We start from the raw sequence: 55896 nt of genomic DNA on the forward strand, positions 1-55896 counted from the left end.
AGCATTAGCAAGCTCTTTACGTGAGGACATTTTAACTCCAGATCGGACTGTTAAAGGCCATGCCCTTGACGACAGCGCGTTTTGGGCTACGCCGGAAAAAAGTGCCAACAATGTAACCCAAGCCGCAGGGCATGTACATGGACCATTCTTTGGCAGCTTAAGAAATCTCTGGATCATGCTCGCATGTTGCGCAATCTGCTCGCCCGCCCCTGTAGATATTCCTTATACTTAGCCCGACACCGGCTTCGTTGACGGTGCATTTTTCGGAATTAATTCAGATTAACGAGTACGGAAGCAACATCATGAAAATGCGTGCAATCGGGCTGGCTGTGGGAACAACGCTCCTGCTAAGCGGCTGTCAGAATATGGATTCTAACGGCCTGATGACCTCAGGCGCAGAAGCTTTTCAGGCCTACTCACTGAGCGATGCGCAGGTGAAAGCGCTGAGCGACGAGGCCTGTAAGGATATGGATGGAAAAGCTACGCTTGCCCCGGCAAACAGCACCTACACGCAGCGTCTGAACAAGATTGCTTCCGCGCTGGGCGACAACATTAACGGTCAGCCGGTGAACTACAAGGTGTATATGGCGAAAGACGTCAACGCCTTCGCGATGGCTAACGGCTGTATCCGCGTATACAGCGGCCTGATGGACATGATGACCGACAACGAAGTGGAAGCGGTGATCGGCCATGAAATGGGTCACGTTGCTCTGGGTCACGTGAAGAAAGGGATGCAGGTTGCGCTGGGCACCAATGCCGTGCGTGCAGCGGCGGCCTCTGCGGGCGGCATTGTCGGCAGCCTGTCCCAGTCGCAGCTGGGCGACGTGGGTGAGAAACTGGTTAACTCCCAGTTCTCCCAGCGTCAGGAGTCGGAAGCGGATGACTACTCTTACGATCTGTTGCGCAAACGCGGCATCAATCCATCAGGTTTAGCCACCAGCTTCGAAAAACTGGCGAAACTGGAGGAAGGCCGTCAAAGCTCCATGTTTGACGATCACCCGGCCTCCGTTGAACGCGCGCAGCATATCCGTGACCGCATGGCGGCAGACGGTATTAAATAATACTCCGGCCCGGTGCGCGCCGCGCTACCGGGCAACAAGACTCAATCAGTACAGCGTTTTCTGTGGAGGCCCGGCAAACTTAAGGGCGCCAATCTGCCCCATCCGCACCTCTACCACCGACGGCCCCGGCATCGCCAGCGCTTCCATCATCACCGCGTCAAAATCCTCGGCCTGCTCAACGCTCCAGGCCTGTAGACCAATCGCCTGCGCCAGCAGGGTAAAATCCGGCGTATGCAGCGCGTTATAATACTGACGCCCGCCAAAATATTTATCCTGAATACCACGCATTACGCCGTAGCCCCCGTCGTTCATGATCAGCAGCGTCACGTTGGCTTTCTCCTGCGCCAGCGTCGCCAGTTCGCCTAAATTGAGGCTCAGGCCGCCGTCGCCCACCAGCCCCACCACCTTGCGCTGTGGGTTGGCAATCGCGGTGCCGATAGCCATCGGCAGGCCCATGCCAATCGCCCCGGCGAGGGAGTGAATATTCATCAGCGGACCGTTAGCCCTGAACAGGCGGCTACCCCACAGGCTGCCGGACACGGTGATATCGCGCACCAGCAGGCCGTCTTTCGGCAGGGCTTTCTCAATGGCGTCGTTAAGCTTCGCATAGGCGCCGCACTGCTCGCGCAGCCCCTGCTCAGCTTGCCCGACAGCCTGCTGTACCTGCGTATCCCACTGGGCGTTGCCCCACTCGCGGCCCTGCACTTTTTCAGCCAGCGCGCCAAGCAGCGCGGAACAATCGGCTATCAACGTGCTATCCATCAGATAGTTACGGCTTGCTGCCGCCGGGTCGATATCGAGCTGCACCCGCGGGGAAGGCAGCTCAAGCGTCCAGGATCGGGTTTCGTTGCTGCGCAGGCGAGAACCGGCCACCAACGTAAAATCACACTGCGCAATCAGCGCCTCAACCGACGGCGAATTATGGAACGCGCGAAGGCTGGCGCGGTGGTTGTCCGGCAGCACGCCGCGCGCGTGGGTGCTGGAAATCACGGTGATGCCCGCATCCGCCAGTTTTTTCACTGCCTCAGCGCTACCCAGCGCCCCGCCGCCCAGCCACAGCAGCGGCTGTTTCGCCTGTTTGAGCTGCGCCCACAGCGCGTCAACCATTCCGGTATCCACGGCCGGAGCCGATACCGGTTTGATCGGAGCGGTTACCAGCGACAGCGGAATTTTGGCGCTCTGAATATCAATCGGGATTTCCACCGAGACCGGTCCGCACGGCGGGGTCTGCGCGTCCTGGATGGCTTTATGCAGAATGGCTATCGCCTGATTCGCATTGCTGACGCGGTACGCCCGTTTTGAGCTGGCCTTCAGGAAGGTCAGCTGGTCACGGGTTTCATGGATAAACCCGGTGTCGGCGTCCAGCCAGGCTTTCTCAACCTGCCCGGTTAAATGCAGCAGCGGCGTGCAGGCATTCATGGCTTCCACCAGCGCGCCTACCGCGTTCCCGGCCCCCGCGCCGGTGCTGGTCAGCGCCACGCCGAGGCCGGAAAAGCGCCCGTGAGCATCGGCCATGGTGACGGAACCGGCTTCACCGCGCGCGGGCACAAAGCGGATATTGCCCCGCTGCCCAACCGCATCCGCGATCGGCAGGTTGTGAATGGAGATGACGCCGTAGATGGCCTCAACCTGATACTGCTCCAGCGTTCTGGCGATGGCGTCGCCGACGGTTATCATTTCGCTCATTGCTCACCCTTTCTCAGTCGCACCAGTGGTTGACGCTGTTACCCGTCGCCAGATAAATGCTCTTTTGTTGCATCCAGGCTTTCAGCCCCTGGATACCCTTCTCGCGGCCCAGACCGCTCTCTTTAAAGCCCCCGAACGGGGTCGAAATCGCAAAAACCTTGTAGGTGTTGATCCACACCGTGCCTGCCTCCAGCTGCTCGCTGAGACGCAGGGCGCGACCGGTATCGCGCGTCCAGATCCCCGCCGCCAGGCCGTACACCGAGTCGTTCGCCTCGTGGATAAGCGTGGCTTCATCGCCAAACGGCATCGCCACCAGCACCGGGCCGAAGATCTCTTCCTGACAGGCGCGGGCGCTGTTGCTCAGCCCTTCGATAATGGTTGGCAGAAAGAAGCTGCCGTTTACCAGAGCGGGATCGGCGGGGATCTCGCCGCCGCACAGCACGCGGCCCCCTTCACGCTTCGCCAGTTCGACGTACTGGATCACGCTCTGGCGATGTTTTTCGTTGATCAGCGGTCCTACATGGACGCCGTCGGTAAACGGATGTCCGACGCGCAGCCCGCGTGTTAATTCCAGCAGTCGCGCCATCAGCGGGGCGTAAATACTCTCGTGGATAAACAGCCGCGACCCGGCGATACACGCCTGCCCCGCCGAGCTGAAAATGCCGTAGCAGATCCCGCGCGCGGCCTGTTCGATATCGGCATCCTCCAGCACGATGGTCGGCGATTTGCCGCCCAGTTCCAGCGAGGCCGGGATCAGTTTTTCCGCCGCCACGTGCGCCAGATGACGGCCCGTGGTGGTGCCGCCGGTAAAGGAAATTTTCCGCACGCGAGGATGACGCGCCAGCGCATCGCCAATCACCGAGCCTTTGCCCGGCAGGACGCTCAGCAGCCCGGCGGGCAGCCCGGCCTGTTCAAAAATCCGCGCCAGCTCCAGCGCCATCAGCGGCGTGGCTTCGGCGGGCTTGAGGATCACCGCGTTCCCGGCGGCAATCGCCGGTGCGACCTTCTGCATTTCGCTGGCAATCGGCGAGTTCCACGGCGTGATGGCCGCCACCACGCCAAGGGGCTCGTAGCAGCTCAGCGTCAGCAGATCCGGCTGGCGCGGCGTCGGAAGTTCCCCTTCCAGCAGCTCGCAGGCGGCGGCAAAGTAGCGCGCCGTTCCCGCCGCGCTCATCACCAGCCCGCGTGCTTCCGCCAGCGGCTTGCCGTTATCACGGCTCTGCATCTGCGCCAGCGCATCGACGCGGGATTCAATAAGATCGGCAACTTTATGCAGGATCTTCGCGCGCATGTGCGGCAGACTGTTACGCCATGCGGGATCGCGCCAGGCGCGCTCTCCGGCGGCTACCGCCTCCTCCAGGTCATCCAGACTGGCGGCATTCAGCGTCGCGTTGATCGACCCGTCTGCCGGAAAGTGGCTCTGCATCGGGTTGCCGCCGCCGCGTCGCCACTGGCCGCCGATAAAAATCTTCAGATCGTCCATCGTCACTCCTCAGCTCAGGGCCAGCTCGCGGCAGGCGCGCACCGCGCTCAGTGCCGCCAGGGTGGAGGTTTTAGGATTAGAAGCCAGCGGCAGTCCGCTCAGTTCCAGATGGAACTCGCCGAATAATCCTTCGACATGCAGCGTGTGGGTGTTACGTTTCGTTGCCGGGTCAACCATCAGTTGCACGCGGGTGTCGTCCATCCCGACGCCGCCGAGCGCCACGGTCGCCGCCACGTTGGCGTTCGCCGGGAACAGGCGCGCCGCCTCGCGGGCGCTGCCCTCGAAGAAAACCTTTGCCTCTGACACCGCATTCAGATCGATAAGCTGCTCGGCATAGCTGCCGCGCCAGCTGGCCGGGCTTTTGCGCGACTGATAGGTAACGCGCTCAAGCCCGCCCTCTTTCGCCGCCGCCAGCCCGTCGATACCGGCCACCGCACCGGAAAGCAGGGTCAGTTTTCCGCCCGCGGCGAGCAGACGCTGCTCCAGCGCGCTGTCCGCCAGCGCGCCGGTGGAAATGATGGCCAGATGCCAGCCGCGACGCAGGATCTCTTCCCCGTACTGGGCCACCGCCTGCTGGCTGGCGCATTCCAGCACCAGATCCGGCGTTTGTGCGCACGCCATCGGCGACGTCAGCGCCTCGACCGCATTGCCAAACTGGTCGTGAATGGCGGGATGGTGAGACGCGCGCGCCACGATCCAGCCGATAGCCACGCCGGCGGGCAGGCGCTCAATCACCGCCTGCGCCATGGCGCCAAAACCAATCAACATTACCTTTTTCATGATGTGTCCTTACAGATGGCGGCAGAAGCCGCCGGAAACGTCCAGCGCCGCGCCGGTGGTAAACGAGGCCAGCGGCGAGGCGAGGAACAGCAGCGCCTGCGCGGGCTCCTGCGGCTTGCCGAGGCGCGCCATTGGAATGCCACGCTTGCGCGCGATATCCGCCGTCCACTCCGGCCAGCTTTGACTTTTGTCCGCCCGGCGTTCAAAGCGGCGCTGCCACTGACCGGATTCCACCATGCCGAGCAGTATGGAATTGACGCGAATGCCCTTGCCCACCAGCTCTTTCGAGAGCGTCAGCGTCATGTTCAGCAGCGCGGCACGAGCGGCGGAGGTGGCGATCATGTGCTCCTCCGGCTGTAGCGCCAGCAGGGAGTTGACGCAGGTAACAGAGGCAATGTCCGATTGCTCCAGCAGAGGCTGAAACGCCTGCACCGGGTTAATCACCCCGAACAGTTTGAGTTCGGCTTCGTGCAGCCACGCCTCGCGCGGCGTGTCATGGAAGTGCGCCACGAAGCCCTGCCCGGCGTTGTTGATCAGCATATCCGCCGCGCCAAAACGCGCCTGCACCGCATCCGCGAAGGCCTGAACTTCGTCGGCATTCAGCACGTCGCAGCGGTAAGCGAAAATCTCCCCGTGAGGAAATTCGTTTTGCAGCGTCGCATGGGCGCTGGCGAGCCGGTCCGCGTCACGGCCGCAGAAGGCGACTTTCGCCCCTTCTCCCAGCAGCAGGCGCAGCGTTTCAAAGCCAATGCCGGAAGAACCGCCGGTGACTACCGCTACGCGCCCGTCAATTTGTGCATTCATCGCGCACCTCTTCGTTAATGCGTAAAAGCTGTTGGTTGAAAAACGCGTCGTTATCGAGATAGCTGGCGTGCCCGGCCTGCGGAATGGCGATAAACGACATGCCGTAGCGCAGCGCCAGACCCTGAACCAGCTCCGGCTGGGTGATGGCATCCTGCTCGCCGCACCAGACTTCAAAACTGCCGGAATAACGCTTCAGCCAGCCGTGGATGTCGTCATGCGCCAGCATCCACGAGGCGGCAAGGTAGCCTTCCGGGCGCAGCACCCGCATGCCCGCCGCGACGGTGGCGATATCTTCCGCGCGCGCGCCGGGGCGCAGCAGCTTCGGGGCGCGGGTCTGGGCGAGGATTTCGCCCCCCAGCGCCATCTGCTGCTCGCGGTTGCGCCAGACCTGCTCCCGCTGCTCCGGCGCGGCATTGCCGTACCCCTGCGCCGCGTCGGCCAGCACCAGATGAATGACGCGATCCGGGAACTTTGCCGCAAAGGCGCTGGCCACCAGCGCCCCCAGGGAATGGCCGACCAGCACTGTCTGCCAGACACCGGCGCGATCCAGCATGGCCGCCAGCGCGTCGGCGTAATCCCCCGCGTTTGCCCGCGCTCCGGCCAGCATCGGGCTTTCGCCGTAACCGGGCATGTCCCACGCCAGCACGCGAAAACCGTTCAGCGCCATCTGCTTGTGCCAGGAAGCGGCGCCGGAGCTGATCCCGTGCAGCAGCATCAGCGGAATGCCGCTTCCCTGTTCACGAAAACCCGTCATCATGCCCCCTTAGTTCCGCTTCACTTTGGAAAGCGGATGGTCGGACGGATAGGTGGGGATTTCCGGCTTATTGGTCCCCAGCATGACGCACATCAGCGCCTCTTCTTCGCCGTGGTTAAACAGGCCGCGATAGATGCCCGGCGGAACGGAGATCAGGTCACGCTCGCGCAGCACGGTTTCGGTGTAGTTGTCGCCGTCCTGGATCATCAGCGTGATCTGCCCCTTGAGCATGAAGAACACCTCTTCCACGTCGTCGTGCAGGTGCAGCGGTCCTTCGCACTTCGACGGCAGCACCATGGTGGAGAAGGTAAAATGATCCGCCTGCACGGTATTGGTGTCGTTCGCCACGCCGGTTGCGCCGGTGCCGATGTAGCGCATCTGCGCCCGGCGATATTTCGGATCAAAATCGGCCTGGAACTTCAGCGCGTTCCAGTCGTATTTACGGCCTTCGAAGCGCGCGATGCGCGACTCGACCCACTCTTCCATCGTCAGATGGTCAGGTTTGATGCCTGTTTTGTTGGTTACGGTTGAATCAGTCATGACACTCTCCTCAGTAACGTCTCAGCAGCGGCAGTAACAGGACGCAGCCCACCGCCGCCATCACCGCCAGAAAAACCAGCCCGGAATCCATGCTGTGGGTGAAAGCGATCAGCGCGCCCATCACCGCCGGCGACAGCGCGCCCGCAAAGTTTCCCAGCCCGTTGAAGATACCGCCCGCCGTGGCGCTCACCCGGGGATGGGTGGCCTTCGCCAGCAGGGCGAAAATGTTGGGCGCGCCGGTGCCCCACATAAAGGTGCTGAAGCTCATCGCCGCAATGATGGCGAGCGGGGTATCCAGGTGCATCACCGCCGCCAGGCCTACCGCCGCCCCCGCCATCGAGATAAAGCAGGCCGCCGCGCGCTTATCGACCCGGTCAGAGAGCCACGCGCCAATCACTTCCCCTGCCAGCATGGCGATGAACGGCATCGACGACAGCCAGCCCGCATGCTCCAGGTGGATGCCTTTGCCCTTAATTAAGTAGCCAGGCAACCAGCCGTTGATGCCCCACAGGTAGGTCAGGAAAGCGATGTTAAAGATGCAGATGATCCAGAAGTGCGGGCTGACAAACAGCTCGCGCCGCGCCGCGCGCCGCTCGTCCCGGGACGCCTGCGAGGTGCCGGGTTTTGCCTCCAGGCGGATACCGCGCAGACCAATGCGCACAAAGATAAGCACCGGCACGGTAAGCATGGCCATCACAAAGAAAGTGCTCTGCCAGCCAAAGGTGTTCAGCAGCCAGAGGGAGAGCGGGAAACCAATCGCCGCGCCCACCGGGGTGCCCAGCAGCCACAGCATGGTGGCGCGCGCCTGCAAATGCTGCGGGAAGTTGTGGCGTACAATGGCGAAGGCCAGCGGGAACAGCGGTCCTTCCGCCACGCCCAGCAGAATACGCAGGACGATCATCAGCGTGTAGTTATGGGTAAAGCCCATCGCCACCATCAGCACGCACCACACTGCCATCATCCCGGTGAGCAGGCGCAGCGGCGCGATTTTGTCGCCTAAACCGCTTAAAAACACCGATGAGAAGCCATAGCTCAGCAGGAAAGCGCTCATCAGAATGCCGAGACGCGTGGTGTCGAAATCAATGCCCATCGCCTGCTGGAAATGGGTATCCGAAAAGAGCGCCGCGATGCTGATTTTGTCGAAAAAGGCCAGCAGCACGCAGGCCAGCAGCGACAGCGGGATGGCCCAGCGCACCGCTTTTTCGGGCGTGCGGGTCCCCTCACCGCTCGCCTCAACCGGCGCGGTGTTAGTCTCTAGTGTGGTCATTTCTCCCCCTACGGGTGCGGGTTAGCTATCGCAGTGACATCAGTGAAAATGTCGGGTCGGCAAGCGGTACGTCCGACAGATCCCGCCCTGCCGCCATCCAGCGCTTCGCCAGCTTGACGGTGCGCGCATCGTTGAACGCCACAAGCTGCGTTAGCCGCCCGTTGTCGTCCAGCGAGAAGTACAGCGCCTCTTCACGCAATATCGTTCGGCAGCCTGCCTGCGGAATGCCGAGGATCTGAATGTTGTGCTGGTATTGATCCGACCACAGCCACGGCGCGTCGTCATAACCTGGCGCATCGGGATTGAGCATCGCTTTCGCCGTCGCCACCGCCTGATTCTGGGCGAAGGCCCAGGACTGGATGCACAAGCCGTAGTGATGGTGCTGGGCGACATCTCCTGCGGCAAAGATGAACGGATCCGAGGTGCGTCCCTGGGCATCCACCACGATCCCGCGCCCGGTTTTCAGCCCCGCGTCACGCGCCAGCTCCAGATTGAGATCGACGCCGATCCCCACCACCACTGCATCAAAGGTTTCACGGTTGCCGTCGCAGTGGACGACCGGCAGGCCGCCGTCGTCCTCCAGCTCCAGCGCGCCGCAGCCGGTACGGATCTCCACCCCCTGCTCGCGGTGGATGGCCTCCAGGCGCTGCGACACCTCGCCGCTCACCGAGCGCATGCACAGCGCAGGCTGCTGCTCGAACAGCGTGACCGCCACGCCGCTTTTCCGCGCGGAAGCGGCAATCTCAAGGCCAATCCAGCCGCCGCCGATAATCGCCAGTTTGTGACTTTCCGACAGGCGACTTTTCAGGCGCTGCGCGTCCTGCCAGTGGCGCAGGGTATAGACCTGCGGATGGCTGGCCCACGCCTGCGAAGGCAGGCGCGCCCGACCGCCGGTAGCGATTAAAAGGATGTTGTAACTAAGCTGCTCGCCGTTGCTAAGAAGGACTTTTTTTTCATCGCGATCGACAGATTCAGCGCGCAGCGGTCGGTACCAGGTCAGGTTCAGCGCCTGCTGCACCTCGTCGGTAAACAGCCTTGGGAGCGCCGCGTCCGGTTCCAGCAGAGACGCTTTTGACAGCGGCGGCCGCTCGTAGAAATCCCATTCCTCTTCCGCTACCACGCAAATCTCGCCGTCGAAGCCCTCGTCACGCAGGGTTTTCGCCGCCCAGCCGCCTGACTGGCCGCCGCCGATAATGACAATGCGCGATGTCATACCGCCTCCGGCTTTTTCTGCTGACGGCGCGTGTCGTGGTCAATCCCGCCTTCCACCGCCCACTCGGTGAAGGAGACCAGGGAATGCTCCAGCTCGCGCGGCTGCCAGTTTTCCGTCAGGTAATCATCGTTGGTGTAATACTCAAACGCGCCGCCGGTCGGGCTGTTGACGTACCAGAAGTACGCCGACGACACCGGATGACGTCCCGGTCCGATAAAGGTGCTCCAGTCATGTTTATTCATCGCGATACCGCCGCCGATCACCTCGTGGATATCGCGCACGGTGAAGGCCACGTGGTTAAGGCCGCGCTTGCGGTTCGGCAGTTGCAGCAGGAACAGGTTGTGATGGCCGCCACGCACGCCGCAGCGCAGGAACACGGCGCGGTTGATATAGCGATCCGAGACCTGGAAGCCGAGCACCTCGCGGTAGAATTTTTCCACCGCCGCCAGCTCCTCCACGAAGAACACCACATGCCCCACGTTGATCGGCTGGGCGCGATCGTAAACCGGGCTGGGCGTGTCGATACGGCGGGCGTCGCCCCACTGGTTTATTGGCTCGACGTTAAGCTCCACGTCGGTCTGCTGGGTCACCTGCACGCGCAGCGTCATGCCGTTCGGATCGAGGCATTCCAGCGCGTCGCCCACTTCGCGAAAGCCGGGCTGCTGCGCCAGCTTCGGGCGCAGCGCGTCCAGCTCAGACTGGCTGGCAACCGCCCAGGTCATGCGGCGCAGGGTGTTGCCCGCTTCAAACGCGGGCGGCAGGTCGGGGCTGTCGATCGGGTTAAGCTCCACGCGCGCGCCGCTCAGGGTGGTGAAACGCTGGCCGCTGGCATCGCCCGTCAGGCCAAAATCACGCATAAATTTGGCGCAGTGCGTCAGGTCTTCCACACCAAATTCCAGCTTTTCAATTCCGGTTACACTCATCGTTCGTTGCCTCATCTGGCCCAGATTGGGCGTAAAACATGCCCGACGCAGTCAAGCGCCTGACGTTAACTCACTGATTTAACTGGCCTGTGATAGATACCCTAAGAAGCCAGAAATTTTATCCGCCGCAAGGCGAACCTCGTTTTGCAGGCGCTCGCGGTCGCTCTGCGGGATCTCCTCCGACGGCACCAGAATGCTGACTACCGCCGCCACGCGGCCGCTTCGGTCATACACCGGGTAGACGATGGAAGAGATGCCGTGGCGGAAGAAGGATTCGCCGATGACATACCCGCGGGCTTTGTCCTGCTGCACCATCTGCCACAGGGCTTCACGGTCGTGAAGCTGCCCCGGCGTGTTGCCCGGCAGACGCTCATGCGGGAACAGCTGTTCGAAATCAGCGCGGGAAATATCGGTCAACAGCATGCGGCCCAGCGAGGTACAGTGCACCGGCAGACGGGTACCAATGCTGACCTGGTTGATACGCGACCCGGCGGCACTGACGCGGGCGATGTAGATAATGTCGCGCCCGTCGCGGATCGCCAGATGGCTGCTGCACTGGCTCACGTCGCGCAGTTGCTCGATCACCGGCTGGCCGACCTGCGCCACGTCCAGCGAGGCGATGTACTCAAAGCCAAGACGCAGCACGTTCATGCCCAGCGAAAAGGTATTGGTGCGCGTGTTGCGCTCCAGAAAGCCCATGTACTCCAGCGTCTGCACCACGCGATAGGCGGTCGCCTTCGGCATATCTACCAGCCGGTGCAGCTCGGCAAAAGTCAGATCGCGATGCTGCTCGCCAAAGGCCAACAGCAGCTGTAAACCGCGCTCCAGCCCCGGCACCAGATACTTCACTTCCTGATCGTTTGCCATCATCGCCCTACCTTAGTTAAAGACAAAACCGCCGTTGACCGGGATCAGCTGTCCGGTGATGAACCGCGACAGATCGCTAAGCAGCCAGACCACGCTGCCGGTGACATCCTCCGGCTGCTGCGCCCCCGTTAATGCGCGACCGTTTTCGTAAAGCTGATGCCGCTCGGCCGGCACATATTCGGTTGCCTCGACGCGGGTTAATCCCGGGGCGATGGCGTTGATTCGAATGCGCTTTTTGCCAAGCTCGCGCGCCATTGATCGGGTCATGGCAATGACGGCCCCCTTGCTGGCGACGTAGGCCATCAGGCGCGGCGCGCCCCACAGCGCGGTGTCGGACGCCACGTTCACAATGCCCGCCCCTTCACGCAGCAGCGGCACGGCGGCGCGCGTCACCAGCCAGGTGCCTTTGACATTGACGCTCATCACCCGATCCCAGAGATCCGGATCGTAATCGAGCATGTTTTTGCCGCCGACGCCCGTCGCCATCGCCGCGTTGTTCACCAGGCCATCGATCTGACCCTGCTCGCCAATGGCGCTGAACACCTGCTCAATGGACTGTGGATCGGCCAGATCGATAACGTGCGGTTCGATCGCATAGCCCCGCTCGCTCAGGGCGTGGGCGCTTTCGGCCAGCTCGCCCTTCAGGATGTCGCACATCACCACCGCCGCGCCCTGCTCCGCGCAGGCTTTGGCAAAGTGAAAGCCCAGCCCGCGCGCGGCGCCGGTTATGACGATGCGCTTGCCGCTCAGCAGCCCGTTCATCAGGCGGCTCCCTGCTGTGCTTCACGCATCGCCAGCTGCTCTTTGGCGGCCTTTTGCATCATGCGGCGCAGGCGCGAAAGACCGACGTCGTGCTGATACAGGTACTCATGATCGCGCGCGTTTGGCGCCAGGCTTTCCAGCACCACGCGGTCCTGCTCCAGCACTTCCCAGTGCAGTTTTTCCAGACGGTTGCGGTACATGAAACGCCACATATCGCGCTGCCAGCCCTGCACCCGGCGAATGCGCCAGAAGAAGACGCGGCAGTTGTCGTTATCTTCCGGCACCACCATGCCGACGATAAAGAAGTGGCCGCCCGGCCCGAAGCGCTTCTTGTACGGAATGGAGAGGCGCATCCAGCAGGTACCGCTATTACCCAGCTCCACCCAGTCAAAATTGACGCCGCTCTGCCCTTTCTTCTCGAAAATAAAACCGGTTTTGGTCGGCTGGAGCACCATGTCAGCCTTGCGATCCCCTTCCGCCATCGAGTGCGACGAGGAGTGCAGATAGGTGCCGTGCATCGGGTCCATCACGTTTTCCAGCGCGTACTGGTAATTGCATTTCCACGCGGCGGTGCAGAGGAAGTTGCTGAAGTTTTCCGTGTCGGCGAGTTCATCCGGGAAGGTCAGTTCGTCCGGCTGCTGGTCCGCGGTGACGCCAAACCAGAGGAAGATGGCGCCGTGCGCCTCCTGCACGCTATAGCTGCGCACGCACTGCTGGCCGACCAGCGGACATTTATCTACGGCGGGCACGTCTTTCACTTCGCCGTTGCCCGCCACCTCTACGCCGTGATACCAGCAGGAAATGCGGTCCCCGAGGTTCCAGCCCATCGACAGGCGCGCGCCGCGGTGCGGGCAGCGGTCCTCCAGCGCCTGCACCTGGCCATCTTTATTGCGCCAGACCACAATCTGCTCGCCCAGGCGGGTGATGCCCACCGGCGCAGACTGCACTTCCCAGCTCGCCAGCACCGGATACCAGAGGCCACGCAGGCCTTTATCCAGATAATGTTGTACGGTCGTCGTCATCGCGTTGCCCTCAGTAGCCGTTAACCTGTAAGAATGCCTGGAAGCTGGCGTCGCTCCACGGCTCGCCCTGCTGGTCGTGCATGCGCACCGCGTTCAGCCCGCTTACCAGCTCCGGCAAGGTTTCAACGCCCTGCTCGAAGAGATCTTCCAGCGTCGCAATCAGCTTCACTTCCCAGCTTTCCGGCTCGCGGCTGCGGGTTTGCCAGATCAGGTTGGTGTAATCACCCGGCTTATGAATGGCGCCATTACCGCCCTCTGCCGGTGGGGTAAACTGGCGGCTTTCCGGCAGCGCCGGGTTGAAGTTCAGGGTGTCGCTCATGCCACGGTCTCCTCGACGAAGGTAATCTGAATCTGGTTTTCAAAGACCCGAACCGGGTAGCGGTTGAGGTTGCGCCCGCCGGGGCCGTGCAAGCACTGACCGGTTTTGACGTCGAATACCGCCTCGTGCAGCGGGCATTCCACCTTGCCGTCTTCCACGAAGCCCTGACTCAGCAGGGCATAGGCGTGCGGGCATACGTCCTCCAGCGCGTAATATTCACCGTCGATCAGGTAAACGCCGATCTCTTTACCGTCGACGTTGCCGCTAAAAGGGAAATCTTCCTGTACTTGCTCTGCGTCACATACGCCTATCCAGCTCATCACGATCCTCCAGGCTTTTGTTTCATATATGAAACTCTGTTTCTTATTTAATACGGTCAATATAAAAGCGATGAATGTTTCGTCAAGCGACAATGTGACGAATTTGTTAATCGACCAGCAATTAATTAACTAAGTGTGCAAGGGATCACGAAAAAATGCAGCGATATGAAATTTTCATTATTGCAGCGTGAGAAATACGTTTTTTTAATGGCCTCTTATTTTGAATAAAAGATATTGACTTCCTTTCTTTTTACTCTTTAAAAATAAATGAACTTCACCTCTTTCGCGTTTCACCTGTGAAACTCATTTTTAATTTATCTTTGCTAAACAAAGAGTTTCACAGGTGAACCATTTTAGATCCGTGACAATCACATTGATGAAAAATATAAGTTACAAAAAACGTAAGGCGGACATGATGACGGCAAGATGGCAAGGCACGATTGCGCTTTTATTACTCATTATTATTTCGTACGTCGATCGGGTAAATATCTCGGTAATGATTTTAAACCCGGAATTTGCCGAACATTTTCAGTTAAATGAAAACAGAATGTTACAGGGCCTGCTCATGACCTGCTTTCTTCTGGGTTATGGTTTTTCCGCTCTATTATTAACGTCGGTTATTGAAAGCAAACTTCATTATCGGCAGGGATTATTAAGCAGCATTGCGATTTGGGCCGCGGTCTGCGCGGCTTCACCTTTGCTCGGCTCGCTGACGGGAATGCTCATCGCCCGCGTGATTCTGGGGATCGCGGAGGGTCCGCTATTTTCGCTGAAAACGCGCTTTATCAGCGATAACTTTAGCGCGCAAGAGATCGGTAAACCCAACGCCGTGACCGCGCTGGGCGTCTCGCTCGGGCTGGCCGTGGGCTTTCCGCTGGTGACCTGGCTGATGTCGCATCTGGGCTGGGCCGGATCGTTTTATACACTGGCGGCAATCAACCTTCTCCTCGGGGGCAGCTTAATCTGGCGTTTTCTGCCCGCGCCGCGCAAGCTCCCGACCGCGAAAAAACCGGGGTTTGTCCACACCTTCACGCTGGCCTGGCAGACGCCGCTGCTGGGCTGGATTATGGTGGTTGAAATCGCCACCCTGAGCTATCTCTGGGGGAGCAGCGCCTGGCTGCCCGCGTGGCTGCGCGACGAGCATCATTTCTCGCTGCATGCCACGGGCTGGCTTGCGGCGATCCCCTTCCTGCTCAGCCTGGGGTCAAAGTTTCTGGGCGGCGTGCTGCTCGACAAAATGCGTCCGGAACAGGCACCGATGCTGTTTGTGGTGGGCGGGGCGATGACGGCGCTGTCCGTGGTCGCGCTGATGCTCAGCCATCAGCCTGCCTGGCTGGCGCTGTTTATGCTTTCGGCTAATGTCTTCTGGGGGCTACAGGGGGCGGCTATTCCGGCGGTGATCCAGCATCACGCCGCACGGGAAGCGGTGGGCAGCGCTTACGGCATAATCAATGGGATCGGCAATATCTGCGCGGCGTTTATTCCGCTGCTGATGGGGATGGTGATGAGATCGGTGGGGTCGGTCAGTTCAGGCTTTTCGGTGCTGGTCGTTTCGCAGGTTATCACCCTGCTTGCCGGGGGAATGTTGCTGCTGCGCATGCGGCGCGCAGCAGCAATCAGCGCGTAAGGCTTATTCGCCTTTTTTCGCCGCCTGGATGTAGAGCATTTCCAGCGCCAGGGTCGCCGCGGCCAGCGCGGTGATCTCGGACTGGTCATAGGCCGGAGCCACTTCCACCACGTCCATCCCGACGATGTTCAGATCCTTCAGGCCGCGCACCAGCTTGATGGCGCGGTCTGATGTCAGGCCGCCGATCACCGGCGTACCGGTACCCGGTGCGAATGCCGGATCCAGGCAGTCGATGTCGAAGGTCAGATAGACAGGCATGTCGCCGACGATCTGCTTAACCTGAGCCAGAATATCGTCCACGCCGCGATCGTTCACCTGGCCCGCGTCGAGTACGGTGAAGCCGTTGTCTTTGTCGAACTCGGTGCGGATGCCGATCTGCACGGAGTGGTTCGGATCGATCAGGCCTTCTTTCGGCGCGGTATAGAACATGGTGCCGTGGTCGAACTCGCAGCCGTTCGCGTAGGTGTCGGTGTGCGCATCGAAGTGCACCAGCGCCATTTTACCGAAGTGCTTCGCGTGGGCGCGCAGCAGCGGCAGGGTCACGAAGTGGTCACCGCCGAAGGAGAGCATGCGTTTACCGGCCGCCAGCAGCTTCTCGGCGTGCGCCTGCAATTTTTCGCTCATCTCACGCGCGTCGCCGAAGGCGTACACCAGATCGCCGCAGTCCACCACGTTCAGGCGCTCGCGCATGTCGAAGTTCCACGGGAAGCGGTTGTGCTCCCAGGCCAGGTTAGTGGAAACCTGACGGATCGCCGCCGGACCATGACGACCACCCGCGCGACCGGACGTTGCCATGTCGAACGGTACGCCGGTGATCACCCAGTCCGCATCGCTGTCGTACGGCTGGAAGTTCATCGGAAGGCGTAAAAAACCAAACGCGTTAGATACCAGAGAGTTATCGTACTGATGACCTAAAGTGCTCATGTCCTGACCTCTTATAAAGTCGATACATTAAAAACAGATGAAAAAAAATCCCCTCCGCGTCGTTAAACCCGACGAGGAAGGGATTGATTCGTAAATCGCTAATTGGGGCGAATTATCGCCGTTAATTCATACGGGTTCAAGTGAGTATAGGGCATTGTGCGGTCTGTTGCCCTCACCCCGCCCCTCTCCCACGGGGAGAGGGAGTTTACCTACTCATCTTCCAGGTAGGTGTACCCGTACAGACCCGCTTCAAACTCTTCCAGGAACTGCTGCTGCAAGGCATCGTCCAGACCGGTGTTTTTCACCTGATCGCGGAACTGGGTGAGCAGTTTTTTCGGATCCAGCTGAACGTATTCGAGCATGTCCGCCACGGTGTCCCCTTCGTCGGACAGCTCAACCTCCACGCTGCCGTCAGGGAAGACAAACACGTCAACCGCTTCGGTATCACCGAACAGGTTGTGCATGTTGCCGAGGATCTCCTGATACGCCCCCACCATAAAGAAGCCCAGCATTGGCGGGTTCTCCGGATCGTACTCCGGCATTGGCATCGTCGTTGCGATACCGTCACCGTCAACGTAATGGTCAATCGCGCCGTCAGAGTCACAGGTGATGTCCAGCAGCACGGCGCGGCGTTCCGGGGCGTGGTTCAGCCCTTCCAGCGGCAGAACCGGGAATAGCTGGTCGATACCCCAGGCATCCGGCATCGACTGGAACAGGGAGAAGTTGACGTACATTTTGTCCGCCATACGCTCCTGCAACTCGTCGATAATCGGACGGTGCGCGCGGTTGCTCGGGTCGAGCTGTTTCTGCACTTCGTGGCACATATTCAGGTAGAGCTGCTCGGCCCACGCGCGCTCTTGCAGGCTGAATGTGCCTGACGAGTAGCCGACGTGAATATCGTGCAGGTCCATCTGGCTGTCGTGCAGCCATTCGCGCAGGGAACGACGCGTGCCCGGCTCGTGCATCTCCTGCCAGGTTTCCCACATGCTTTGCAGGGAACGTGGGGCATCGTCTGCCGGAGGCGTGGCTTCGGTGATTTCGCTACGCTCAACGCCAATGATGTTAGAGACCAGTACCGTATGGTGCGCCGTGACCGCGCGGCCGGATTCGGTGATCACCGTCGGGTGCGGCAGGCCGTGCTCTTCGCAGGCATCGCCAATCGCCCAGATGATGTTGTTGGCATATTCGTTCAGGCCATAGTTTACCGAACAGTCAGACTGCGAGCGGGTCCCTTCGTAGTCCACGCCCAGGCCGCCGCCCACGTCAAAGCACTGAATATTCACGCCGAGCTTATGCAGCTCAACGTAGAAACGTGCCGATTCACGCACGCCGGTGGCGATGTCGCGAATGTTGGCCATCTGCGAGCCGAGGTGGAAGTGCAGCAGCTGAATGCTGTCCAGACGACCGCGCTCGCGTAGAATTTCCACCAGCTGAAGCACCTGGTTCGCCGCGAGGCCGAACTTGGATTTTTCACCGCCGGAAGACTGCCATTTACCGGAACCCTGCGACGCCAGTCGCGCACGCACGCCAAGGCGTGGGATCACGTTCAGACGCTCGGCCTCTTCCAGCACGATCGCGATTTCGGTCATCTTCTCGATCACTAGATAGACCTTGTGGCCCATCTTCTCGCCAATTAATGCCAGACGAATGTATTCGCGATCTTTATAGCCGTTACAGACGATCACCGACCGGGTCATGCCCGCGTGCGCCAGAACCGCCATCAGCTCCGCTTTAGAGCCTGCTTCCAGGCCCAGCGGCTCGCCGGAGTGGATCAGGGACTCAATCACGCGACGGTGCTGGTTGACCTTGATCGGGTAAACGAGGAAATAGTCGCCGTTATAACCATACGATTCCCGCGCGCGTTTGAACGCGGCGTTAATAGAACGCAGGCGATGTTGCAGGATCTGCGGGAAGCAGAACAGTGCAGGCAAGCGCTGACCCTGCGCTTCACGGGTTTTCACCAGTTTAGCGAGATCCACGCGCGCTTCCGGGACGTCCGGATCCGGGCAGACACTGATGTGGCCCAGCTCGTTAACGTCGTAGTAGTTATTGCCCCACCAGGCAATATTGTAAGTGCGCAGCATCTTGCTGGCTTCCTGGGAGCTCATCGCAACCTCCTGCATAGAACGTAGTACACCCTGTTCGCCTGCTGACGAAGGCGAAAGCGAAGACATGTCGTCAGACATAGCGAACCTCAACTCTTTGTATTAAGTGTAAAACAGCTGACTACTATCGCAGCGTTATACGGCGATAACAACCCATTAACGGCTCCATTTCCCAGCAGAGTATGCTGAAATCCAGACCGTGCGACCGGTTTCTTATTCATATCATTGTAAAACACGTATCCGAACTCTGTATGACAAGGTTCGGCGAAACCACGAGAAAACTCCTGTATTAACAAGAGCGCCCTTGTTCAGTTTTCACAAAGCGTGACCGGCTCTGGAATCCTGAGAAGCACCGAGATGGGTATAACATCGGCAGGTGTTTAGACCAGAAGTGCGGGTGGGAATCAAATGCGCGCCAGAACGGCTGCGCTGAATGAGCGGAAAACGATGGTTCATTATCTGGTATCACCTCCACGGCCGCCTCTGCTGAAACGGACCACAAGCCAAAGCTAAAAGTTCACTGCTTAACCCGGCTGGAAGTGGCGACACGATGTGTTCATCGAGCGCTTATTTTATATGAGCCGCGCGCCGCGTTTTATACCGAGAAGGTCGCTAAAAAGCAAAACAAAAATGCGCAGGTTGCCAGCGTCGTCAGGAAAAATTTCCAGCAGCGTTTTCAACGCAATGAGAGGTGAGTCAAAAAAAACTGGAAATCGGGTGAAGAAGTGACCTAAAATAGACGTCCAGATGTTAATCCATCCATACCGATTAACACTCAGACTGCCAGTGTCAAAATCCTGTAGGCCTTGGTAGAATTATCTCCTATGGCTATTCCACACAGCAGCTTGAGCTAACCAAATTCCTCTTAGGTGAAATAAAACATGGCAAAACACCTGTTTACGTCCGAGTCCGTATCAGAAGGACATCCTGATAAAATTGCTGACCAAATCTCCGATGCGGTGCTGGATGCGATCCTCGCGCAGGATCCAAAGGCGCGCGTAGCGTGTGAAACCTATGTCAAAACCGGCATGGTTCTGGTTGGCGGTGAGATCACCACCAGCGCATGGGTTGATATCGAAGAGATCACCCGTAACACGGTGCGTGAGATCGGCTATGTACATTCTGATATGGGCTTTGATGCCAACTCCTGCGCCGTACTGAGCGCGATTGGCAAACAGTCTCCGGACATCAACCAGGGCGTTGACCGTGCCGATCCGCTGGAACAGGGCGCGGGCGACCAGGGCCTGATGTTCGGCTACGCAACCAACGAAACCGACGTGCTGATGCCAGCGCCGGTGACCTACGCCCACCGTCTGGTGCAGCGTCAGGCTGAAGTACGTAAAAACGGCACCCTGCCGTGGCTGCGTCCGGATGCGAAAAGCCAGGTGACCTTCCAGTATGACGACGGGAAAATCGTCGGTATCGATGCCGTGGTTCTTTCCACGCAGCATGCTGAAGAGATTGACCAGAAATCCCTGCAAGAAGCGGTGATGGAAGAGATCATCAAGCCGGTTCTGCCAACTGAATGGCTGAGCTCTGCGACCAAATTCTTCATCAACCCAACCGGACGCTTTGTTATCGGCGGCCCAATGGGTGACTGCGGTCTGACCGGTCGTAAAATCATCGTAGATACCTACGGCGGCATGGCACGTCACGGCGGCGGCGCATTCTCCGGTAAAGATCCGTCTAAAGTTGACCGTTCTGCCGCGTACGCTGCACGTTATGTGGCGAAAAACATCGTTGCTGCCGGTCTGGCTGACCGCTGTGAAATTCAGGTTTCCTACGCCATCGGCGTGGCTGAGCCAACCTCCATCATGGTGGAAACCTTCGGTACTGAAAAAGTGCCTTCTGAACAGCTGACCCTGCTGGTGCGTGAGTTCTTCGACCTGCGTCCATACGGTCTGATTCAGATGCTGGATCTGCTGCACCCAATCTACCAGGAAACCGCAGCGTACGGTCACTTTGGTCGCGAACATTTCCCATGGGAAAAAACCGACAAAGCCGCCCTGCTGCGTGATGCTGCCGGTCTGAAATAATCGACTGCCAGCAGCTTAAACAGGCCAGCCTTTGTGCTGGCCTTTTTTATGTCGGGTGGCGGCTATGCCTTACCCGACCTACGGGTAGTGAGTTTTTGTAGGCCGGGTAAGGCGCAGCAGCCACCCGACAATGTTTGGAACCGTTTACACCTCACTCTCTATACCCCGCTTTCAGAATATTCTCTTTGCATGATCGCATTTCTTCTGCTGTTACATTCCCTTTCAGTTAAGTCTGAAATTTGTGCAAACGCGATGCACATCAATTAATTTACCTCTATATTTTCAAAGCTTTAATTATTTTTACGGTTACAAGCCAGTGTAACCGATTACACCGTTGTGATTTGACTCACATATTTTTATGAGCCGCTCACCTACTCTTAATATCGTAAAAACTGATAACCCAACTGGAGGGCATAATGCCTGACAATAATAAACAGGGGCGTACGTCCAATAAGGCAATGACGTTCTTCGTCTGCTTCCTCGCCGCTCTGGCAGGATTACTCTTTGGCCTGGATATTGGCGTAATTGCCGGTGCATTACCTTTCATCACCGATGAGTTCCAGATTAGCGCACATACTCAGGAATGGGTGGTTAGCTCCATGATGTTCGGTGCCGCCGTCGGCGCGGTCGGCAGCGGCTGGCTCTCCTTTAAGCTCGGGCGTAAAAAGAGCCTGATGATTGGCGCGATCCTGTTCGTTGCCGGCTCACTGTTCTCTGCCGCTGCGCCTAATGTTGAAGTGCTGATCATCTCCCGCGTGCTGCTCGGTCTGGCAGTGGGCGTGGCGTCTTATACTGCCCCGCTGTACCTGTCTGAAATCGCTCCGGAAAAAATCCGCGGCAGCATGATTTCCATGTATCAGCTGATGATCACCATCGGTATTCTGGGGGCTTATCTCTCCGATACCGCCTTCAGCTACAGCGGCGCATGGCGCTGGATGCTGGGCGTCATCATCATTCCTGCCATCCTGCTGCTGATTGGCGTCTTCTTCCTGCCGGACAGTCCGCGCTGGTTCGCCGCCAAACGCCGCTTCCATGATGCCGAACGCGTGCTCTTACGCCTGCGTGATACCAGCGCCGAAGCCAAAAACGAGCTGGAAGAGATCCGCGAAAGCCTGAAGGTCAAACAGTCCGGCTGGGCGCTGTTCAAAGAGAACAGCAACTTCCGCCGCGCGGTGTTCCTCGGCGTGCTGTTACAGATCATGCAACAGTTCACCGGGATGAACGTCATCATGTATTACGCGCCGAAAATCTTCGAACTGGCGGGCTACACCAACACCACCGAGCAGATGTGGGGCACCGTGATCGTCGGCCTGACCAACGTGCTGGCGACCTTTATCGCTATCGGCCTGGTGGACCGCTGGGGACGTAAGCCAACCCTGACGCTGGGCTTCCTGGTGATGGCCGTCGGGATGGGCGTGCTGGGTACCATGATGCACATGGGCATTCACTCCCCAACGGCACAGTACTTCGCCGTGGCGATGCTGCTGATGTTTATTATTGGGTTTGCGATGAGCGCCGGTCCGCTGATTTGGGTGCTGTGCTCTGAGATCCAGCCGCTGAAAGGACGTGATTTTGGCATCACCTGCTCTACCGCGACCAACTGGATTGCCAACATGATCGTCGGCGCAACGTTCCTGACCATGCTTAATACTCTGGGTAATGCCAACACCTTCTGGGTGTACGCCGGTCTGAACCTGTTCTTTATTGTTCTCACTATCTGGCTGGTTCCTGAAACCAAACATGTTTCACTGGAACACATTGAACGTAACCTGATGAAAGGTCGTCCTCTGCGCGAAATCGGCGCACACGACTGATCCTCCTGCGGGAGGCGCCTCTTGCGCCTCCCCGCTTCCCGCTTTATGCTCTGCCCCTATGAAAGCACCCCGTCTCCCCATCGCCATTCAGCAAGCCGTTATGCGCAGCCTGCGGGAAAAACTCGCCCAGGCCAACCTGAAGCTCGGCCGCAATTATCCTGAACCGAAGCTGGTCTATCAGCAGCGTGGCACCGCGGCAGGTACCGCCTGGCTGGAATCGTATGAGATCCGCCTCAACCCGGTGTTGATGATGGAAAATCAGCAGGCGTTTATCGAAGAAGTGGTGCCGCACGAGCTGGCGCATCTGCTGGTGTGGAAGCACTTTGGCCGCGTCGCGCCGCACGGCAAAGAGTGGAAGTGGATGATGGAGGCGGTGCTTGGCGTTCCGGCCCGTCGCACCCATCAGTTCGAGGTGGAATCGGTACGCCGCAATACCTTCCCCTACCGCTGCCAGTGCCAGCAGCACCAGCTTACCGTCCGCCGCCATAACCGCGTAGTGCGGGGCGAGGCGACCTACCGCTGCGTTAAATGCGGCGAACCGCTGGTTGCGGAATAATCACGCGAACTTTCAGGAACTTTCCTGATCTGACTGATTGCATACGGGAACAACATTCGTTACGTTGCGGGCTCGTTTTGACACGGAGTGTAAGATGTCCCGTAATGTTTCTCTCGCGGTCGCTTTTCTGGCGACAGCGCTCTCCGGCCATGCTCTGGCCGACGGTATTCACAGTTTCTCTCAGGCAAAAACCGCAGGCGTAAAGATTAACGCCGACGTACCGGGTGATTTCTACTGCGGCTGTAAAATTAACTGGCAGGGTAAGAAAGGGGTCGTGGATCTGGGATCCTGCGGCTATAAGGTGCGCAAGAACGAGAACCGCGCCAGCCGAATCGAATGGGAACACGTCGTTCCGGCCTGGCAGTTTGGCCACCAGCGCCAGTGCTGGCAGGACGGTGGACGTAAAAATTGCGCAAAAGATCCGGTCTACCGCCAGATGGAAAGCGATATGCACAACCTGCAACCCGCCGTGGGTGAGGTCAATGGCGACCGCGGAAACTTCATGTACAGCCAGTGGAACGGTGGCGAAGGCCAGTACGGTCAGTGCGCCATGAAGGTCGATTTCAAAGAGAAAGTCGCCGAACCGCCTGCCCGCGCGCGCGGTAGCATCGCCCGCACTTATTTCTATATGCGCGACCGCTACGATCTCAATCTTTCCCGCCAGCAGACGCAGCTCTTCAATGCCTGGGACAAGCTCTACCCGGTGACGGACTGGGAATGCCAGCGCGACGAACGTATCGCCAAAGTCCAGGGGAATCACAACCCTTACGTCCAGCGGGCTTGCCAGGCGCAAAAGAGCTAACCTACACTACGGCAATTCGCTTATATCGCATGACACATGGAATTTCTGACTATGCGCATCCCTCGCATCTATCACCCTGAACTGATTACCCCAGGCGGCGAAATCGCCCTGTCTGATGATGCCGCAAACCATGTAGGCCGCGTGCTGCGCATGGGTGCAGGCCAGGCGATTCAGCTCTTTGACGGTTCTAATCAGATTTTCGACGCTGAAATTACGCGCGCCGATAAAAAAAGCGTGCACGTGAAGGTGCTGCGTGGCGACGTGGATGACCGGGAATCGCCGCTGCACATTCACCTGGGCCAGGTGATGTCGCGTGGGGAAAAGATGGAGTTCACCATTCAGAAATCCATTGAACTGGGTGTAAGCCTCATTACGCCACTTTTTTCTGAGCGCTGCGGCGTTAAACTGGATGCGGAACGTCTGAACAAAAAGATCCAGCAGTGGCAAAAAATTGCCATTGCGGCCTGCGAACAGAGCGGCCGCAATCGTATCCCGGAGATCCGCCCGGCGATGGATCTGGAGGACTGGTGTGCAGAAGAGGAAAGCGGGCTTAAGCTCAATCTTCATCCGCGCGCCAGCGCCAGCATCAATACGCTGCCGCTGCCCGTTGAGCGTGTACGCCTGCTGATTGGCCCGGAAGGCGGCCTGTCGGCTGACGAAATTGCCATGACGGCGCGTTACCAGTTTACTGATATTCTGTTGGGACCTCGCGTTCTGCGCACTGAGACAACGGCACTCACCGCCATTACCGCGCTACAGGTGCGATTTGGCGATCTGGGTTGAAGCAAAGCCTGACCCATAACCGGAGAAGAAGATGATTAAGCTCGGCATCGTGATGGACCCCATCGCAAACATTAACATCAAGAAAGACTCCAGCTTCGCTATGCTGCTGGAAGCGCAGCGTCGCGGCTATGAACTCCACTACATGGAGATGAACGATCTTTACCTGATCAACGGTGAAGCCCGCGCACGCACCCGCATCGTTAACGTCGAGCAGAACTACGAAAAATGGTACGAATTCGGTACCGAGCAGGATATTGCCCTGGCCGACCTCAACGTCATCCTGATGCGTAAAGATCCGCCGTTCGACACCGAATACATTTATTCCACCTATATCCTTGAGCGTGCCGAAGAGAAAGGCACGCTGATCGTCAACAAGCCGCAGAGCCTGCGCGACTGCAACGAGAAGCTCTATACCGCATGGTTCTCTGACCTGACGCCGGAAACGCTCGTCACCCGCAGCAAAACGCAGCTGAAAGAATTCTGGCAGAAGCACGGCGACATCATCATGAAACCGCTGGATGGCATGGGCGGCGCGTCGATCTTCCGGGTGAAAGAGGGCGATCCGAACATTGGCGTGATTGCCGAAACGCTGACCGAGCTGGGAACCCGCTACTGTATGGCACAGAACTATCTGCCGGCCATTAAAGACGGCGACAAGCGTGTGCTGGTCGTAGACGGCGAGCCGGTGCCTTACTGCCTTGCGCGTATTCCGCAGGGAGGGGAAACCCGTGGCAACCTGGCGGCTGGCGGCCGTGGCGAACCGCGTCCGTTAAGCGAAAGCGACTGGGAAATTGCCCGCCGCGTCGGCCCTACGCTTAAAGCCAAAGGCCTGATCTTCGTTGGCCTCGATATCATCGGCGATCGTCTGACCGAAGTGAACGTCACCAGCCCAACCTGCATTCGTGAAATCGAAGCGGAATTCCCGATCTCGGTCACCGGAATGCTGATGGACGCTATCGAAAAACGTTTACAGAAATAACCTGTGACAGCGCCTGTGTTTATCCCCATACTGGGCGCTGTCGCTTTTTAAACCAGGAAACAGTACCTCTGACAATGAATTTACAGCATCACTTTCTTATTGCCATGCCTGCTCTCCAGGATCCGATTTTCCGCCGCGCCGTGGTCTATATTTGTGAATACAACGAAGACGGCGCGATGGGGATTATCATCAATAAGCCGCTGGAAAACCTTCAGGTTGAAGGGATTCTGGACAAGCTGAAAATCCCTGCTGAAGCGCGGCTGCCGGAAATCCGTCTCGATAAACCGGTGATGCTCGGCGGCCCGCTTGCAGAAGATCGTGGTTTTATCCTGCATACCCCGCCGGTTTTCTCGTCCAGCATTCGTATCTCCGATAACACCGTCGTCACCACCTCTCGCGATGTGCTCGAAACACTGGGCACGGCAAATCAGCCTTCTGAGGTGCTGGTTGCGCTCGGTTACGCCTCCTGGGAAAAAGGGCAGCTGGAACAAGAAATTCTGGACAACGCCTGGCTGACGGCCCCTGCGGATATGAATATCCTGTTTAAAACCCCTATCGCCGATCGCTGGCGTGACGCGGCAAAACTGATTGGCATTGATATTCTGACCATGCCTGGCGTTGCGGGGCACGCGTAATGAGCGGCACCCTTCTCGCCTTCGACTTCGGCACCAAAAGCATCGGCGTCGCTGTGGGTCAACGGATCACCGGCACCGCTCGCCCGCTCACTGCGCTGAAAGCTAACGACGGCACGCCGGACTGGAACCTTATTGAGCGCTTGCTCAAAGAGTGGCAGCCGGACGACGTGATTGTCGGTCTGCCGCTGAACATGGACGGCACCGAGCAGCCGCTTACCGCCCGCGCGCGCAAGTTCGCGAACAAAATCCATGGCCGCTTTGGTGTCTCCGTTAAGCTGCACGATGAACGTTTGAGCACCGTCGAGGCACGCGCTGGCCTGTTCGAGCACGGTGGCTTCCGGGCGTTGAACAAAGGCAGCGTGGATTCAGCTTCAGCCGTCATTATCCTCGAAAGCTATTTCGACCAGGGTTACTGAGCGCCGGGGCCTACAGCCGCCCCTGCGCCCGTCGCTCCGCCAGACTCTGCTCAAAGTTCTGCATCCCCGCCTGCTGCCCCGTTTGAATAATGCCCGGCAGTTGCCAGGTTTTGCCTTCGCGGATCAGGTTTGCCGCCGCCGACGTATTCACCAGTAGCTCATACAGCGCCACGCGCCCGCCCTGGACATCCTGACGCAGCTTCTGCGCCAGAACCGCACGCAGGCTTCCCGCCAGTTGATTACGCACCGGATCTTTCTCCTGCGCCGGAAAGGTATCGACCAGGCGCTCGATCGCCTGCGCCGCACCGCGCGTGTGCAGCGTGGCCAACACCAGATGGCCGGTTTCCGCCGCCGTCAGCGCCAGGCGTATCGTCTCGCTGTCGCGCAGCTCACCAAGCAGAATCACATCCGGATCTTCACGCAGCGCGCTGCGCAGGGCCTCGGCAAAGGACGGGCTGTGCAGGCCTATCTCCCGCTGCTGGATCAGGCAACGTTCACTCTGGTACATAAACTCCACCGGATCTTCCAGGGTCAGAATATGCCCGTCCGTCTGGTGATTGAGGAAATCGACCATCGCGGCCAGGGTGGTCGATTTCCCACTGCCGGTGGCGCCGGTGACCAGAATCAGGCCATTGTCATTGGACAAAAGCTCCGGGATCGCTCGCGGCACACCTAACGCAGAGAGCTGCGGGCACGTCAGCGGCAACAGGCGCAGCGCGATCGAAACGCCGTGCATATGCTTAAACGCACTGCCGCGCAGGCGCTGACGGTCTGCGAGGGTAACGGCAAAATCAACCTGCCCATTTGCCCACCAGGCGCCCTGCTGTTCATCGTTGAGCCACGCTTTTAATAACGCCTCCACATCCGGGGGCGGAAACGGCGCAGGTTCAAGACGGCCTGACCTGCGCCAGCGCGGAGGTGAATCACTGCACAGGTGTAGATCGGAGACGTTATGCTTTACACTAAGGGCCACAATTTCTTCCACATCCATAGACTACTCCTCGGAAAATGAACGACATTGCGCATAACCTGGCACAGGTCCGGGACAAAATCTCAGCCGCGGCAACACGTTGCGGCCGTGCTCCAGAAGAAATTACGTTGCTTGCAGTCAGCAAAACCAAGCCTGCGAGCGCCATCGCAGAAGCGATAGCCGCCGGTCATCGTGCCTTTGGTGAAAACTATGTGCAGGAAGGCGTAGATAAGATTCTCGCTTTCCGGGAACGGGGAAATGCAGACCTGCAATGGCACTTTATCGGTCCGCTACAGTCGAACAAAAGCCGTCTGGTAGCAGAGCACTTCGACTGGTGTCACACCATCGATCGTCTGCGTATCGCTACCCGTTTGAGCGACCAGCGCCCTATTGAGATGCCAGCGCTTAACGTGCTAATTCAAATCAACATCAGCGATGAAAACAGCAAGTCCGGCATTACGCTGAGCGAACTGGATGCGCTGGCGGCGGACGTGGCGGCGCTGCCGCGCTTAACCCTGCGCGGGCTGATGGCTATCCCGGCGCCAGAGTCAAGTTATGAAAGGCAGTTTGCCGTAGCACAGCAAATGGCTGTAGCATTTGAGGCGCTTAAAGCGCGCTATGACACGGTAGACACGCTTTCTCTGGGCATGTCGGATGATATGGAAGCCGCCATCGCGGCAGGCAGCACCATGGTGCGCATCGGCACAGCAATTTTCGGTGCGCGCGATTACCCCTAATAATAAGGAAACCTGAGGAACGCCATGAAGACGTTGACTTTCCTGCTTTCAACGGTCATTGAACTGTATACGATGGCGCTGCTGTTGCGCGTCTGGATGCAGTGGGCCCGTTGTGATTTTTACAATCCATTCTCACAATTTATCGTGAAAATCACGCAGCCCATTGTGGGGCCGCTTCGCCGCATCATTCCGGCAATGGGGCCGATTGACAGTTCATCTCTGCTGATGGCGTTTATTCTGAGCGTTATCAAAGCGATCGTGCTGTTTATGGTCATCACTTTCCAGCCGATTATCTGGATTTCAGCCGTTCTGATCCTGGTTAAAACCGTCGGCTCGCTGATCTTCTGGGTCCTGCTGGTGATGGCGATCATGAGCTGGGTAAGCCGGGGCCGTAGCCCGGTGGAGTACGCGTTGATTCAGCTGACAGAACCGTTGCTGCGTCCAATTCGTAGCCTGCTGCCTGCGATGGGCGGAATCGACTTCTCGCCGATGCTTCTCGTTCTGCTGCTGTACGTGCTGAATATGGGTATCGCGGAACTGTTACAGGCGACGGGTAATATGCTGCTGCCGGGGCTGTGGATGGCGTTATGAGTGCAGTTAGCCCCTGCGCCGACGGGCTGGTTTTACGGCTGTACATTCAGCCGAAAGCCAGCCGCGACAGTATTGTTGGGCTGCATGGCGACGAGCTAAAAGTCGCCATCACGGCCCCGCCGGTTGACGGCCAGGCGAATGCGCATCTGACCAAATATCTGGCTAAACAGTTTCGCGTCGCTAAAAGCCAGGTCATCATTGAGAAAGGTGAACTTGGCCGGCATAAACAGGTAAAAATCCTTAACCCGCAATCTATCCCGACGGAAGTCGCGGCTCTGACAGAACAGGACTAAACCATGCAGAAAGTTGTTCTCGCCACCGGTAACGCCGGTAAAGTGCGCGAGCTGGCCTCGCTATTAAATGATTTTGGGCTGGACGTGGTGGCTCAGACCGAGCTGGGCGTGGACTCCGCCGAAGAGACCGGCCTGACGTTTATCGAAAACGCCATTCTGAAAGCGCGCCATGCGGCGCAGGTAACCGGACTGCCCGCGATTGCCGATGATTCCGGTCTGGCCGTGGATTTTCTGGGCGGTGCGCCGGGGATTTACTCCGCCCGCTATTCCGGGCCGGACGCCACGGACCAGCAGAACCTGGAAAAGCTGCTTGTGGCCCTGAAAGACGTTCCTGACGAACAGCGTACCGCGCAGTTCCACTGCGTGCTGGTCTACATGCGTCACGCGGAAGATCCCACGCCGATTGTCTGTCACGGCAGCTGGCCGGGCGTGATCACCCGTGAAGCGGCGGGCAACGGCGGCTTTGGTTACGACCCGATTTTCTTTGTCCCAACCGAGGGCAAAACCGCTGCGGAACTCACCCGCGAAGAGAAAAGCGCGATCTCCCACCGTGGACGCGCCCTGAAACTGTTACTGGAAGCACTGCGTAATGGCTAATTTGCCGCCTCTGAGTCTTTATATTCACATCCCATGGTGCGTGCAGAAATGTCCGTACTGTGATTTCAACTCGCACGCGCTGAAGGGTGAAGTGCCGCACGATGATTACGTCGCGCATCTGCTGGCCGATCTGGATGCCGATGTACCGTACGCACAGGGACGTGAAGTGAAGACCATTTTTATTGGTGGCGGTACGCCGAGCCTGCTTTCAGGCCCGGCGATGCAGACGCTGCTGGACGGTGTGCGCGCACGCCTGAACCTGGCAGCGGATGCTGAAATTACGATGGAAGCCAACCCCGGCACCGTTGAGGCCGACCGTTTTGTCGAGTACCAGCGTGCGGGCGTGAACCGTATCTCTATCGGCGTGCAGAGCTTTAGCGAGCCAAAGCTGAAGCGTCTGGGGCGCATTCACGGCCCGGAAGAGGCAAAGCGCGCGGCAAACCTGGCAACGGGGCTTGGGCTGCGCAGCTTTAACCTCGACCTGATGCACGGCCTGCCGGATCAGTCGCTCGAAGAAGCGCTGGACGATTTGCGTCAGGCGATTGAACTGAACCCGCCGCATCTGTCGTGGTATCAGTTGACCATTGAACCGAACACCCTGTTTGGTTCGCGCCCGCCGGTGCTGCCGGACGACGACGCGCTGTGGGATATCTTCGAGCAGGGCCACCAGCTTTTGACCGCGGCGGGATATCAGCAATACGAAACGTCGGCGTATGCGAAGCCGGGCTATCAGTGTCAGCACAATCTGAACTACTGGCGTTTTGGCGACTATCTCGGAATTGGCTGCGGTGCGCACGGCAAGGTGACCTTCCCGGACGGACGCATTCTGCGTACCGCCAAAACGCGTCATCCACGCGGGTATATGGAAGGCCGCTACCTGGAGCGTCAGCACGACGTCGAGGCGGTGGATAAGCCGTTTGAGTTCTTTATGAACCGCTTCCGTCTGCTGGAAGCCGCTCCGCGCGCGGAATTTACGCGTTATACCGGGCTGCCGGAGTCAGTGATTCGCCCGCAGATTGACGAGGCGCTGGCGCAGGGGTACCTGACCGAGTGTGATGTGTCCTGGCAGATCACCGAGCACGGCAAGCTGTTCCTGAACTCCCTTCTTGAGTTGTTCCTCGCTGAAAATCCTGAAGGCTGATTCAGAATTTTACATCCCGTTCTGCTGGCTGAGGGAAAGGCTGGCAGAGTGTGAGGATGGAAACAATACGTTCATACGCAAAGCAGCTCAGACGCGAGCTGACACAGGAAGAAAGACGGCTTTGGTATTTACTGCGCAGCCGCCGTTTCGAAAATTATAAATTTCGCCGACAGCACCCGGTAGGTAACTACATTCTGGATTTCGCCTGTTGCGCGGCTCGGCTGGCCGTTGAGCTGGATGGCGGACAACATGATGAAAATCAGGAATACGATCGACAAAGGACATTGTGGTTAAACCATAAGGACTGGCACGTCATTCGATTCTGGAACAACGAACTCTGGAATAACGAAGAGGCGGTGTTAGAAAGGATCCTTGTAACGCTGCAAGCGCTGCAACCCTCACCCCGGCCCTCTCCCTGAAAGGGAGAGGGGGCAAACATCCCCTCGCCCCTTTGGGGTTAGGGTGAGGGGCTAAGTGAATTACTTCAACGTCCCCACCAGCGCCTTCCGGCTGTCTTCCAGCGACACCACGCGCTTACACACGTCTTTGCCGAACTGCTGGAAATCGGCTTCCTGATTCTTCCACTCGTTCTGAATCGAGGTTTGCAGTCCGCCCAGACTACCCAGTACACCCTGCAAAGGATTACCGCCACCCTTCAGCACCGCTTTGGCGCCCATCTCGTTGATGCTGTCCTGGAGAATGCCGCCCATCGCCTGGTTCACCAGCTGCTGACCGTCGGCACGCACCTGATCGATCGCCTTATAATGGAACGTCAGGCCATCAGAGCGCGTCTCGATAATACGGTTCATCTGCTCTTTCAGCTGCTTATCCAGCTTCGTCAGGCGGGTGCGCATATTGCTGCTCTCCCCCACCTCTTTGGTGATGATTTTATCCAGCGCCACGCGGCTCTTTTCAACGCGGGTCAGCGCGCCATCGTTGATCCAGGGCAGCGCGGTACGCAACTCGGCCTGGTAGTCCATCGCCTGCTCGCGCTGTGCGGCCGTCAGGTTTTGCGGTTTGCCGTTAAAGGTCACGTTGCCATCCGGCGTAATCACCAGATTGCCATTCTCGCCCTTAACCTGCACGGTTTGCGGACTCAGCACCACGTCATCACGCGGGGTGACGCTACATTTATACTCCGCATGGGCGGTGGATCCGATTGCCAGTAAAGCAACAGCCAGCAACGTTTTGCGCATCTTAAACACTCCCTCAGACAAAATGGGCCAGCTAATGCTGGCCCCGTTCTTGCTTTATTAGTCCCACCAAACGTCGAAAAGTTCGCTAACGCGGACATCTTCCAGTTTGTGGTCTTCAAGCCATTTGCGTACCAGCGCCTGATGCTCTTCGGTGCATTTCCCCACTTCCTGGGTGCAAATCAGACCTTCCCACGCCAGATAGCCGCTACCGTCGAAGGCCAGCTTGTTTGGCTCGATCACCTCGTTGATGAACGCATCAACGTCCTGATCGATCTGCTCAACGCTGGTGCCTTCCGGGAAACGCCAGGCAACGGAGAAACCCACTTCCTGGAATTCTTCGATGTGCATCTTTTTACGCAGACGACGGCTACGATTCTTTGCCATTATTTCACCCTCTCGAACATTAAGTCCCATACGCCGTGACCAAGACGATGGCCACGCTGTTCAAATTTTGTCACCGGACGTGAATCCGGACGCGGTACGTAGTCGTTGCTTTCAGACTGATTTTTATACCCGTCCAGGGACGACATCACTTCCAGCATATGTTCCGCATAAGGTTCCCAGTCGGTTGCCATGTGGAAAACGCCGCCCAGCTTGAGCTTACTTTTCACCAGCTCGGCAAACGGTGCCTGAACGATACGGCGTTTATTATGACGCGCTTTGTGCCATGGGTCAGGGAAAAAGAGCTGAACCATGTTCAAAGAATTGTCAGGAATCATTTTGTGCAGCACTTCCACCGCGTCGTGACACATGACGCGCAGGTTCTCAACGCCCTCTTCATGGGCCGTTGCCAGGCATGCGCCGACGCCCGGCGAATGTACTTCAATACCGAGGAAGTTCTGCTCCGGGCGCGCTTTCGCCATAGTGACCAGCGAGGTGCCCATACCAAAGCCGATCTCCAGGGTCACTGGCGCGTCGCGGCCAAACAGGTCGGTGAAGTCGAGCGGTTGCTCGCTGAACTCAACGCCCATCACCGGCCAGTAGTTGTCCAGCGCGTGTTGCTGCCCTTTTGTCAGGCGCCCCTGACGGCGGACAAAGCTGCGAATACGGCGCAGCGGGCGACCGTTTTCATCAAATTCCGGTGAAATGACGTCGTTTTTCATAAAAGAGTTGTCTGCTTGTGAGAATGTTCGGGAAACGGGCATTATCCAAAGTTAAGGCTTCTATGCAAGCATGGGAAAGATCCGGTTTACAGCAGATTGACGCTGTGCTGCAATCTGCGTCCCTGATTAAGCGAATCGATGACCATGCAAGCCTCTCAATTTTCAGCCCAGGTGCTGGACTGGTACGACAAATACGGGCGTAAAACCCTGCCCTGGCAAATTGAAAAAACGCCGTACAAAGTATGGCTCTCCGAGGTGATGTTGCAACAAACGCAGGTCGCGACGGTCATTCCTTACTTCGAGCGTTTTATGGCGCGCTTCCCGACAGTCACCGATCTGGCGAACGCCCCGTTGGACGAGGTGCTGCACCTGTGGACCGGGCTTGGCTATTACGCCCGCGCGCGCAACCTGCACAAGGCCGCACAGCAGGTCGCGACGCGCCACAACGGTAAATTCCCGGAAACCTTCGACGAGGTGGCGGATTTGCCCGGCGTCGGGCGTTCGACCGCAGGCGCAATCCTCTCCCTCTCTTTAGGCAAACATTTCCCTATTCTCGACGGCAACGTCAAGCGCGTGCTCGCACGCTGCTACGCCGTAGATGGCTGGCCGGGTAAGAAAGAGGTTGAGAAACGCCTGTGGGAGATAAGTGAAGCGGTCACTCCGGCGAAAGGGGTGGAGCGTTTTAACCAGGCGATGATGGATCTGGGCGCGATGGTCTGTACCCGTTCAAAACCGAAGTGCGAACTCTGCCCGGTAAACAACCTCTGCGTGGCCTATGCGAACCACACCTGGGCGCAGTATCCGGGGAAAAAACCGAAGCAGACGCTGCCTGAACGCACCGGGTACATGCTGCTGATGCAGCATGGCGACGAGGTGTTTCTCGCTCAGCGTCCGCCGAGTGGCCTGTGGGGTGGTCTATACTGCTTCCCACAGTTTGAGGATGAAGCCTCGCTTCGGGCATGGCTTGTACAGCGCGGCATTGCGGCCGAAACCCTGACGCAACTCAACGCGTTCCGTCATACCTTCAGCCATTTCCATCTGGACATTGTGCCGATGTGGCTTCCCGTGTCCTCATTCACGTCGTGCATGGATGAAGGCACCGCTCTCTGGTATAACTTAGCGCAACCGCCATCAGTCGGGCTGGCGGCTCCCGTGGAGCGCCTGTTACAGCAATTACGTGTCGGTGCAATGGTTTAGCATCGGCAAGACAAAGAGGAATGAGTATGGCCAGAACCATTTTTTGTACTTTCCTACAGCGCGACGCTGAAGGCCAGGATTTCCAGCTCTACCCGGGCGACCTGGGTAAGCGCATTTACAACGAGATCTCCAAAGAAGCCTGGGGACAGTGGCAGAAAAAACAGACCATGCTGATCAACGAGAAAAAGCTCAGCATGATGAACCCGGAACACCGCAAACTGCTGGAGCAGGAGATGGTGAACTTCCTGTTCGAGGGTAAAGACGTCCACATCGAAGGCTATACGCCACCGGAAAAATAATAACGCGCAGCTGCTGCCCGGCTGCGCTGCGCTTGCACGGGCCTACGGTTTTGTAGGTCGGGTAAGCGCAGCGCCACCCGGCAACAGCAACCCCAAAGCAAACACAACACGCACTCCCGGAATGATGAAAAAACTTTTAGCGCTAGCCCTTGTTGCGCCGTTGCTTGTGTCTTGTTCTTCCAAAAAAGGCGATGAATACAACGAAGCCTGGGTCAAGGACACCAACGGTTTTGACATTTTGATGGGGCAGTTTGCCCACAACATCGAGAACATATGGGGATTTAACGAAGTTCTTATTGCCGGACCGAAGGACTACGTTAAGTACACCGACGCCTATCAGACCCGTAGCCACATCAACTTTGATGACGGTACGATTACGGTTGAAACCATCGCGGGGACTGAACCTGCGGCGCATTTACGTCAGGCCATCATTAAAACCCTGCTGATGGGCGACGATCCGGGGTCTATCGACCTCTACTCTGATGCCGATGACATCACCATCTCCAAAGAGCCGTTCCTGTATGGCCAGGTCGTTGACCAGACCGGTCAGCCGATCCGCTGGGAAGGCCGCGCCACGAAATTTGCCGACTATCTGCTGCAAACGCGCCTGAAAAGCCGTACCAACGGCCTGAAAGTGATCTACAGCGTCACCATCAACCTGGTGCCGAACCACCTCGACAAGCGTGCGCATAAGTATCTGGGCATGGTGCGTCAGGCGTCGCGTAAGTATGGCGTGGATGAGTCGCTGATCCTGGCGATTATGCAGACCGAGTCCTCGTTCAACCCCTACGCGGTAAGCCGTTCCGACGCGCTGGGGCTGATGCAGGTTGTGCAGCACAGCGCCGGTAAAGACGTGTTCCGCGCGCAGGGGAAATCCGGCACGCCGAGCCGCAGCTACCTGTTTGACCCGCAGAGCAACATTGATACCGGCACGGCCTATCTGGCGATGCTGAACAATGTCTATCTCGGCGGGATTGATAACCCAACCTCACGTCGCTATGCGGTGATCACCGCCTACAACGGCGGGGCGGGCAGCGTGCTGCGCGTCTTCTCGAATGACAAAGTGCAGGCCGCGAACATCATCAACAGCATGGCGCCGGGGGATGTGTACGCTACCCTCACCACCCGCCACCCGTCTGCGGAATCCCGCCGCTATCTGTATAAGGTGAATACGGCGCAGAAGAACTATCGTCGCCGCTAAAAACCAACACCATCCCTCACCCTGCCCTCTCCCCAAAGGGGAGAGGGTGTTCAAGTTCCCTCTCCCCTTTGGGGAGAGGGTTAGGGTGAGGGGGCATCAGGCCGCACTCACTCCACCCCACCCATACGAAAATGCTATTTGCATCACAATCCAGACTGCAAATTAATGTGGATTGCATTTTTTTGCGGGAGGTAACAAAACATAACGTTGCCAACTGATAGAATTGCATCAAATAACAACCCTGAATGTTCCTATAACAACATATCTCCCGCTCACTTGTGAGGAAAGTAACATGAACCTTAAGCTGCAGCTTAAAATCTTGTCGTTTCTGCAGTTCTGCCTGTGGGGTAGCTGGCTGACTACACTCGGCTCCTATATGTTTGTGACGCTCAAGTTCGATGGTGCGTCGATCGGTGCCGTTTACAGCTCGCTGGGCATTGCGGCTGTTTTCATGCCAACGCTGCTCGGTATCGTGGCGGATAAATGGTTAAGTGCGAAATGGCTATACATGCTTTGCCATCTGGTGGGTGCGGGGACGCTGTTTATGGCGGCCGAAGTGACCACGCCGGGGGCGATGTTTATGGTGATCCTGCTTAACTCGCTGGCGTATATGCCAACGCTTGGCCTGATCAACACCATCTCCTACTACCGCCTGAAATCTGCCGGACTGGATATCGTCACCGACTTCCCGCCTATCCGTATCTGGGGCACCATCGGCTTTATCATGGCGATGTGGGGCGTGAGCTTCGCGGGCTTCGAGCTGAGCCATATGCAGCTGTATATTGGTGCCGCGCTCTCCGTGCTGCTGGCGCTGTTCACCCTGACGCTGCCCACCATTCCGGTGTCTAACCAGCAGAAAAACCAGAGCTGGAGCACCATGCTTGGCCTGGACGCCTTCGCACTGTTCAAAAACAAGCGCATGGCGATCTTCTTTATCTTCTCCATGCTGCTGGGCGCGGAACTGCAAATCACCAACATGTTCGGTAATACCTTCCTGCACAGCTTCGATAACGATCCGCTGTTTGCCGGGAGCTTTATCGTCGAACACGCGTCGGTGATGATGTCCATCTCGCAGATCTCCGAGACGCTGTTCATCCTGACCATCCCGTTCTTCCTGAGCCGTTACGGCATCAAGAACGTCATGCTGATCAGTATCGCCGCCTGGATGTTGCGCTTCGGTCTGTTCGCCTATGGCGACCCAAGCGCGTTCGGCACCGTGCTGCTGGTTCTGTCGATGATTGTTTACGGCTGTGCCTTCGACTTCTTCAACATCTCCGGCTCGGTGTTTGTGGAAAAAGAGGTGAAGCCTGAAATCCGCGCCAGCGCGCAGGGCATGTTCCTGATGATGACCAACGGCTTCGGTTGTATTCTGGGCGGCGTGGTAAGCGGTAAAGTGGTTGAGATGTACACCACCAACGGCATTACAGACTGGCAGCCGGTGTGGCTGATCTTCGCCGGGTACTCGCTGGTGCTGTTCTTCGCGTTCATCGCGCTGTTCAAGTACAAGCATGTTCGCGTGCCGAATGGTGCGCAGCCGATCGCGCATTGATTGTTGTGCCCGGTGGCGCTGCGCTTACCGGGCCTACAAAACCAGACCGTAGGCCGGGTAAGGCGTAGCCGCCACCCGGCTATTTTATAGCAGACAGCACCCACCCCACCGACAGCAAATCCGCGCTGCCGCCCGGACTCAGGTTTCGTTCAATCAGTGCCTTATCCATCTTAAGCAACGCCTCGCGATCCCAGCCGTTAGCCAGCAGTTCCCGCGCGTAGCCCTGAACATAGCGCAGCCCCTGAATGCCGCCGCGTGACACGAGATTACTGTCCTGATTGACCGCCATCAGGCGCAACAGCAGGTCGTGAAGCAACTGTCCGTTCCACTGCCCCAGCGCCTTACGCACCGTCGCAAAGCCGCTCTCCGCCTCGCCTCGCGCCCCGGTTAAGCCGTAATGCTGAAACTGCCGCTCCCCCGCCGTTGCCTGCCCGCTGCGCCCGGCCAGCTCCCGCGCCACCAGCCCGCGACAGATGTTACTTACCTCACAACAGAGGCTATCCGCAGAGATATTTTTCACACGACCGGCGGCGAAGCAGAGCAAACCAAGAGCAAAAATACCGCCCTTGTGGGTATTTACCCCGCCCGTGGCGGCGTACATTGCCTGCTCGCAGGCCATTCCCATTGGGCGGAGAATCCGCAACTGCCGATCGGCAGGTTTGGCCGCATGTGCTTCACCCAGTTCCGCAAACCGGGCAAACCACGGCGTAATCGCCATAATGCTGCGGACAAACAAGGCATGGTCCATATCCCGATGCGAGCCGTTATTGAGCCTGTCCACCAGCCCCGGCTTGGGCGTCAGCTCCAGCTCCTGCCACAGCGCCGCTTCGGCAAGCGCAGGCACGTCAACCGGGCGCGGTTTAGTCGCGAGCAAACCAGTCATCGATCATCTTCTCCACGCGGGAAACCACCTGCTCAACGGGATGGTGGCGCGAACGGGAACAGGCGTGGGCGGGCTCGTCGCAAATCAGACAGCGTCTGAGGTGTGAACCCAGCGACTGACGGCCCACGAGGCCGTTTTCAGGGCAGATCACGTCCAGATCCCACAGTCTGCCGAGCGGGTGCGTCTGCTCCAGTTCTGCACAGTGCGCCTTGATTTCCGCCGCCGGATGCGCGACGCACCACAGCGCTTCAGGTCCGGTGGGTAGCCAGAGCACCTGGCGGTCCAGCACCTGCCAGCGGTTTTCCCACAGCAGCTGGTCGCACATCTGTAACGCCACGCCCATGGTGTTGCGATAGCGCAGGCTGTCTTTGATTTGCCCGGGAGTGACCAGCGTGAGGGAGATCACCGGTTGTTGATAGTGCGTAAGCCAGTCAGCCTGACGGGCTGCGCGGCGCTCTTTCGCCGCCAGCAGTTCCTCCAGGCTGACACCCGCCCGCACGGGTGTCGCTAAAGTCATACTTCCTCCTTCACCTGTCGCACAGTGTCGATCACGCTGCCGTCGCGGTAGCGGATCACCCCGACGATTTTGTCGGTGAACTCAATCGGTTTCGGTACGCCTGTCAACGAAATCGCTCGCTCATACAGCGCGTTGATATCTACAACCTTCATCCCTGCTTCCATGAGTCGTTCGCGGATCTCCGGGCGCGCCGGGTTGACCGCAATACCGTGGTCGGTGACCAGCACGTCAATGCTCTCCCCCGGCGTGAGGCGAGTGGTAACGCGCTTCACGACGGTCGGGATGCGGCTTCGCAGCAGCGGCGCGACCACAATGGTCAGGTTGGCTGCCGCCGCCACGTCGCAGTGTCCGCCGGATGCGCCACGCATCACGCCATCGGAGCCGGTGATGACATTGACGTTAAAGTCGACGTCGATTTCCAGGGCGCTGAGGATCACCACGTCGAGCTGGTCGCAGCTTGCCGCCTTGCTGCCGGGGTTGGCGTAGACGTTGGTGGAGATCTCCACGTGGTTCGGGTTGCGCGCCAGCGAGGCCGCTGCCTGGCCGTCAAAGCACTGGGTGTCGAGCAGATTTTCGATGAGCCCCTTCTCGTGCAGATCCACCAGGCTGCCGGTGATGCCGCCGAGCGCAAAGCGCGCCTTCACGCCGCTGCGCTCCATCTTCTCTTCCATAAAGCGGGTGCAGGCCGTGGCCGCCGCGCCGGAGCCGGTCTGCATCGAGAAGCCCGGTTTGAAGTAGCCGGAGTGTTCAATCACGTCCGCCGCATAGCGGGCAATCATCAGCTCGCGCGGGTTGCTGGTGACGCGCGCTGCGCCGACGCTGATTTTCGCCGGGTCGCCCACGCTCTCCACCTGCACGATGTAGTCCACCTGATCCTGCACCAGGCTGGCGGGCATATTGGGGAACGGCACCAGCGCTTCGGTCAGCAGCACCACCTTACGGGCAAACTGCGCGTCCACCATCGCGTAGCCCAGCGAGCCGCAGCACGATTTGCCGTGCGTGCCGTTGGCGTTGCCAAACTCATCGCTGCACGGCACGCCGAGAAACGCCACGTCGATATTCAGCTCGCCGTCCTGGAGTAGCTTCACGCGCCCGCCGTGGGAGTGAATTTGTACCGGCTCGTCCATCAGCCCGTGAGAGATGGCATCCGCCAGCCTGCCGCGCATGCCGGAGGTGTAAATCCGGGTGATGACGCCGCTTTCGATATGCTCGATCAGCGCGTCGTTGCAGGTCATCAGCGAGCTGGAAGCCAGGGTCAGATTTTTGAAGCCCATCCGCGCCAGCAGCGCCACGACGGTGTTGATCACCCGGTCGCCTTCGCGAAAGGCGTGGTGGAAGGAGATGGTCATCCCGTCCTGCAAGCCGCAGCGCTTAACCGCCTCTTCAATAGAGGCGCAGAGCTTGCGGCTGTGCTTCGCCTCGCTGTCCGCCAGCCACGGCGTCGCGCTGTGGGCGGTATCAAAGGGTTTCAGATCCCGCAGATGGGGGAAATTCATATGGAGAAGTTCTGTCTGATTCATTATGTCATCCTTACCGACGCACGCCGGAGGCCGCCGCGCGCTCCAGCACCACCTGCGCGTGGTTAATAATCGGTGCATCCACCATTTTGCCGTTGAGCGACACCACGCCCAGGCCGTTACGCTCGCCCTCTTCTGCCGCCTCAATCACCCGCTTCGCGTGTTCCACTTCTTCCCGTGTCGGGGCGTAGGCGTTGTGCAGCAGGTCTATCTGGCGCGGGTTAATCAGCGATTTGCCGTTAAAGCCCATCTTGCGGATCAGGTCGACCTCGCGCAGGAACCCGGCTTCATCGTTAACGTCTGACCACACCACGTCGAAGGCGTCGATGCCTGCCGCGCGGGCGGCGTGCAGCACGGCGCAGCGGGCGTAGAACAGCTCGGTGCCGTCGCCGCGCTCGGTCTGCATGTCCATCACGTAGTCAAAGGCGGCCAGCGCAATGCCGATGAGGCGCGGAGAGCTGCGGGCAATCGCCACGGCGTTGATGACGCCAATGGCCGATTCAATCGCCGCCATCACGCGGGTGGAACCCACCTCGCGGCCGCACACCTGCTCGATACGCTCGAGGTGGCCTTCCAGCTCGTAAATATCGTCCGGGGTGTCGGTTTTCGGCAGGCGTATCACGTCCACGCCCGCGCGCACGGCGGCCTCCAGATCCAGCAGGCCAAACGGCGTGCTCAGCGGGTTAATGCGCACCACGGTTTCGATATCCTGATACATCGGGTGCTGCAACGCGTGGAACACCAGCATGCGTGCGGTGTCTTTCTCGCGCAGGGCCACGGCGTCCTCAAGGTCAAACATGATGGAGTCGGGACGGTAGATAAAGGCGGTAGAGAGCATGGCGGCATTGGCGCCTGGCAGGAACAGCATACTGCGGCGGAGTTTGCTCATTTCAGCGCCTCCCAGTTGATGGCCTGTTCATCGGCGGCACGCATCAGCGCGCTTTGCAGGCGGGCGCGAATAACACAGTCCAGCGCCCCTTTGTCTTCAATAATGATTAATCCCTGGTGCACGTTCATGGCGCGCAATGTGTCGTTGACCACCTGGCGAATCTGCTCGCCAAACTGCTTAATCACTTCGCTGTGGATGACGATCTCCAGCTCACCGTGAGCGGGGGCGATTTTCACCATCAGGTCGCTGGACTCCTGCGTTCCGGCCAGCGCCTCCCTTACAATTTTCATGATAAATTCCTGGTAGTTAAGCGACTTCGGCACTCGCACGGTAATGCGTTTCGAGGTGCGCGAAGGTGGAGTCCGGGACAATCTCCCGGATCCGGGAAAACTGCTGTGTCTTCAGTAAGCGGCGCACTTCGGACGCCGATATGGCGTTACCGGTGGCCTTGATGCGCGGCATTTCAACCACCTCGATATGCGAGGCCAGCAGGTCGTGCAGCGTCTGGTTGTACTGGCGGGTGATGTCGCAGAACGGCTCCGAGCCGATGAAGCGGTGCGTGATGCCGAGCGCCGGGGCGATGAAGTCCCGGAAGATCAGCACGTCGATCTCGCTCCACGCCTGCTGCACCTTGCCGGTCTCCTTCAGGAAGTAGGCCGGAAACGTGGCGCGGGAAATGATGTACTGCGAGCCCTCATGCACCACCACGTTCGGCAGGTGCGCCACGCCCGCGCGCACCATCTCGAGACGCGCGCTGAACGGGAAGAACGACGCGTCTTCGCGCACCACGAACAGATGCAGGGCATCGCATCGCTGCGCCGCCTGCTCCACCAGATGGCGGTGGCCGAGGGTGAACGGGTTGGCGTTCATCACGATGGCGCCAATGTTCTCCCCGCACTTGCGCTTCGCGCGCAGGGAACGGCAGTAGCGCGCGATCCCCTGCGGGGTGTTCTCCATCAGCACCGCGTTGTTCCCGCTCTGGGCGATAGGCCAGAAGCCGCTGCGGGCAAAGCGCTCCCGGTTGCACGGCCGGGTGCAGAGGAAGAGGTGAAAATGGCCGCGCTCCAGCGCCGCATTTTCCACCTCTGCCAGCAGACGCGCACTGAGGTTTTCCCCACGAAGCTGCTCGTTGACCGCCACGCATTTGATGACGTTGGCAGCCAGCCCGGCGCAACCCACCAGCTGCGCGCCGGACCAGGCTTCGACAAACAGCGTGATGTCGTTGTCCAGGCCAAGGCCGCTGTCTGCCAGCAGGTAGCGGATCTGGCTTAAGCGTTCCGGGTGTTCCGCCACAACGGTGTGCCGAAAATCAATGGGTTGCGATTGCATGCTGCCGTCTTACTCAGTGCGCTGCCGCGAGCCCGACGGCTGGCGCTTCCACGATCACGTTGCTCAGATGACCGATATGCTCGATCTCCACCTCAATGCGATCCCCCTCCTTCATAAACAGCGGCGGGTTGCGCTTTTTACCCACGCCGCCAGGTGAGCCGGTGATGATCACGTCGCCCGGGCTGAGACGGGTGAAGGTGCTGATGTACTCGATCAGCTCCGCCACCTTGTGGATCATGCTGCTGGTGTTGTCTTCCTGCACCATGCGGCCGTTCAGCCAGGTGCGGATTGCCAGTTGGTGCGGATCGGGGATCTCATCCGCCGTCGCCATCCACGGGCCGAACGCCCCGGTCTGCCGCCAGTTTTTCCCGGCGGTGAACCAGGTGTGCTGCCAGTCGCGGGCGGAGCCGTCCATGTAACAGCTGTAGCCCGCCACGTGGCGCAGGGCGTCGTCGCGGCTGATATTCTCCCCGCCTTTGCCGATGATCACCGCCAGCTCGCCTTCGTAGTCGAATTCGCTGGAGTGGCGCGGCTTCAGCACCGGCTCGTTGTGGCCGGTCTGTGAGTCCGGGAAGCGGACAAACAGCGTCGGGGCCGGGTTGTGCTGGTCAAACTCCTTGCGCTTGTCGGCGTAGTTCATGCCCACGCAGAGGATTTTTTCCGGCTGGACAATCACCGGTAAGAAGGTGATGGCGTTCAGCGGTACATCCACCGCGTCGTTCAGGAATCGGGTGGCCTGCGCCAGCCCGTTCCCCTGCAACAGCGCTTTAAGATCGCCATAGCGGTCGCCGAGGCGGCGGCCTAAATCAATCACGCCGTCGGCCTGAACGATGCCGTAGCTGCGTTTTCCCTGGTATAAAAAGCTTGCGAGTTTCATTGTTCTTTCCTGAAAACTTAAACGAGGAAGTTGCCCAGAATCAGCAGAGAGATGGAGACGTTAATCGCCCCGCCGATACGGGTAGCAATCTGGGCGAACGGCATCAGGCTCATGCGGTTGCCTGCGGTCAGGATCGCCACGTCACCAGTACCGCCCTGGCCGCTCTGGCAGCAGGAGACGATGGCGACATCAATCGGGTGCATACCAATCTTTTTGCCGACGAAGAACCCGGTTGCCACCAGCGCGGAGACGGTGCTGATAATCACCAGCAGGTTGGTCAGCGTGAAGGCGGCCACCAGTTCATGCCATGGGGTGATGGCTACGCCAACGGCAAAGAGAATCGGGTAGGTCACAGAGGTCTGGAAGAATTTGTACACCACCTGAGAGCCCTCCAGCAGACGCGGAGAGGCACCGTTGCAGAGCTTCACCAGCACCGCCATAAACAGCATGCCGACCGGCGCAGGCAGACCAATCAGCTTGTGACCGAGCATGCCCAGCATGTACAGCAGCACCGCCAGCAGCGCGCCGGAGGCGATGGTCGTCACGTCCGCCTTGCCGGAGAACGCAGGCTGAGAGACAGTGGCATCGGCATTGGCGCGATTCGGCATCAGCTGGCCTTCACCGGTCAGGTGCGGGTAGCGTTTCCCGAGCTGGTTGAGGCAACCGGAGATAATGATCGCCGTCAGGCCGCCGAGCATCACCATCGGCAGTACGCGGCCGAGCGCCACGCCCTGATCCATATGCAACAGGGTGGCATAGCCGATAGAGAGCGGGATCGCCCCTTCCCCGACGCCGCCCGCCATGATCGGCAGAATGATAAAGAAGAAGATCTGGAACGGCTCGAGGCCCAGCGCCAGCCCAACACCCATGCCGACAATCATGCCGACGATTTCACCGCACAGCATCGGGAAGAAGATGCGCAGGAAGCCCTGGATCAGCACGGTGCGGTTCATACTCATGATGCTGCCGACGATAATGCAGCAAATATAGAGATAAAGAATGTTGGTGGATTTATAGAACTTAGTGGTGGATTCCACTACTACATCCGGCAGCAGGCCGTAATAGACCAGCGCGGAAGGAATAAAGGTGGCGCAAATTGCCGCCGCGCCGAGCTTGCCGACAATCGGCAGGCGTTTGCCGAACTCACCGCAGGCAAAGCCGAAGAAGGCCAGCGTGGCCACCATGACCACAATGTCGCTCGGTAGTTTTCCGCCCAGGCAATCAATCGCAATCAGCGCGCCCGCCAGAACGAACAGCGGCAGAGGTATAATGCCGATTTTCCAGGTATCCATAATATGCCACCAGCGCTCTTTGAGCGATGGCCGCTGAATATCAATCGGGTCGTGGGTAACAGAGAATGAATCGTCAGTTGTGCTCATAATAAGCCCCTTAGTTATTTTGTGCGTTCAGCTTAGAGTCACAAAGGCTTACTTTATGTGAGGGATGGCATATTAAAAGCGAAGTTTTAATGGACGCTATGGTTTTAATGGTTTCTTTTATTTAATGTGATTTATGCCTTATTTATTGCCGTGGTTTTTATGGTTTCTTTTCTTAGCTGAACAAAGAAATAACATTTATTCATTTAACCTTAAGAGGATGAGACTTTCGGAAAAATCTTTTACAGGCTGCGCTGTGCAAGGGATCACAAGTTTTCGGCAAAGCGGGCATCCTGGCCTTAAAAGATGATATATTCAGCCGACCTGTTGATATCTCGCGTGATAGTTATGAAAGTATCGTTTCAGATCAAGCTGTTTATTTCGCTGGTCGCCTTTTTCTCAGTGCTGTTCGCATTACTGGGCGGATATTATTATGTCGATGTCGGCAGGCAGCTTTATCAGGAAATGAGCGCGCGCGCAAAAATACAGGCCGAAGAAATTGCGCTTATTCCAACCCTGCGAAAAGAAGTCGAACAAAAGGATATCCAGGGCATCCATGACTTTATGCAGAAAATAGCCGCCCGCAGCGACGCCAGTTTTATTGTGATTGGTGACAATAAGGGGCTGCATCTTTTCCACTCCGTGTTTGCCGACCGGGTAGGCAAAACGCTGGTTGGCGGAGATAACGACGAGGTATTACACGGCAAAAGTACCATCACCATCCGCAAGGGCGGGTTAGGCATTTCACTGCGCAGCAAAGCGCCCATTTTTAATGATGCCGGGCAGGTGGTGGGGATTGTTTCGGTAGGCTATCTCACAAGCTATCTGGACACCATCACCGTCAGCAAGGTGGTAAATATCCTGATTGCCGCCGTGCTGCTGCTTATCGCCCTGTTTATTTTCTCCTGGTTCTTCACCCGCAGCATCAAGAAGCAGATATTCTCTCTGGAGCCGCGCGAAATCGGCCTGCTGGTGCGCCAGCAAAAGGCGATGATGGAATCCATTTATGAAGGGGTGATTGCCATCGACGACGATCTTCGCATTGAGGTGATTAACCAGGCGGCGCGTAAATTATTAGGCTTACGCCAGCCCGCCCGCGAACTGCGGGGTCAGCCCATCAGCCAGGTGATCGCGCCCGTCCCGTTCTTCAACGCGCAAACCATGCTTGCGAAAGACACCCACGATGAGATCTGTCGCTTTAACGATCTCACGGTCATTGCCAGCCGGGTGCGGATAATGCTGGAAGATGCATTGCAGGGCTGGGTGATCACCTTTCGCGATCGCAACGAGATCGACTCGCTCAGCGCCCAGCTCAGCCAGGTGAAGCGCTACGTTGATAACCTGCGCATCATGCGCCATGAACAGCTGAACCGCATGACTACGCTGTCCGGCCTGCTGCATATGGGCCGTTATGACGAGGCAATTCGCTACATACAGGCGCAGTCGGAACACGCTCAGGAGCTGCTGGACTTTATCTCGTCCCGCTTTAGCTCTCCGACGCTGTGTGGTTTGCTGCTTGGAAAGGCCGCCCGCGCGCGTGAAAAAGGCGTTGAGCTGAGTTTCGATCCGGCCTGCCGGGTGGATAAACCGTTCCTGCCGCTGCTCGAATCGGAACTTATCTCGATCATCGGGAACTTGCTGGATAACGCCATTGAAGCGACCCAGCGTGCACCGCTCCCGCATGCCCCGGTGGACGTGCTGATAAAGCTGAACGAGCAGGAACTGATTATTGAAGTCGCCGACCAGGGCGTCGGCATCACACCGGAGATCCGCGACCGGATCTTTGAGCGCGGCATCACCACCAAAACGCGCGGCGATCATGGTATTGGCCTGTATCTGATTGAAAGCTATGTCACACAGGCTGGCGGTGCAATTGAAGTTGCCGATAACACCCCACGCGGTGCCATTTTCTCACTGTTTATTCCCGCCACGGGAACGGCCCGGCACCCCGTACAGGAACTGGAAGATACCGACTATGCAACATGAACTTATCGACGTACTGATTGTTGAAGACGAGAACGAACTGGCGCAACTGCACGCGGAGCTTATCGGTAAACATCCGCGTCTGAGGCTGGTGGGGATTGCCGCGTCGCTGGCCGACGCGCAGGTACAACTGGAGAGCAAACAGCCGAAGCTGATGCTGCTGGATAACTACCTGCCGGACGGCAAAGGCATCACCCTTATCAGCAACCCGATGCTCACCCGCGCCAACTGCTCGGTGATTTTCATCACCGCCGCCAGCGATATGGACACCTGTAGCCAGGCCATTCGTAACGGCGCGTTTGACTATATCCTTAAGCCGGTCTCCTGGAAGCGGCTCAGCCAGTCGCTGGAGCGTTTTGTGCAGTTTGCCGAACAGCAGCGCGTCTGGAAGATTGTCGACCAGCAGAACGTGGATTCACTCTATCAGTTACAGGCGAAAAACTATCGTCTGGACAACGGCAGCAAAGGGATAGAGGAGAACACGCTGGCGCGGGTGCAAATGCTGTTTAACAACAAGGCGGCGCACTGTTTTACGGTGGATGAGGTGGTGAGCGAGACGGGCCTGAGTAAAACCACCACCCGGCGCTATCTGGAACACTGCGTGGAGGTGGGTTTTCTGACGGTGGAGATGCTGTACGGTAAGATTGGACATCCGAGAAGGATGTACAGGCGTAGTGCGACTTAACTCCCCTCACCCCGGCCCTCTCCCCAAAGGGGCGAGGGTGAAAAGACGGCTCCGTGCAATCCCCTCTCCCCTTTGGGGAGAGGGTGAGGGTCCCTACTTCAATACGTACCCATACAGCCGCTTAATCCCGTCCGCATCCTTCTCGCTGTAAACGCCCTGCAACTCTGGGGAGAAACCCGGCAGCATATTAATGCCCTCTTCCAGTGCCAGGAAGTAGCGCTGTACTGCTCCACCCCAGACTTCCCCCGGCACCACGCACAGCACGCCCGGCGGGTATGGCAGCGCACCTTCGGCGGCAATGCGTCCTTCGGCGTCACGAATACGCACCAGTTCGACGTTCCCGCGAATGTACTCCTGGTTGGCATCCTGGGGGTTCATCACCACGGCAGGCAGGCTCTCCTGACGGAACATCGCCTTCTGTAAATCCTTCACGTTAAAGCTGACGTAGAGATCGTGCATCTCCTGGCATAGCTTGCGGATCGTATAGTCGCGGTAACGCACCGGGTATTTCTGATAGATGGTCGGAAGCACATCCGCGAGCGGTGTGTCGTCTTCAATATGCTGTTCAAACTGCCCCAGCATCGCCACCAGCTGCATCAGCTTCTCCGCGCTCTCGGCTGGCGTCAGCAGGAACAGGATGGAGTTGAGATCGCACTTCTCCGGCACAATGCCGTTCTCGCGCAGGTAGTGGGCGAGAATGGTCGCCGGAATGCCGAAATCGGTATAGTGCCCTGTTTCAGCATCAATGCCCGGCGTGGTCAGCAGCAGCTTGCACGGATCGACGAAATACTGCTCGCGGGCATAGCCTTCAAAACCGTGCCATTTTGCACCCGGTTCAAAACTAAAGAAGCGACGTTCGCTGGCGATGGCCTGCGTGGGGTGATCCTGCCATGGCCGCCCCGCCACCACCGGTGGGATAAACGGTTTGATCATATGGCAGTTAGCGATGATGGCCTTGCGCGCTTCAATGCCCAACTCGACACACTCCGCCCACAGCCTGCGTCCGCTTTCGCCCTCGTGGATCTTGGCGTTCACGTCCAGCGCCGCAAACAGCGGGTAAAACGGGCTGGTGGAGGCATGCAGCATGAACGCGTTGTTCAGCCGCTTGTGCGGGCAGAAGCGCGACTGACCGCGAATATGGTTATCCTTTTTATGGATCTGCGACGTTTGTGAGAACCCGGCCTGCTGCTTGTGGACCGACTGGGTCACGAAAATTCCCGGATCGTTCTCGTTCAGTTCCAGCAGAAGCGGAGACGTTTCCGCCATCATCGGGATAAATTGCTCGTAGCCGACCCAGGCGGAGTCAAAGAGGATGTAGTCGCAAAGGTGCCCGATCTTGTCGATCACCTGACGGGCGTTGTAGATCGTGCCATCGTAGGTGCCGAGCTGAATGATCGCCAGACGGAACGGGCGCGCCTCGGCGGCTTTCTGCGGCGCGACGTCACGGATCAGTTCCCGCAGCCAGGCCTCATCAAAGCAGTGCTCATCAATCCCGCCGATAAAACCAAACGGATTACGGGCTGCCTCAAGATAGACAGGCGTTGCCCCGGCCTGGATCAGCGCCCCATGATGGTTGGACTTGTGGTTGTTACGATCGAACAGCACCAGATCGCCACGAGTCAGCAGCGCATTGGTCACCACTTTATTGGCCGCCGACGTGCCGTTCAGCACGAAGTAGGTTTTATCCGCGTTGAACACTTTCGCCGCGAACTTTTGCGCGTGCTTGGCAGAACCTTCGTGGATCAGCAAATCACCGAGCTTCACGTCGGCATTGCACATATCGGCACGAAACACGTTTTCACCGAAGAAGTCGTAAAACTGCCGCCCCGCCGGGTGTTTTTTGAAAAAGGCGCCGTGCTGGTGACCCGGACAGGCAAAGGTGCTGTTTCCCATCGCCACATACTGGCTCAGGGTGTCAAAAAAGGGTGGCAGCAGGTTCTCTTCATACCGGCAGGCGGCAGATTCCAGTTCCAGCAATTCCTGTGCTTTACCCGAGATGATCGCCGTGACACCCTCTGGCACCTCTCCTGGCTCTGTTGAGAACATAAATACCGGTAGCTGAAAGCCCGTACGCTCCAGCAACGCGAGAATGCCGCTGTAGCTTTCAACAACCGTAATGACGACTGCCGCCACATCGGTGAAATCAGTGTTATCCAGCATAACCTTTTCGCGATGCGTAGAAACTTTGGATACCAGCTCGCGGCTGACGGCAATTTTCATGGTTTTCATAGGCGCAAATACCCTCACCGAACGGTGAGACAGGAAGGAGAAAATTCGCGCAATCATGTCACCTTTTATTTTCAGGTGCAAGAAGGAATCAGTATGCGTTACGCCTCCCAAAGCTAAGCGTAATCAGGGACGAACGTGCCATAATGATGCAATGCCAGTGCTTAAATAACAGGAGTTAAACGTGGTAATTGGACCCTTTATCAATGCGGGAGCCGTATTGCTGGGCGGTGTACTTGGGGCAGTATTAAGCCAGCGGTTGCCGGAGCGTATTCGCGTCTCCATGCCCTCCATTTTTGGCCTGGCGTCGTTAGGGATTGGTATCCTTTTAGTGGTGAAATGCGCCAACCTGCCGGTGATGGTACTGGCGACGCTGCTCGGGGCACTGATCGGCGAATTTTGCTATCTGGAAAAGGGCATCAATCACGCGGTAGGCAAAGCCAAAAATCTGATTGCCCGACCGGGCAAGGCGAAGCACGGCACGCACGAGTCGTTTGTTCAGAACTACGTTGCGATCATTATTCTGTTCTGCGCCAGCGGCACGGGGATATTCGGTTCGATGCAGGAAGGGATGACCGGCGATCCCAGCATATTGATTGCGAAAGCGTTTCTGGATTTCTTTACTGCCACCATCTTTGCCACCACCCTCGGCATCGCCGTCGCCGCGATTTGCGTGCCGATGTTGCTTATTCAACTGGCGCTGGCCACCTGCGCCACGCTGATCCTGCCGCTGACAACGCCAGCGATGATGGCAGACTTTACCGCCGTCGGCGGCCTGTTGCTGCTGGCGACAGGGCTGCGAATCTGTGGCATTAAGATGTTTGCAGTGGTGAACATGCTCCCTGCCCTGCTGCTCGCGATGCCGCTATCCGCGCTCTGGACGCACTTTTTCGCTTAAGTTTGCGACGAAATGGTGAGAGAGTGTGCAGTCTGCACCGAAAGCAACAAATTTCGTTGACGCCGGAGGGAGGATCGGGTTTAATGCGCCCCGTTGCCCGGATAGCTCAGTCGGTAGAGCAGGGGATTGAAAATCCCCGTGTCCTTGGTTCGATTCCGAGTCCGGGCACCAAATTTCATATTAACGGACCTCCACGGAGGTCCGTTTTTGCATTCTGAGCCCGCCAGAATCATTACTTCTGCATTCCCTTAACGACATCCCAACCACTGCGTCAGCAGCGCATACAGTTTAGCTGGCTCCAGAGGCTTGCGGAGTACCAGGTACCCCTCCTGCTCCGCCTCCAGCAGAACCGGTGAATTAAATTCGCCGCTAACTATCGCGCCGCTCATATCCGGCAGACGTTCAAAAAGCGCTTTCAGGATATCGAAGCCGCTTTCGCCGGATCGCAGGCGCTGGTCGCACAGCACGGCGAACGGCGTAAAGCCGTCGTCGATTATGGCAAACGCTTCTTCAGCGGAGGCCGCACAGCGTACGTCGATTCCCCAGACGCTCATCAGGCTCTCCCAGGCAGACGTCACCAGCGGGTCGTCATCGACAACCAGGCAGGAACCGTGCAGCGGCGCATAGCGTACCGGCGTGGCGGTGTTATCAGCGGCGGGCGGGGTATCCAGCACGCTATCTTCGCCAGCATATTGGGTAAAGCGCATCCAGAAGCGTGAGCCTTTCCCTTCAATGGATTGCATCCCGTATTTCACCTTCATCAGCTTGGCACAACGGGCAACGACGGCCAGTCCCAGCCCGTGTCCGGCGCTGTCGATCTTCCATGCCAGCTCGGGGCGGTAGTAAGGTGAGAAGATTTTGCCCTTCTCTTCATCGGCGATACCGACTCCCGTGTCCCACACCTCCACCATACACTCGTCACCGCGCGGTCGGATGGCGACCAGCACCCCGCCCTGGAGCGTGTAGCGAAGGGCGTTTTGAATCAGGTTGATCAGGGACTGTCGCACCAGTAGCGGATCGCCCATCACGTAGATATGGCGTTTAGGCCGCCGGATGCACAGCCTAAGCGCGCGGCTGTTGGCCTCTTCACGAAACAGCGTGATAACCGAGTCGAGCAGAGCACCGATATCCACTTTGGTCGGGGCAGAGAGGACATTCCCGGATTCTATTTTGCTGAGATCGAGCAGAGAGTTGAGCATTAAATGTACCGAGCGAACGCTCTGCTGAAGGTCAAGAAGCTGTGGCGTCAGGCTGCCGTCCCGGTTTCGATGGAGGATGGCTTCGATCAGAAAGCCCATAGCATGCACAGGCTGGCGCAGATCGTGGCTGGCGGTGGTCAGAAACTGGTTTTTATCCAGCAGTGCCTGCTCCGCGTCCTCTTTGGCCTGACGAAACTGTTCCGCCAGCCGTGAGCTTTTTTCCTCAAGCAGTGCCTGCTGAATAAAGAACGCATGGGAAGTTAACGCATGGCGGTAAATTGCGAAGCCGTAAAGTAGATTCAGCATGAGCACGATGAACATCAACTCATCCAGCCGCCAGATAATACCGAGGTTCAGCACCCCCCAGGAGGCGAAGAAAAAACGCGTGAAGGTACTGATGACAGGCGTCAGATGTGTCGCATTGGCGGCGACGATGGCGGCGATGCTGATATTAAGTAACAGGAAAAAGTCAAAATTCTGCGTCTGTGGCGTAATTAAATAGAGTGAAGAAATTCCCAGCCCGTGAATAAAGGCAATATTATTAATACGCGGAAGCCAGCGTCGCAGGACGTCCCTCTCACCGTTTTCTTTCGCTTCACGCTGATAGCATCGGTGCAATAGTCGTATCGCCACGGCACATAGCAGATAAATAATTATCCAGATAATCGTTGGGCCGAGGTCGTCCCCAAGCATATAAATCCAGATGGCGAAAGGAATACCCACAAAGGGCACAGCACTAAAGCTAAATACCAGCCGAAGAAAGGTGTTGTTTAGCAAACGGATCTGCGCCGGAGCAGAGATACCATCATTTTGTAAGCTCTGGAAAAACCTCATTCCGACGGATCCTGCTTGCCATGCAGAAGCGTGATGGCTTCAACCCGGCTGTTAACGCCTATCTTTTTCAATATATTGCTGATGTGTTCTTTGACCGTGGGCTCAGAAATTGAAAGCTGTGCGGCGATTCGTTTATTCGGCAGGCCGCGCATAATCATATTTAACACGTCTATTTGTCGCGGCGTTAAGTTAAATTTACTTAACTTCTCATTATTGGCCTTAACGGAAATTTCGTTTCCCTCAGGAAACCAGGTCTGATTATCAGTGAGTGCGAAAACGGCCCGCGAGAACATCTCAGGTGGCTCGCTTTTCAATACAAAACCGTGTCCCCCGGCGGCATTAACTTTGCGCCAGATATCATTATTGTCATCCCCGCTGACCACCAGGAGTCGTACCTGTGGGTAAAGTTGTTTTACTTCTTTGAGTAATTTCAGGGCCGTTCCGGAAGAGAGCCAAAAATCGATTACCAGCAAACGTGGCGGGCCATGATCTCTAATTTGTCGGTAGCAATCATCCTCATTCGTCACCACACACGCCTGTTTAAACTGGCAATGTGTAATCAGAAAATTGGCGATGCCGCTTGCTACCAATGGATGGTCATCAACGACTAACGCATAATTCTGTCCCAAAGGAGCCTCCTTTTACCTTCGCATATCTTAGAGTACAGATGAATTATTATCTACCCACCCTACTTTAGGAGGGTTTTTTCGATTAGGAAAGAGAAATATATTATTCGCTGATTTGGGTAAAAGAAAACATAAATACAATCAGTAAAATTAACTGGTTGGATATCAAGGATAATTTATGAAAAAACCACTAATCGTTTTAACCGTTACGTTGATGTTAGCCGGTTGTTCCACGTTGAAAACCGATCAGGCTATTCCACTCCTCCAGGCGGAGACCGCTAAAATGCTGGGACTGGGCTCATCGGATGAAATAACTGTGACCAACGTTAATGGCGCCCAGCCGGACGCACTGGGAGGACAAAAACTCTCTTATCGCGCCACGACAGAAAAAGGGCGTATTTTCGATTGTTCATCGATGATGATGCCGGGAATTTTAGGATCCGCACCGACGCTGAGCGCGCCAACCTGTACACCTGTTGTCACACATAAATAATTAACGCCGCATCAAAAGGCGTACATAAATAACGCCTTTTACATTATCTGGCGTATCTGAGTTTTCATAAAAAAACGATGTTCCTGACATCATGCTAATGTGTACGGAGATAGCCCGTGAATAACTCTACATCGCATTCTTTAGCGGTTAAGACACCGCTTTCCAGACTTTACCTCGCTCTATTTTCCGCGCCGCTGTTACTGTTTTTACCTGCCGATATCGCGCGTGCAGCCGATGCCTTTTTTGATGGCGACTCGCGTATTACCGAAACGCTGGGTTACACCGGTGATGTTTATGTTGGACGTAATCAACGCGGAAATCTGTTGATCGATAATGGCAAAATCACCGCCTATAACATCAATATCGGTCGGCTGTTCGACGGCAAAATTTATGAAAGCGTGGTCACGGTCCGTGGGCCAGACGCTGAGCTTAACGCGGTGAACGATCGGTACGTCCTGCGCGGCGACCTGAATCTTGGCCTCGGCACCCTGCGAGTCGAAGAGGGCGCGTTGGCGAGTGCAAAGGAGATTGTTGTCGGCACCACCCGCGGCTACGACAGCCACCTTATCGCCACGGGTGCTGGCTCTCGTGTGACCAGTAATTTTCTCAGCGTAGGCACCGATCTGGGCGCACGCTCCACGCTTGCGATTGAAGACGGCGCTGCGCTCAATACCGCTTACGATGCACGCATCGGCAACGGTACCGGACCGGGTGAAACCGACACGCTGAGCCCGAAAGCCACCGTCACTGGGAGCGGCTCACAGTGGAACGTTGGCCGTACGTTGACGCTTTATGGCGACCTGGACGTGCTGAACGGCGGAACGGTTAACGTTGGCGGCGTGCAGGTGGCAGGCGTCTCCGGGGCAGGGAAAACCGCCGAGCTGGTTATTGCGGGCGAGGACTCACGCTTTACCAGCGGCAGCAGCGTGAGCGTGGGCGATTACGGCAATGGCGTGCTGTCTGTGATTGACGGCGGTTCATTTTCCGCTGGCAGCAATGCGCTGATCGTGGGGACATCGGGTTCCGGCTCGAACCGGGGTGCGCTCATCATCGGCAGCCGCGGCAATATGGACACCGGCACGGGTTTAACTGAGCCAACGCTTGGCACGGCGGGCGGCGCAGGTACCCTCGATGCGAAGACGGCAATAAGCCTGCGTGGCGGACTGTTCGGCAGCTATGTCTACTTCAACCATACCGACGGAAATTACATCTTCAGCAACACGATGAGCGGTGAAGGTGATGTGATCAACACCTCCGGGCAGACGACGCTGAACGGCGATCTTTCCGCACTCAAGGCGAACGTCACCGCGCGGGGCGGTAAAGTCATTATTGCCAGCAATATTAATACCCAACCAGAAGACGATATTTTTGACGTCCAGACGCTTAGCGCGGAGAACGGCGGCACGCTGATCCTCAATGCGACGGCGGGTTCAGACGTCAGCAACGGGGTGGGTTACAGCAGCGCCGCGTCAATCAAGTCCGGCGGCACGCTGGGCGGCAACGGGACGCTGGGCCAGACCGAGATCCTGTCCGGCGGACATATCTCGCCCGGCGACGGCACTATCGGTACGTTGACGCTGAAACGCTATCTGAACTTTATCGGCGAATCCTTCTATGACGTCGATATCGCAGGAGATGGCCGCAGCGACCAGCTACTGGTATCGGGCAAAACCACCATCAGCAATCAGGCTAAGGTACAGGTCACCGCGCTGGATCCGCAAACCAGCTATAAAACGGGCCAAAGCTACCGCATTTTGACCTCCGACGGGGGAATTGACGGTGAGTTCGCCGGCGCGATCTCCAAATCCGCCTTCCTCGACGTGGCGCTTAAGCAAAGCACCAACGCCGTCGATCTGACCATCGCGCAGAAAGAGACCGGTGGCGAGAATCCTGGAGGAGAAAATCCCGGAGGCGAAAACCCTGGCGGTGAGAATCCTGGTGGTGAAAACCCCGGAGGCGAAAACCCTGGCGGTGAGAATCCTGGTGGAGAAAACCCCGGAGGCGAAAATCCTGGCGGTGAGAATCCTGGTGGTGAAAACCCCGGAGGTGAAAACCCGGGCAGCGGCAAGCCGGGCATTTTCCAGACCGTGGCCCAAAGCAGCAACCAGTGGAATACCGCTGGCGCGCTCTCCACGCTGACGCAAAGCGGCCCGTCTCTGGCGCTGTATAACTCGCTGCTTCTGCTGAGCGCACCGGAAGCGCGCGAGGCGTT

58 protein-coding genes and 1 tRNA gene (2 of these 59 cut by a window edge) are annotated in these 55896 nt (G+C 57.9%); 26 read left to right on the forward strand and 33 right to left on the reverse strand.

The window, feature by feature from the left end; genetic code table 11:
• Window positions 1-30, reverse strand: the start of a protein-coding gene (tkt, locus tag DD597_RS10365) for a transketolase (protein ID WP_023314810.1). It extends 1962 nt beyond the left edge of the window; only the first 30 of its 1992 coding nucleotides appear in the window; the start codon lies at window positions 28-30; its stop codon lies beyond the left edge, outside the window.
• Between the two features lie 272 nt (window positions 31-302).
• Between tkt and DD597_RS10370 the strand changes: the two genes are divergently transcribed.
• Window positions 303-1061, forward strand: a complete 759-nt coding sequence (locus DD597_RS10370; protein ID WP_003860073.1) for a M48 family metallopeptidase — start codon at window positions 303-305, stop codon at window positions 1059-1061.
• A 45-nt stretch (window positions 1062-1106) separates the two neighbouring features.
• On the opposite strand, the gene DD597_RS10375 is transcribed toward DD597_RS10370, so the two are convergent.
• From DD597_RS10375 to DD597_RS10440, 14 genes are all read right to left on the reverse strand, one after another.
• Window positions 1107-2747, reverse strand: coding sequence for a thiamine pyrophosphate-binding protein (locus DD597_RS10375; RefSeq protein WP_032610093.1), 1641 nt, complete (start codon window positions 2745-2747; stop codon window positions 1107-1109).
• Window positions 2748-2760: 13 nt separating this feature from the next.
• Window positions 2761-4230, reverse strand: a complete 1470-nt coding sequence (locus DD597_RS10380) for an aldehyde dehydrogenase (protein ID WP_045342417.1) — start codon at window positions 4228-4230, stop codon at window positions 2761-2763.
• 9 nt (window positions 4231-4239) lie between these two features.
• A complete protein-coding gene (locus DD597_RS10385; protein WP_022651821.1) occupies window positions 4240-5010 on the reverse strand; it encodes an aspartate dehydrogenase in 771 nt (256 codons plus the stop codon).
• 9 nt (window positions 5011-5019) lie between these two features.
• Window positions 5020-5814 (reverse strand): SDR family oxidoreductase, encoded by a 795-nt coding sequence (locus DD597_RS10390; protein WP_129256157.1) that lies wholly within the window; start codon window positions 5812-5814, stop codon window positions 5020-5022.
• Window positions 5798-6568 (reverse strand): alpha/beta fold hydrolase, encoded by a 771-nt coding sequence (locus tag DD597_RS10395; protein WP_129256189.1) that lies wholly within the window; start codon window positions 6566-6568, stop codon window positions 5798-5800. The genes DD597_RS10390 and DD597_RS10395 overlap by 17 nt, the downstream gene beginning before the upstream one ends.
• A 9-nt stretch (window positions 6569-6577) precedes the next feature.
• The gene (locus DD597_RS10400) at window positions 6578-7108 is read right to left on the reverse strand and encodes a cupin domain-containing protein (RefSeq protein WP_017382915.1); all 531 of its coding nucleotides are present in this window, start codon (window positions 7106-7108) and stop codon (window positions 6578-6580) included.
• 10 nt (window positions 7109-7118) lie between these two features.
• The gene (locus DD597_RS10405; protein WP_099544153.1) at window positions 7119-8375 is read right to left on the reverse strand and encodes an MFS transporter; all 1257 of its coding nucleotides are present in this window, start codon (window positions 8373-8375) and stop codon (window positions 7119-7121) included.
• A 25-nt stretch (window positions 8376-8400) separates the two neighbouring features.
• Window positions 8401-9588, reverse strand: a complete 1188-nt coding sequence (locus DD597_RS10410) for an NAD(P)/FAD-dependent oxidoreductase (RefSeq protein WP_129256158.1) — start codon at window positions 9586-9588, stop codon at window positions 8401-8403.
• The gene (locus DD597_RS10415; RefSeq protein ID WP_129256159.1) at window positions 9585-10511 is read right to left on the reverse strand and encodes a VOC family protein; all 927 of its coding nucleotides are present in this window, start codon (window positions 10509-10511) and stop codon (window positions 9585-9587) included. The genes DD597_RS10410 and DD597_RS10415 overlap by 4 nt, the downstream gene beginning before the upstream one ends.
• Before the next feature lie 78 nt (window positions 10512-10589).
• Window positions 10590-11378: an IclR family transcriptional regulator gene (locus tag DD597_RS10420; protein ID WP_003860053.1), complete on the reverse strand. Its 789-nt coding sequence runs from the start codon at window positions 11376-11378 to the stop codon at window positions 10590-10592.
• 12 nt (window positions 11379-11390) lie between these two features.
• A complete protein-coding gene (locus DD597_RS10425; protein WP_129256160.1) occupies window positions 11391-12140 on the reverse strand; it encodes an SDR family oxidoreductase in 750 nt (249 codons plus the stop codon).
• Window positions 12140-13162 (reverse strand): aromatic ring-hydroxylating dioxygenase subunit alpha, encoded by a 1023-nt coding sequence (locus tag DD597_RS10430; RefSeq protein ID WP_129256161.1) that lies wholly within the window; start codon window positions 13160-13162, stop codon window positions 12140-12142. The genes DD597_RS10425 and DD597_RS10430 overlap by 1 nt, the downstream gene beginning before the upstream one ends.
• 10 nt (window positions 13163-13172) lie before the next feature.
• Window positions 13173-13481 (reverse strand): recombinase-like helix-turn-helix domain-containing protein, encoded by a 309-nt coding sequence (locus tag DD597_RS10435; protein WP_022651826.1) that lies wholly within the window; start codon window positions 13479-13481, stop codon window positions 13173-13175.
• Window positions 13478-13801, reverse strand: coding sequence for a non-heme iron oxygenase ferredoxin subunit (locus DD597_RS10440; RefSeq protein WP_003860044.1), 324 nt, complete (start codon window positions 13799-13801; stop codon window positions 13478-13480). Before DD597_RS10440 ends, DD597_RS10435 begins: the two co-directional genes overlap by 4 nt.
• 415 nt (window positions 13802-14216) lie before the next feature.
• On the opposite strand from DD597_RS10440, the gene DD597_RS10445 reads away from it, so the two are divergent.
• A complete protein-coding gene (locus DD597_RS10445; protein WP_129256190.1) occupies window positions 14217-15428 on the forward strand; it encodes an MFS transporter in 1212 nt (403 codons plus the stop codon).
• 3 nt (window positions 15429-15431) lie between these two features.
• On the opposite strand, the gene speB is transcribed toward DD597_RS10445, so the two are convergent.
• The 3 genes from speB to yqgB all read right to left on the reverse strand — a co-directional run bounded on the left by speB (window position 15432) and on the right by yqgB (window position 18678).
• Window positions 15432-16352 carry an agmatinase gene (speB, locus tag DD597_RS10450; RefSeq protein WP_017382921.1) on the reverse strand — a complete coding sequence of 307 codons (921 nt, stop codon included), beginning with the start codon at window positions 16350-16352 and terminating at the stop codon, window positions 15432-15434.
• Between the two features lie 209 nt (window positions 16353-16561).
• Window positions 16562-18538, reverse strand: a complete 1977-nt coding sequence (gene speA, locus DD597_RS10455; protein ID WP_017382922.1) for a biosynthetic arginine decarboxylase — start codon at window positions 18536-18538, stop codon at window positions 16562-16564.
• Window positions 18539-18546: 8 nt separating this feature from the next.
• On the reverse strand, window positions 18547-18678 hold the full coding sequence (gene yqgB / locus DD597_RS10460) for an acid stress response protein YqgB (RefSeq protein ID WP_129256162.1): 132 nt from the start codon (window positions 18676-18678) through the stop codon (window positions 18547-18549).
• A gap of 660 nt (window positions 18679-19338) precedes the next feature.
• Here yqgB and metK point away from each other — a divergent pair.
• The 8 genes from metK (at window position 19339) to ruvX (ending at window position 26478) form a co-directional block, all read left to right on the forward strand.
• Window positions 19339-20493, forward strand: coding sequence for a methionine adenosyltransferase (metK, locus tag DD597_RS10470; RefSeq protein ID WP_003860037.1), 1155 nt, complete (start codon window positions 19339-19341; stop codon window positions 20491-20493).
• 416 nt (window positions 20494-20909) lie between these two features.
• Entirely contained in the window at window positions 20910-22307 is a 1398-nt protein-coding gene (gene galP, locus DD597_RS10475) for a galactose/proton symporter (protein WP_015571832.1), read from the forward strand.
• A gap of 58 nt (window positions 22308-22365) precedes the next feature.
• Window positions 22366-22863: a SprT family zinc-dependent metalloprotease gene (locus tag DD597_RS10480; RefSeq protein ID WP_129256163.1), complete on the forward strand. Its 498-nt coding sequence runs from the start codon at window positions 22366-22368 to the stop codon at window positions 22861-22863.
• A 94-nt stretch (window positions 22864-22957) separates the two neighbouring features.
• Window positions 22958-23665, forward strand: coding sequence for a deoxyribonuclease I (gene endA, locus DD597_RS10485; RefSeq protein WP_003860034.1), 708 nt, complete (start codon window positions 22958-22960; stop codon window positions 23663-23665).
• Window positions 23666-23716: 51 nt separating this feature from the next.
• Window positions 23717-24448, forward strand: coding sequence for a 16S rRNA (uracil(1498)-N(3))-methyltransferase (gene rsmE, locus DD597_RS10490; protein ID WP_003860033.1), 732 nt, complete (start codon window positions 23717-23719; stop codon window positions 24446-24448).
• 31 nt (window positions 24449-24479) lie between these two features.
• Entirely contained in the window at window positions 24480-25427 is a 948-nt protein-coding gene (gene gshB, locus DD597_RS10495) for a glutathione synthase (RefSeq protein WP_048209588.1), read from the forward strand.
• Window positions 25428-25501: 74 nt separating this feature from the next.
• Window positions 25502-26062 carry a YqgE/AlgH family protein gene (locus DD597_RS10500; RefSeq protein WP_022649353.1) on the forward strand — a complete coding sequence of 187 codons (561 nt, stop codon included), beginning with the start codon at window positions 25502-25504 and terminating at the stop codon, window positions 26060-26062.
• Window positions 26062-26478, forward strand: a complete 417-nt coding sequence (ruvX, locus tag DD597_RS10505; protein WP_003860030.1) for a Holliday junction resolvase RuvX — start codon at window positions 26062-26064, stop codon at window positions 26476-26478. The genes DD597_RS10500 and ruvX overlap by 1 nt, the downstream gene beginning before the upstream one ends.
• Before the next feature lie 10 nt (window positions 26479-26488).
• On the opposite strand, the gene DD597_RS10510 is transcribed toward ruvX, so the two are convergent.
• Window positions 26489-27469, reverse strand: coding sequence for a type IV pilus twitching motility protein PilT (locus DD597_RS10510; RefSeq protein ID WP_045332866.1), 981 nt, complete (start codon window positions 27467-27469; stop codon window positions 26489-26491).
• 17 nt (window positions 27470-27486) lie between these two features.
• Between DD597_RS10510 and DD597_RS10515 the strand changes: the two genes are divergently transcribed.
• From DD597_RS10515 to DD597_RS10540, 6 genes are read left to right on the forward strand one after another with little or no spacing between them, the layout of a single operon-like run.
• Window positions 27487-28185 (forward strand): YggS family pyridoxal phosphate-dependent enzyme, encoded by a 699-nt coding sequence (locus DD597_RS10515; RefSeq protein ID WP_100154211.1) that lies wholly within the window; start codon window positions 27487-27489, stop codon window positions 28183-28185.
• A 24-nt stretch (window positions 28186-28209) separates the two neighbouring features.
• The gene (locus DD597_RS10520; RefSeq protein WP_003860024.1) at window positions 28210-28776 is read left to right on the forward strand and encodes a YggT family protein; all 567 of its coding nucleotides are present in this window, start codon (window positions 28210-28212) and stop codon (window positions 28774-28776) included.
• Window positions 28773-29069 carry a DUF167 family protein YggU gene (gene yggU, locus DD597_RS10525; protein ID WP_003860023.1) on the forward strand — a complete coding sequence of 99 codons (297 nt, stop codon included), beginning with the start codon at window positions 28773-28775 and terminating at the stop codon, window positions 29067-29069. Before DD597_RS10520 ends, yggU begins: the two co-directional genes overlap by 4 nt.
• Before the next feature lie 3 nt (window positions 29070-29072).
• Window positions 29073-29666, forward strand: coding sequence for an XTP/dITP diphosphatase (locus DD597_RS10530; RefSeq protein WP_022651831.1), 594 nt, complete (start codon window positions 29073-29075; stop codon window positions 29664-29666).
• Entirely contained in the window at window positions 29659-30807 is a 1149-nt protein-coding gene (gene hemW / locus DD597_RS10535; protein WP_045332868.1) for a radical SAM family heme chaperone HemW, read from the forward strand. Before DD597_RS10530 ends, hemW begins: the two co-directional genes overlap by 8 nt.
• 56 nt (window positions 30808-30863) lie before the next feature.
• Window positions 30864-31226, forward strand: coding sequence for an endonuclease domain-containing protein (locus tag DD597_RS10540; protein WP_045337264.1), 363 nt, complete (start codon window positions 30864-30866; stop codon window positions 31224-31226).
• Between the two features lie 60 nt (window positions 31227-31286).
• Here the strand turns inward: DD597_RS10540 and DD597_RS10545 are convergent, their stop codons facing one another.
• Genes DD597_RS10545 through trmB form a run of 3 tightly spaced genes read right to left on the reverse strand, consistent with a single transcriptional unit; the run spans window position 31287 to window position 33106 of the window.
• Window positions 31287-32003 (reverse strand): DUF2884 domain-containing protein, encoded by a 717-nt coding sequence (locus tag DD597_RS10545; RefSeq protein WP_003862419.1) that lies wholly within the window; start codon window positions 32001-32003, stop codon window positions 31287-31289.
• Window positions 32004-32060: 57 nt separating this feature from the next.
• On the reverse strand, window positions 32061-32387 hold the full coding sequence (locus tag DD597_RS10550; protein WP_003862421.1) for a YggL family protein: 327 nt from the start codon (window positions 32385-32387) through the stop codon (window positions 32061-32063).
• A complete protein-coding gene (trmB, locus tag DD597_RS10555; RefSeq protein WP_015571843.1) occupies window positions 32387-33106 on the reverse strand; it encodes a tRNA (guanosine(46)-N7)-methyltransferase TrmB in 720 nt (239 codons plus the stop codon). Before trmB ends, DD597_RS10550 begins: the two co-directional genes overlap by 1 nt.
• A 144-nt stretch (window positions 33107-33250) precedes the next feature.
• On the opposite strand from trmB, the gene mutY reads away from it, so the two are divergent.
• The 4 genes from mutY (at window position 33251) to DD597_RS10580 (ending at window position 37352) form a co-directional block, all read left to right on the forward strand.
• Entirely contained in the window at window positions 33251-34303 is a 1053-nt protein-coding gene (gene mutY / locus DD597_RS10560; protein ID WP_170851355.1) for an A/G-specific adenine glycosylase, read from the forward strand.
• A 26-nt stretch (window positions 34304-34329) separates the two neighbouring features.
• Window positions 34330-34602, forward strand: coding sequence for an oxidative damage protection protein (locus DD597_RS10565; protein WP_003862425.1), 273 nt, complete (start codon window positions 34330-34332; stop codon window positions 34600-34602).
• A 124-nt stretch (window positions 34603-34726) separates the two neighbouring features.
• Window positions 34727-35803, forward strand: a complete 1077-nt coding sequence (mltC, locus tag DD597_RS10575) for a membrane-bound lytic murein transglycosylase MltC (protein WP_003862427.1) — start codon at window positions 34727-34729, stop codon at window positions 35801-35803.
• 292 nt (window positions 35804-36095) lie between these two features.
• Window positions 36096-37352, forward strand: coding sequence for a nucleoside permease (locus DD597_RS10580; protein ID WP_003862429.1), 1257 nt, complete (start codon window positions 36096-36098; stop codon window positions 37350-37352).
• A gap of 79 nt (window positions 37353-37431) precedes the next feature.
• Here DD597_RS10580 and citG read toward each other — a convergent pair whose 3' ends face one another.
• From citG to DD597_RS10620, 8 genes are read right to left on the reverse strand one after another with little or no spacing between them, the layout of a single operon-like run.
• Entirely contained in the window at window positions 37432-38235 is an 804-nt protein-coding gene (gene citG / locus DD597_RS10585; RefSeq protein ID WP_032610106.1) for a triphosphoribosyl-dephospho-CoA synthase CitG, read from the reverse strand.
• A complete protein-coding gene (gene citX / locus DD597_RS10590) occupies window positions 38213-38752 on the reverse strand; it encodes a citrate lyase holo-[acyl-carrier protein] synthase (protein WP_045895102.1) in 540 nt (179 codons plus the stop codon). The genes citG and citX overlap by 23 nt, the downstream gene beginning before the upstream one ends.
• Entirely contained in the window at window positions 38749-40272 is a 1524-nt protein-coding gene (gene citF / locus DD597_RS10595; RefSeq protein WP_049126772.1) for a citrate lyase subunit alpha, read from the reverse strand. The genes citX and citF overlap by 4 nt, the downstream gene beginning before the upstream one ends.
• A 10-nt stretch (window positions 40273-40282) precedes the next feature.
• Window positions 40283-41158: a citrate (pro-3S)-lyase subunit beta gene (gene citE / locus DD597_RS10600; protein WP_129256164.1), complete on the reverse strand. Its 876-nt coding sequence runs from the start codon at window positions 41156-41158 to the stop codon at window positions 40283-40285.
• Window positions 41155-41448 carry a citrate lyase acyl carrier protein gene (citD, locus tag DD597_RS10605; protein WP_003862439.1) on the reverse strand — a complete coding sequence of 98 codons (294 nt, stop codon included), beginning with the start codon at window positions 41446-41448 and terminating at the stop codon, window positions 41155-41157. The genes citE and citD overlap by 4 nt, the downstream gene beginning before the upstream one ends.
• 16 nt (window positions 41449-41464) lie before the next feature.
• Window positions 41465-42487 (reverse strand): [citrate (pro-3S)-lyase] ligase, encoded by a 1023-nt coding sequence (citC, locus tag DD597_RS10610; RefSeq protein WP_047053914.1) that lies wholly within the window; start codon window positions 42485-42487, stop codon window positions 41465-41467.
• 13 nt (window positions 42488-42500) lie between these two features.
• Complete coding sequence (locus DD597_RS10615; protein ID WP_023314832.1) at window positions 42501-43364, reverse strand: fumarylacetoacetate hydrolase family protein; 864 nt, start codon at window positions 43362-43364, stop codon at window positions 42501-42503.
• Window positions 43365-43381: 17 nt separating this feature from the next.
• Window positions 43382-44743 (reverse strand): 2-hydroxycarboxylate transporter family protein, encoded by a 1362-nt coding sequence (locus DD597_RS10620; protein ID WP_022651841.1) that lies wholly within the window; start codon window positions 44741-44743, stop codon window positions 43382-43384.
• 345 nt (window positions 44744-45088) lie between these two features.
• Between DD597_RS10620 and DD597_RS10625 the strand changes: the two genes are divergently transcribed.
• Window positions 45089-46726 (forward strand): sensor histidine kinase, encoded by a 1638-nt coding sequence (locus DD597_RS10625; protein WP_129256165.1) that lies wholly within the window; start codon window positions 45089-45091, stop codon window positions 46724-46726.
• Window positions 46716-47408 (forward strand): response regulator, encoded by a 693-nt coding sequence (locus DD597_RS10630; RefSeq protein WP_003862448.1) that lies wholly within the window; start codon window positions 46716-46718, stop codon window positions 47406-47408. Before DD597_RS10625 ends, DD597_RS10630 begins: the two co-directional genes overlap by 11 nt.
• A 93-nt stretch (window positions 47409-47501) precedes the next feature.
• On the opposite strand, the gene DD597_RS10635 is transcribed toward DD597_RS10630, so the two are convergent.
• Window positions 47502-49637 (reverse strand): ornithine decarboxylase, encoded by a 2136-nt coding sequence (locus DD597_RS10635; RefSeq protein ID WP_129256166.1) that lies wholly within the window; start codon window positions 49635-49637, stop codon window positions 47502-47504.
• Window positions 49638-49818: 181 nt separating this feature from the next.
• Between DD597_RS10635 and DD597_RS10640 the strand changes: the two genes are divergently transcribed.
• Both DD597_RS10640 and DD597_RS10645 read left to right on the forward strand, forming a co-directional pair.
• On the forward strand, window positions 49819-50532 hold the full coding sequence (locus tag DD597_RS10640) for a DUF554 domain-containing protein (protein ID WP_129256167.1): 714 nt from the start codon (window positions 49819-49821) through the stop codon (window positions 50530-50532).
• Between the two features lie 95 nt (window positions 50533-50627).
• Window positions 50628-50703: transfer RNA gene (locus DD597_RS10645), tRNA-Phe, on the forward strand.
• A 77-nt stretch (window positions 50704-50780) separates the two neighbouring features.
• Here DD597_RS10645 and DD597_RS10650 read toward each other — a convergent pair.
• Together DD597_RS10650 and DD597_RS10655 are read right to left on the reverse strand one after the other, a co-directional pair.
• Window positions 50781-52565 (reverse strand): hybrid sensor histidine kinase/response regulator, encoded by a 1785-nt coding sequence (locus DD597_RS10650; RefSeq protein WP_129256168.1) that lies wholly within the window; start codon window positions 52563-52565, stop codon window positions 50781-50783.
• Window positions 52562-53194 (reverse strand): response regulator transcription factor, encoded by a 633-nt coding sequence (locus tag DD597_RS10655; RefSeq protein WP_048242078.1) that lies wholly within the window; start codon window positions 53192-53194, stop codon window positions 52562-52564. The genes DD597_RS10650 and DD597_RS10655 overlap by 4 nt, the downstream gene beginning before the upstream one ends.
• A 175-nt stretch (window positions 53195-53369) precedes the next feature.
• Here DD597_RS10655 and DD597_RS10660 point away from each other — a divergent pair, with 175 nt between their 5' ends.
• Window positions 53370-53684, forward strand: coding sequence for a lipoprotein (locus DD597_RS10660; RefSeq protein WP_003862457.1), 315 nt, complete (start codon window positions 53370-53372; stop codon window positions 53682-53684).
• Window positions 53685-53800: 116 nt separating this feature from the next.
• Window positions 53801-55896 carry the 5' portion of an autotransporter outer membrane beta-barrel domain-containing protein gene (locus DD597_RS10665; protein WP_045342438.1) on the forward strand. 982 nt of this gene lie beyond the right edge of the window, so the window shows 2096 of its 3078 coding nt (coding positions 1-2096); the start codon lies at window positions 53801-53803; its stop codon lies off the right edge, out of view.

It is taken from the genome of Enterobacter cloacae complex sp. 677-3DZ2D5B (genome assembly GCF_004136695.1).
Lineage (GTDB): Bacteria > Pseudomonadota > Gammaproteobacteria > Enterobacterales > Enterobacteriaceae > Enterobacter > Enterobacter hormaechei_C.

What these genes read in the sequence shown, in the direction of transcription:
- DD597_RS10370 (WP_003860073.1), top strand. Translation starts at nt 303, where the DNA reads ATGAAAATGCGTGCAATCGGGCTGGCTGTGGGAACAACGCTCCTGCTA.
- DD597_RS10375 (WP_032610093.1), bottom strand. Translation starts at nt 2,747, where the DNA reads ATGAGCGAAATGATAACCGTCGGCGACGCCATCGCCAGAACGCTGGAG.
- DD597_RS10380 (WP_045342417.1), bottom strand. Translation starts at nt 4,230, where the DNA reads ATGGACGATCTGAAGATTTTTATCGGCGGCCAGTGGCGACGCGGCGGC.
- DD597_RS10385 (WP_022651821.1), bottom strand. Translation starts at nt 5,010, where the DNA reads ATGAAAAAGGTAATGTTGATTGGTTTTGGCGCCATGGCGCAGGCGGTG.
- DD597_RS10390 (WP_129256157.1), bottom strand. Translation starts at nt 5,814, where the DNA reads ATGAATGCACAAATTGACGGGCGCGTAGCGGTAGTCACCGGCGGTTCT.
- DD597_RS10395 (WP_129256189.1), bottom strand. Translation starts at nt 6,568, where the DNA reads ATGACGGGTTTTCGTGAACAGGGAAGCGGCATTCCGCTGATGCTGCTG.
- DD597_RS10400 (WP_017382915.1), bottom strand. Translation starts at nt 7,108, where the DNA reads ATGACTGATTCAACCGTAACCAACAAAACAGGCATCAAACCTGACCAT.
- DD597_RS10405 (WP_099544153.1), bottom strand. Translation starts at nt 8,375, where the DNA reads ATGACCACACTAGAGACTAACACCGCGCCGGTTGAGGCGAGCGGTGAG.
- DD597_RS10410 (WP_129256158.1), bottom strand. Translation starts at nt 9,588, where the DNA reads ATGACATCGCGCATTGTCATTATCGGCGGCGGCCAGTCAGGCGGCTGG.
- DD597_RS10415 (WP_129256159.1), bottom strand. Translation starts at nt 10,511, where the DNA reads ATGAGTGTAACCGGAATTGAAAAGCTGGAATTTGGTGTGGAAGACCTG.
- DD597_RS10420 (WP_003860053.1), bottom strand. Translation starts at nt 11,378, where the DNA reads ATGGCAAACGATCAGGAAGTGAAGTATCTGGTGCCGGGGCTGGAGCGC.
- DD597_RS10425 (WP_129256160.1), bottom strand. Translation starts at nt 12,140, where the DNA reads ATGAACGGGCTGCTGAGCGGCAAGCGCATCGTCATAACCGGCGCCGCG.
- DD597_RS10430 (WP_129256161.1), bottom strand. Translation starts at nt 13,162, where the DNA reads ATGACGACGACCGTACAACATTATCTGGATAAAGGCCTGCGTGGCCTC.
- DD597_RS10435 (WP_022651826.1), bottom strand. Translation starts at nt 13,481, where the DNA reads ATGAGCGACACCCTGAACTTCAACCCGGCGCTGCCGGAAAGCCGCCAG.
- DD597_RS10440 (WP_003860044.1), bottom strand. Translation starts at nt 13,801, where the DNA reads ATGAGCTGGATAGGCGTATGTGACGCAGAGCAAGTACAGGAAGATTTC.
- DD597_RS10445 (WP_129256190.1), top strand. Translation starts at nt 14,217, where the DNA reads ATGACGGCAAGATGGCAAGGCACGATTGCGCTTTTATTACTCATTATT.
- speB (WP_017382921.1), bottom strand. Translation starts at nt 16,352, where the DNA reads ATGAGCACTTTAGGTCATCAGTACGATAACTCTCTGGTATCTAACGCG.
- speA (WP_017382922.1), bottom strand. Translation starts at nt 18,538, where the DNA reads ATGTCTGACGACATGTCTTCGCTTTCGCCTTCGTCAGCAGGCGAACAG.
- yqgB (WP_129256162.1), bottom strand. Translation starts at nt 18,678, where the DNA reads ATGAATAAGAAACCGGTCGCACGGTCTGGATTTCAGCATACTCTGCTG.
- metK (WP_003860037.1), top strand. Translation starts at nt 19,339, where the DNA reads ATGGCAAAACACCTGTTTACGTCCGAGTCCGTATCAGAAGGACATCCT.
- galP (WP_015571832.1), top strand. Translation starts at nt 20,910, where the DNA reads ATGCCTGACAATAATAAACAGGGGCGTACGTCCAATAAGGCAATGACG.
- DD597_RS10480 (WP_129256163.1), top strand. Translation starts at nt 22,366, where the DNA reads ATGAAAGCACCCCGTCTCCCCATCGCCATTCAGCAAGCCGTTATGCGC.
- endA (WP_003860034.1), top strand. Translation starts at nt 22,958, where the DNA reads ATGTCCCGTAATGTTTCTCTCGCGGTCGCTTTTCTGGCGACAGCGCTC.
- rsmE (WP_003860033.1), top strand. Translation starts at nt 23,717, where the DNA reads ATGCGCATCCCTCGCATCTATCACCCTGAACTGATTACCCCAGGCGGC.
- gshB (WP_048209588.1), top strand. Translation starts at nt 24,480, where the DNA reads ATGATTAAGCTCGGCATCGTGATGGACCCCATCGCAAACATTAACATC.
- DD597_RS10500 (WP_022649353.1), top strand. Translation starts at nt 25,502, where the DNA reads ATGAATTTACAGCATCACTTTCTTATTGCCATGCCTGCTCTCCAGGAT.
- ruvX (WP_003860030.1), top strand. Translation starts at nt 26,062, where the DNA reads ATGAGCGGCACCCTTCTCGCCTTCGACTTCGGCACCAAAAGCATCGGC.
- DD597_RS10510 (WP_045332866.1), bottom strand. Translation starts at nt 27,469, where the DNA reads ATGGATGTGGAAGAAATTGTGGCCCTTAGTGTAAAGCATAACGTCTCC.
- DD597_RS10515 (WP_100154211.1), top strand. Translation starts at nt 27,487, where the DNA reads ATGAACGACATTGCGCATAACCTGGCACAGGTCCGGGACAAAATCTCA.
- DD597_RS10520 (WP_003860024.1), top strand. Translation starts at nt 28,210, where the DNA reads ATGAAGACGTTGACTTTCCTGCTTTCAACGGTCATTGAACTGTATACG.
- yggU (WP_003860023.1), top strand. Translation starts at nt 28,773, where the DNA reads ATGAGTGCAGTTAGCCCCTGCGCCGACGGGCTGGTTTTACGGCTGTAC.
- DD597_RS10530 (WP_022651831.1), top strand. Translation starts at nt 29,073, where the DNA reads ATGCAGAAAGTTGTTCTCGCCACCGGTAACGCCGGTAAAGTGCGCGAG.
- hemW (WP_045332868.1), top strand. Translation starts at nt 29,659, where the DNA reads ATGGCTAATTTGCCGCCTCTGAGTCTTTATATTCACATCCCATGGTGC.
- DD597_RS10540 (WP_045337264.1), top strand. Translation starts at nt 30,864, where the DNA reads ATGGAAACAATACGTTCATACGCAAAGCAGCTCAGACGCGAGCTGACA.
- DD597_RS10545 (WP_003862419.1), bottom strand. Translation starts at nt 32,003, where the DNA reads ATGCGCAAAACGTTGCTGGCTGTTGCTTTACTGGCAATCGGATCCACC.
- DD597_RS10550 (WP_003862421.1), bottom strand. Translation starts at nt 32,387, where the DNA reads ATGGCAAAGAATCGTAGCCGTCGTCTGCGTAAAAAGATGCACATCGAA.
- trmB (WP_015571843.1), bottom strand. Translation starts at nt 33,106, where the DNA reads ATGAAAAACGACGTCATTTCACCGGAATTTGATGAAAACGGTCGCCCG.
- mutY (WP_170851355.1), top strand. Translation starts at nt 33,251, where the DNA reads ATGCAAGCCTCTCAATTTTCAGCCCAGGTGCTGGACTGGTACGACAAA.
- DD597_RS10565 (WP_003862425.1), top strand. Translation starts at nt 34,330, where the DNA reads ATGGCCAGAACCATTTTTTGTACTTTCCTACAGCGCGACGCTGAAGGC.
- mltC (WP_003862427.1), top strand. Translation starts at nt 34,727, where the DNA reads ATGAAAAAACTTTTAGCGCTAGCCCTTGTTGCGCCGTTGCTTGTGTCT.
- DD597_RS10580 (WP_003862429.1), top strand. Translation starts at nt 36,096, where the DNA reads ATGAACCTTAAGCTGCAGCTTAAAATCTTGTCGTTTCTGCAGTTCTGC.
- citG (WP_032610106.1), bottom strand. Translation starts at nt 38,235, where the DNA reads ATGACTGGTTTGCTCGCGACTAAACCGCGCCCGGTTGACGTGCCTGCG.
- citX (WP_045895102.1), bottom strand. Translation starts at nt 38,752, where the DNA reads ATGACTTTAGCGACACCCGTGCGGGCGGGTGTCAGCCTGGAGGAACTG.
- citF (WP_049126772.1), bottom strand. Translation starts at nt 40,272, where the DNA reads ATGAATCAGACAGAACTTCTCCATATGAATTTCCCCCATCTGCGGGAT.
- citE (WP_129256164.1), bottom strand. Translation starts at nt 41,158, where the DNA reads ATGAGCAAACTCCGCCGCAGTATGCTGTTCCTGCCAGGCGCCAATGCC.
- citD (WP_003862439.1), bottom strand. Translation starts at nt 41,448, where the DNA reads ATGAAAATTGTAAGGGAGGCGCTGGCCGGAACGCAGGAGTCCAGCGAC.
- citC (WP_047053914.1), bottom strand. Translation starts at nt 42,487, where the DNA reads ATGCAATCGCAACCCATTGATTTTCGGCACACCGTTGTGGCGGAACAC.
- DD597_RS10615 (WP_023314832.1), bottom strand. Translation starts at nt 43,364, where the DNA reads ATGAAACTCGCAAGCTTTTTATACCAGGGAAAACGCAGCTACGGCATC.
- DD597_RS10620 (WP_022651841.1), bottom strand. Translation starts at nt 44,743, where the DNA reads ATGAGCACAACTGACGATTCATTCTCTGTTACCCACGACCCGATTGAT.
- DD597_RS10625 (WP_129256165.1), top strand. Translation starts at nt 45,089, where the DNA reads ATGAAAGTATCGTTTCAGATCAAGCTGTTTATTTCGCTGGTCGCCTTT.
- DD597_RS10630 (WP_003862448.1), top strand. Translation starts at nt 46,716, where the DNA reads ATGCAACATGAACTTATCGACGTACTGATTGTTGAAGACGAGAACGAA.
- DD597_RS10635 (WP_129256166.1), bottom strand. Translation starts at nt 49,637, where the DNA reads ATGAAAACCATGAAAATTGCCGTCAGCCGCGAGCTGGTATCCAAAGTT.
- DD597_RS10650 (WP_129256168.1), bottom strand. Translation starts at nt 52,565, where the DNA reads ATGAGGTTTTTCCAGAGCTTACAAAATGATGGTATCTCTGCTCCGGCG.
- DD597_RS10660 (WP_003862457.1), top strand. Translation starts at nt 53,370, where the DNA reads ATGAAAAAACCACTAATCGTTTTAACCGTTACGTTGATGTTAGCCGGT.